A 57,671-nucleotide genomic window follows, 5' to 3' on the forward strand; every position below is an offset into this window, starting at 1 on the left:
TAATAGGCCGAGGGCTTGTCCTCAGTTGCTCGCGTCCACTGTGTTTGTTCTGAAATAACGAACGGCTGTGTTGTCACCGGTTGTTCAGAATTTCATAGTGTTTCGGTGGTCATTGCGTTAGGGAAACGCCCGGTTACATTCCGAACCCGGAAGCTAAGCCTTTCAGCGCCGATGGTACTGCAGGGGGGACCCTGTGGGAGAGTAGGACGCCGCCGAACAATTTTTCCGGGAAAGCCCCGTACCGCAAGGTACGGGGCTTTCCTGCGTTCACCACCCAGATTCAGGGCCCAGTCATGTCGGCCGCGACCGATCGTCCTCGTCGCCGTGGCCCGGGAAGGTGACATCGGAGTCAAAAAATCTTGGGCAGTGATGTCGAGAACCCGTGGTCGGCTCCGTCCCCGTAGTGAACGCGACCAAGATGGGCCGCAGCCGCATCAGTACCGAGGAGAGACACGATGGCCAAGTACCTGCTGCTCAAGCACTACCGAGGCGCCCCGACCCCGGTCAACGACGTATGCATGGACCAGTGGACGCCGGAGGAGATCTCGGCCCACATGCAGTACATGCACGACTTCGCGGCCCGGCTGGAAGGGACCGGCGAGTTCATCGACGGGCAGGCGCTCGCCCCCGAAGGGGCATGGGTCCGCTACGACGGGGAGGGGCGGCCTCCGGTCACCGACGGCCCGTTCGCCGAGACGAAGGACCTCATCGCCGGCTGGATGGTGATCGACGTCGACAGCTACGAGCGTGCCGTCGAGCTGGCCGGGGAACTGTCGGCGGCTCCCGGGGCCGGCGGAAAGCCGATCCACGAGTGGCTCGAGGTGCGTCCGTTCCTGGCCGCGCCGCCCACCATCGCGGAGTGACCACACCGATGAACGAGGCCCTGCTCCGGAGCCTCACACCGAGTGTGCTCGGAATCCTCGTCCGCCGCGGAGCCGATTTCGCGGCGGCCGAGGACGCCGTACAGGACGCGCTGGTCGAAGCGGTCCGGGTCTGGCCGACCGACCCGCCACGGGATCCGAAGGGCTGGCTGATCACCGTGGCCTGGCGCCGGTTCCTCGACGCGAGCAGGGCGGACGCGGCCCGCCGCCGACGTGAGGACCTGGTCGAGGAGGAGCCCGCGCCCGGCCCCGCACCTGCGGCGGACGACACGCTTCAGCTCTACTTTCTGTGCGCCCACCCGTCGCTGACTCCGTCCTCCGCGGTCGCCCTCACCCTGCGTGCCGTCGGCGGACTGACCACCCGCCAGATCGCCCAGGCGTACCTGGTGCCCGAAGCAACCATGGCGCAGCGCATCAGCCGGGCCAAGCGCACCGTCTCCGGCGTACGGTTCGACCGGCCCGGCGACGTCGCCACCGTGCTGCGCGTCCTCTACCTGGTCTTCAATGAGGGCTACTCCGGCGACGTCGACCTCGCCGCCGAGGCCATCCGACTCACCAGGCAGCTCGCCGCTGCGATCGACCACCCCGAGGTGGCGGGGCTGCTCGCCCTCATGCTGCTCCACCACGCCAGACGTGCCGCCCGAACCGCACCCGACGGCAGCCTGGTGCCACTTGCCGAGCAGGACCGCAGCCGATGGGACACCGGATCGATCGCCGAGGGCGTCGAGATCCTGCAGGCGGCGCTCGCCCGTGACCGGCTGGGCGAGTTCCAGGCCCAGGCCGCCATCGCGGCGCTCCATGCCGACGCACCCAGGGCCGAGGAGACCGACTGGGTACAGATCGTCGAGTGGTACGACGAGCTCGTACGCCTGACCGACAATCCGATTGTCCGGCTCAACCGTGCGGTGGCCGTCGGAGAGGCGGACGGACCGCGCGCGGGGCTGGTGGCTCTCGCGGTGCTGGACGACTCGCTGCCCCGCCATGCCGCGGTGGCGGCATACCTCCACGAGCGCGACGGCGATCCGGTGACGGCGGCACGGCTGTACACCGAGGCCGCCCGGAAGGCTCCCAACCTCGCCGAACGCGACCACCTGACACGTCGGGCCGCTCGGCTCAACACTCAGCAGCGGCGCTGACGGGACGAGACCGGCCCATCTCGTCGCCGTATGGCGCGGCTCAGAGCCGCCCGGCCCCCTTGAGGGCGAGATAGGCGTCGGCGAGGGCCGGGGCGAGATTGTCGGGAGTGGCATCCACCACCACGGCGCCGTGGCGCTGCAACCGCTCCGCGGTACGCAGCCGCTCCGCCCTGTCCCGGGCACCTGCGGCAGCCTCGTAGACCGCCTCCACCGTGCCTCTGGCCTTCGCCATCCGCTCGACATGGGGATCCGCCACGGAAGCCACCAGCACCGTGTGGCGCTGGGTCAGGCGGCGCAGTACGGGAAGCAGACCCTCTTCCACGGGGGCGGCGTCCAGACCGGTCAGCAGCACGACCAGGGAACGGCGAGGCGCGCCGGCGAGGACAGCGGCGGTGAGGCCCCGGGCATCGGTTTCCACGAGGGTCGGCTCGACGGGGGCCAGGGCGTTCACCATGGCCGACAGGATCTCGCCCGCGGACCGTCCCTGGACCTGCGCGCGGACCCGGCGGTCGTAGGCGAGCAGGTCCACGCGGTCGCCCGCACGGGTGGCGAGCGCCGTGAGCAGCAGGGCCGCGTCCAAGTACGCGTCGAGACGGGGCACGTCACCGACCCGTCCCGCCGAAGTGCGGCCGGTGTCCAGGACGATGAGGATGTGGCGGTCCCGCTCGGGGCGCCACGTGCGCACCGCCACGGCGGACTGGCGCGCCGTGGCCCGCCAGTCGATGGAACGTGTGTCGTCGCCGGGCACGTACGCGCGCAGGCTGTCGAACTCCGTGCCCTCGCCACGGGTGAGCACGCTGGTGCGGCCGTCGAGCTCACGGAGCCTGGAGAGCCGGGACGGCAGGTGCTTCCTGCTCGTGAACGGAGGCAGCACCCGCACCGTCCAGGGGACCCTGTGATGGCCCTGGCGAGCGGCGAGCCCCAGCGGGCCGAACGAGCGGACGGTGACGCGCTCGGCGTGGCGATCGCCCCGCCGGGTGGGCTTCAGGAACGTGGTCAGCCGACGGCGTTCCCCCGCCGGGACCGTCAGCCTGTGCCGGGAGGCGGCCTGTTCCGTCCCCGCGGACCAGCTGCTGGGGGGCCAGGCGTCGCGGAGGTGTGCCCGCAGTTTGCGGCGGGAAGGGTTGGTCACGGTGAGTTGCACCTCGGCGGTCTCGCCGAGTCGAACGTTCGTGTCACCGGATCGGGTGAACTGGAGCGTTCGCACTGGTGCAGCCAGGACGTAGTCGCACAGAATTGCGAGAGAGAGCGGTGCGTTGACCGCGAGCAGGCCGGTCCAGCTCGGGGCCAGGATGCCTACGGGGAGTGACCCCAGGGCGGCCAGCAGGGCGGTACGTCCGGTGAGCGCCACGGTCACCGCCTCATCGGGGTACGGGGACGTGGGCGAGGACCGAGGTGATGACGGAGTCGGGGGTGACCCCCTCCATCTCCGCCTCGGGCCGCAGTTGAATGCGGTGGCGGAGCGTGGGGAGCGCCAGGGCCTTCACATCGTCCGGGATGACGTAGTCACGGCCGGTGAGCCAGGCCCAGGCACGGGCGGTCGACAGCAGTGCGGTGGCACCTCGGGGGGAGACGCCGAGGGCGAGCGAGGGGGATTCACGCGTGGCACGACAGATATCGACGACATAGCCGGCGATCTCGGGAGAGACCTTGGTCCGGGCGACCGCGTCGCGGGCGGCCGCGAGGTCGGCCGGACCTGCGACGGGGCGTATGCCCGCCGACTTGAGGTCGCGCGGATCGAAGCCGCCGGAATGCCGGATGAGGACGTCGACCTCGTCCTCCCGTGAGGGGAGCGGCACCGTCAGCTTGAGCAGGAAGCGGTCCAGCTGGGCTTCGGGAAGCGGGTAGGTGCCCTCGTACTCGACGGGGTTCTGAGTGGCGGCGACGAGGAAGGGGTCGGGCAGTTGCCGAGGGGTTCCGTCGACGGTGACCTGGCGCTCCTCCATGGCTTCCAGGAGGGAGGACTGCGTCTTGGGAGGGGTGCGGTTGATCTCGTCGGCGAGAAGGAGGTTGGTGAAGACGGGACCGGGCTGGAAGGAGAACTCCGCAGTACGGGCGTCGTAGACCAGTGAGCCGGTGACATCGCTCGGCATCAGGTCGGGGGTGAACTGGACGCGTTTGGTGTCGAGTTCGAGCGAGGCGGCGAGGGCCCGGACCAGGAGGGTCTTGGCCACGCCGGGCACGCCTTCGAGCAGGACGTGGCCCCGGCAGAGCAGGGCGACGACGAGCCCGGTGACCGCGGGGTCCTGGCCGACCACGGCCTTGGCGATCTCGGAGCGCAGCGCTTCCAGGGCTGCGCGGGCCGTGTCGCCGTTCCCGGTGGTCTCGGGGGTACCGGCGGGCACCGGGGGCGGGGCGCTCATGACGTGCGTACCTCTCTTTCGAGGGTGTCGAGTTGGTCTGCCAGGCGGACGAGAGCGGCGTCGTCGGCCGGAACGGGGCCGAAGAGCAGCGCCTGGAGGCTGTCGTCGGTTGTGCCGAGGCGGGCGGAGAGAGCGGGGACGAGCACCGAGGAGGAGTGGGCGTCGCGGGAGGGGACGCCGATGAGCGGGGCGATACGGGCACGGGACGCGGCGCGCAACGAGTCGGCGGCACGGTCACGGGCGTTCGCTCTGCGGTAGAGGCGGGCCCGCCCCTCGGTGGATTCGGAGGCGCGGATGGCCACGGGCAGCCGCTCGGCGACCAGGGGGCCCAGGCGACGGGCGCGCCAGACGGCTGCGAGTACGGCGGCCAGGGCCAGCTGGAGCGTGCCCCACAGCCAGCCCTGCGGAATCAGGTCGGTGAAGCTGCGGTCGTCACCGGCTCCGTCGCCGCCTTCTCCGGTGGCGGAAACATCGGCGAGCGAGGGGAGGTACCAGACCAGATGAGGACGGGAACCGAGGAGTTGCAGGGCCAGGGAGGCGTTGCCCCGGTTGGCGAGCCGGTCGTTGCGAAGGAGGTCGGGGGAACCGAGGAGCACGGTGTCGCCGGCGCCCCGCTCGACCAGGAGCAGGGTCGGAAGGCCATTGCTCGGGAAGCAGGAGGTGGTGGCGGCGGAACCGCCCGCGATGTAGCGGAAGCCCCCCGTTTCGGCATCGCCCGCGGCGCGGGCGGCGGGCAGGGAGCATTCGGGGGCGCGGGGGACCACGGGACCGGCGGACTCGGCGCCGACGCCGGGCACCAGCGTGCTCACGGAGGAAGGGCCCGCCGCGAGGAGGACGGTGCGGCCCGCCGAGCCCTCGGCCGCGGCGCGGAGCCTGTCCTGCTGGTCCGGGGCCAGCAGGTCGGGGGAGGTGACGAGCAGCGTGGTGTCGGGGTCCAGCCGGGCCGTGGCCTCGCGGAGCGTGGTGACCACCTGGACGGAGACCCCGCGGTCCTCGAGGAGTTCGGCGACGGCCCGGCTGCCGTACCGGTCGGCGGAGCGGGGGTCGAGCCGGCCGTGCTGGTCGCCGGAGCGCACGCTCGCCAGGGCGATTGCGGCGACGACGAGCAGAAGGAGGGCGAGCAGGAGGCCGCGGACGCGAACCCAGACCTGGCGGGGAGCGAGGGACGCCGAGGTGGCGGCGGTGACCCGGGTCATCCGGCCGCTCCCCGGGCCGCGGCCGTCAGGACGGGCTTGGCGGTTTCGAGCGCGAGATCCAGGTCCCGCACGTCCAGGTACGCCCGCTCGTCGGCGGCCCGGCCGCCGTACGTGACGTCGTCGAACTCCCTGGCGGCGGAACGGAGCCGCGCCGCGTGCGCGGGCAGCGAACGGCCCGCCTCGGCGGCGGCCTCGTCGGCGGTGCGTCCGGGGCGGGGGGTCAGCAGGGCACGTTCCTCCAGGGAACGGACGAGGGCCCGCATGCGCTCCTGGACCGCCTCGTTCCAGCGCAGGGCGGCAGCGTGCGCCTCGGCGGCCTTCCGGTGTTCGGCCGCGCTGCGGGGACCGTCGTCGAAGAGGGCGTCCGCGGGACGCACGACGGGACGCGGTGTCCCGAGCCGCCACCAGAGCGCGGCGAGCAGGCCGACGACGACCAGCACGAGCACGACGAGGCCGAGCGGGCCGCCCGGTGCGGCACCGGAGGCCTTGCCCAGGAGGTCGCCGATCCAGTCCCAGAGCTGGTCGAGGCCGCGCTGGAGGAGATTGGGATCGTTCTCGTGGTACATCGGCTTGGACAGTTCGCGCTCGGCGGCCTCCCGGGCGGGAACCCGTGGAGTGTCCACGGGTATGTCGCCGCTCGCGCGGATCAGTGACCGTACTGCTGTGATGCCCCCCGCTCCCGACACGGCATCAGTTCCCGGTGTCGTATCCGGGCAGGCCGGCCGCCCGGCCGAGCTCGAGGTCGAGTGCCTCGCGGCGAATGCGCTGGTCGATGTAGAGCAGGGCCATCACACCGGCGGAGAGCGGATAGGTGATCGTCGAGATGACCACTTCGCCGATGCCGGAGACGATGAGGAAGGGCCAGCCGAAGTCCGTGGACCCGTCCGTGAGGACGGAGTCGATCCCGCCGCCGTCCACGGCCATCGCGATGACGCCGAACGGGATGGCGACGACGACGGACACGATGAATGTCAGCAGCCAGGTGAGGGCCAGGACGCCGAAGGTCCGCCACCAGGCGCCCCCGACGAGCTTCGCGGAACGACGCATGGAGGCGGCGATCGACTGCCGCTCCAGCATCAGGGCCGGGGAGGCGAGGCTGAAGCGGACCATCAGCCAGATGGTGACAACGGACGAGGCCAGGAAACCGATGAGGGCCAGTGCCGCGCCGGCGGCGGAGCCGATCAGGAGACCCGGCAGGATGCCGACCGTCAGGATGGCCGCACTGATCAGGGCCAGCAGCAGGGTCAGCCCAAGCAGCTGAGCGAGCCGGGGCCGGGCCTCCGCCCACGCCTCGGCGAGCGTCACCGGGCGTCCCAGCACCGAGCGGCTGATCACCACGGTCAGCACGGAGGTCGTGATCAGCGTGGCGATCATGCCGATCAGCACGGAGGGCAGGCTGTTGATCAGCGTCGACTGCGCCGAGTCGGCGGCCTGCCGCAGCGCTTCCGACCCGGTGGCGTCCGGATCGATCTCCACGAGGTCCGGCAGCAGGAAGCGCTGCACGAGGATGATCGCGATCTGGGCGATCACCGAAACGGTGAGCGTGATACCGAGGACCGTGCGCCAGTGGGCGCGCATGGTGGAGACCGCGCCGTCGAGGATCTCGCCGACGCCGAGGGGGCGGAGCGGGATGACACCGGGCTTGGCCGCGGCGGGCGGCTGCCCCCAGCCGGGGCCGTACGGCCCGCCGCCCGGGCCGGGACCCGGGCCGGGACCCGGGCCTCCGGCGCCCCGGCCTGCGACGGGAGGAGGCGTGTGGGGACCTGCGCCGGGAGCGCTCGGTGGGGACCACTGCCCTGCGGGCGGCTGGGTGGAGGACCAGTTGCCTCCCTGGCCGCTGCCGTCGGAGGGCTCGGAAGGCCGGGGGACGTTCGCGCCCTGGCCCTCGGAGGGGGCGGATCCGGGCGAGGCCCAGCCCGGAGTGTCGTTCATTCTCGCTCCTTCACGGTCCTGACCGCTCATCGGGGCAGCAGGTTGGCAGCCATCGTGCCACGCGATGCTTCGCCATGGACCGGGCGCTCCATCTCCTTCGTACCTTCATCCGCAGGGGCCCCACCGGGCAGACTGGGTGAATGGCTGATCAGGACGAGCAATCGGCGGTGGGCATCGAGTCCCCCGCACCTTCCGTACTCCGTTGGGCCGAGCCTCCGGAAGGGCCTGCGCTGGTGCTCCTCGACCAGACCCGCCTGCCGGCGGAGGAGGTCGAGCTGGGCTGTGCCGATGTGCCCGAGCTGGTGCGGGCGATCCGGGCGCTGGCGGTGCGCGGTGCCCCGTTGCTGGGCATCGCGGGGGCCTACGGGGTCGCGCTCGCGGCTGCGCGGGGCGACGACGTCGCGCAAGCCGCGGAGCTGCTGGAGCGGGCGCGCCCCACCGCGGTGAACCTCGGGTACGGGGTGCGGCGGGCCGCCGGGGCGTACCGCCGGGCCGTCGAGAAGGGCGAGGACCGGGAGCGGGCAGCGGCGGCGGTGCTGGCCGAGGCCCGGGCGCTGCACCGGGAGGACGCCGAGGCCAGCGGGCGCATGGCCCGGCACGGCCTGGCCCTGCTGGACGAACTGCTGCCCGGCGGGGACGGGCACCGGCTGCTGACCCACTGCAACACGGGGGCACTCGTCTCGGGCGGCGAGGGCACCGCCTTCGCCGTGGCGCTCGGAGCGCACCGGCAGGGGCGGCTGAGGCGGCTGTGGGTGGACGAGACGCGTCCGCTGCTGCAGGGGGCCAGGCTGACCGCGTACGAGGCGGCGCGCAACGGCATGCCGTACGACCTGCTCACGGACAATGCCGCGGGTTCGCTGTTCGCCGCGGGGGAGGTGGACGCGGTGCTCATCGGGGCGGACCGCATCGCCGCGGACGGATCGGTGGCGAACAAGGTGGGGAGCTACCCGCTGGCGGTGCTCGCCAAGTACCACCACGTGCCGTTCATCGTGGTGGCGCCGACCACGACCGTCGACCTGCACACCCCGGACGGCGCTTCGATCGTCGTGGAGCAGCGGGCGGCGAACGAAGTGACGGAGTTCACATCGCCGTGGACGGGAGGGGTCGACGGGAACGTCGGCGGGGTACCCGTGGCGCCGGCGGGAACCCCTGCGTACAACCCCGCGTTCGACGTCACACCGCCGGAGCTGGTCACGGCGATCGTCACGGAGGAGGGCGTCGTTTCCCCGGTGACGGGGGCCGGACTGGCGGAGCTGTGTGCCAGATCATCGCAGGTAACGATTAGCTAATGGGATGATGTCGATTATGAAGGGACGCGTCCTTGTCGTCGACGACGACACCGCACTGGCCGAGATGCTCGGGATTGTGCTGCGTGGTGAAGGGTTCGAGCCGTCGTTCGTAGCGGACGGCGACAAGGCACTTGCCGCATTTCGTGAGGCCAAGCCGGACCTGGTCCTGCTGGATCTCATGCTGCCCGGTAGGGACGGCATCGAGGTCTGCAGACTGATCAGGGCCGAGTCGGGTGTGCCGATCGTCATGCTCACGGCCAAGAGCGACACGGTCGACGTGGTGGTGGGCCTGGAGTCCGGGGCCGACGACTACATCGTCAAGCCGTTCAAGCCCAAGGAACTGGTGGCCCGGATCAGGGCCCGCCTGCGCAGGTCCGAGGAGCCGGCGCCCGAGCAGCTCGCCATCGGCGACCTGGTCATCGACGTGGCGGGGCACTCGGTGAAGCGGGAGGGGCAGTCGATCGCCCTCACCCCGCTGGAGTTCGACCTGCTGGTCGCGCTCGCGCGCAAGCCGTGGCAGGTCTTCACCCGTGAGGTGCTGCTGGAGCAGGTGTGGGGATACCGCCACGCCGCCGACACCCGGCTGGTGAACGTGCACGTCCAGCGGCTGCGCTCCAAGGTCGAGAAGGACCCGGAGCGGCCGGAGATCGTGGTGACCGTCCGAGGGGTCGGCTACAAGGCCGGACCGAGCTGACATGACCCTGGGTAACGCTGCTCCGCAGCCCGGGGAGCCGGGAGCCCGTGCGGAGCGGGTTGCCGGCCCAGGAAACAAGGCGTCCCAGGTCGGGCGCCTGCTGCAGGGCGGCCGGTTGTTCCACGACCGGGCGCCCGGCGGCCCCGTGCCGCGCCTGCTGATGCGCTGGGTGCGCCGTCCGCTGCTGCCCGTCGTGCGGCTGTGGCGGCGCAACATCCAGCTGCGGGTCGTCGCGGGCACGCTGCTCATGTCGCTGGGCGTGGTGCTGCTCCTCGGCCTGGTCGTGATCGGGCAGGTGCGCAACGGCCTGCTCGAGGCCAAGGGCAAGGCCGCCCAGACCCAGGCCGCCGGCGGTTTCGCCGCGGCCCAGGAGAAGGCGAACGCCCCGCTCACCCCCGGTGGCCAGGGCGGCGGCACGACGGACGGCGGTACGGCCAACAACTCCTGGCGGACCGAGCTCGTCGACCAGCTCGCCAGCGGCGGGAAGAACGCCTTCCACGTGGTCGCGCTCAGCGCCGACGAGGACACCCGGGCGCCGCGCGGATCGGGGAGCGTGAACGCGGCGAGCATTCCGCAGAAGCTGCGGGACTCCGTGAACAAGGGCCAGGGTGCGTTCCAGACGTACTCCCTGATCGAGTACGAGTCCGGCGAGCAGGAACCACAACCCGGCCTCGTCGTGGGCAAACGGCTCTACGACATCGACCACAACCCGTACCAGCTCTACTACCTCTTCCCGCTGACGCAGGAGGAGAAGTCGTTGACGCTGGTCAGGACCACGCTGGCGACGGCGGGCCTGTTCGTGGTCGTGCTGCTCGGGGCCATCGCCTGGTTCGTGGTGCGGCAGGTCGTCACGCCCGTGCGGATGGCGGCGGGCATCGCCGAGCGGCTCTCCGCCGGCCGGCTCCAGGAACGGATGAAGGTCACCGGCGAGGACGACATCGCCCGGCTCGGCGAGGCCTTCAACAAGATGGCGCAGAACCTCCAGCTGAAGATCCAGCAGCTGGAGGAGCTCTCCCGGATGCAGCGGCGCTTCGTCTCCGATGTCTCCCACGAGCTGCGAACACCGCTGACGACCGTACGGATGGCCGCCGATGTCATCCACGAGGCCCGCAGCGACTTCGACCCCGTGACGGCGCGCTCCGCGGAACTGCTCGGGGACCAGCTCGACCGGTTCGAATCGCTGCTCTCCGACCTTTTGGAGATCAGCCGGTTCGACGCGGGCGCCGCGGCGCTGGAGGCCGAGCCGATAGACCTGCGCCAGGTGGTGCAGCGGGTGATCGGCGGGGCCGAGCCGCTGGCCGAGCGCAAGGGCACCCGGATCCGGGTGGTCGGCGACGAGCAGCCGGTGATAGCGGAGGCCGACGCGCGACGGGTCGAGCGGGTGCTGCGCAACCTCGTGGTCAACGCCGTCGAGCACGGCGAGGGACGGGACGTCGTGGTGCGGATGGGGGCCGCCGGGGGAGCGGTCGCCGTGGCCGTCCGGGACTACGGGGTCGGGCTCAAGCCCGGCGAGGCGACCCGGGTGTTCAACCGGTTCTGGCGGGCCGACCCGGCCCGGGCCCGTACGACCGGAGGCACCGGTCTCGGCCTCTCCATCGCGGTGGAGGACGCCCGGCTGCACGGCGGCTGGTTGCAGGCGTGGGGCGAGCCCGGTGGCGGTTCGCAGTTCCGGCTGACGCTGCCGCGCACGGCGGACGAACCGCTGCGGGGCTCGCCGATACCGCTGGAGCCCGAGGACTCCCGGCGCAACCGGGAGAACCCCGGGCGGAACGGGGCTGCGGCGGAGGACGGGCACCGGCTGACGGCCGTGCCGGCCCAGCCCGGAAGCGGCGACCGGCCCGCCCTGCCCGTGCCGCCGCGGACCCCCGCGGCGCCGCGGACGGCCTCTGCCTCGGTGCATCCGGCGGCCCTTCCCGGCAGCGGCGCACGCGTGGTCGCGCGTCCCGCCGAGGACCGGCCGGGCGGCGAATTGGACACGGTGGTGCAGGATCCGGAGCAAGGGGCATGAATCGTGGGCGCTGACCGTCGCAGGGACGGCCGTGGGCGTGTGCCGGCACTGCTCGTGCTGCTCGGATGCTGCGCGGTGCTGCTGTCCGCGTGCAGCTCGATGCCCGTCACCGGGGACGTCAAGGCCGTCGACGCCTCGCAGCCGGGCGACTCCCAGGTGCAGGTGTACGCCGTCGCGCCGCGTGACAACGCCACCACCGACGAAGTGGTCGACGGTTTCCTGGAGTCGATGACCAGTGACGACTCGGAGTTCAGGACGACCCGCAAGTACCTGACGAAGAGGGCGGCCAAGAACTGGGACCCGGGCGCGTTCACCACCGTGCTCACCAAGGCGCCGAACCGGAAGGACCGCCCCGTCCGCGACGGCGACCACAACATCACCGAGGTCACCTACACGCTGACCGGCACGAGGGTGGCGACCGTCGACGCCCAGAGCGTCTACCAGCCGCTCGCCCCCGCCGACTACAGCCAGGCCCTGCACGTGGTGAAGGAGGACGGGCCGGAGGGCGAGGAGTGGCGGATCGACCGAGTGCCGGACGGGCTCCTGCTCGGGCAGTCGGACTTCAAGCGCCTCTTCCGGTCCGTCAACAAGTACTACTTCGCGGCGGAACGGAAGACGGTGCCGTCGACCCTGGTGGCCGACCCCGTCTACATCCGCAGCCGGACGGATCCCGTCACGGGGATGGACACCGTGACCCAGTCCGTCCGCAGCCTTCTCGCGGGGCCGACCAACTGGCTGCGGCCCGTGGTCGAATCCCGGTTTCCCCCGGGCACGGAGCTGAAGAAGGGCGTCACCTCCCTGACACCCGACGACCGCAACGTACTGAAGGTGCCGCTGAACAAGAAGGCGGACGGGGTCGGGCAGAGGTCCTGCCGCATGATGGCCTCGCAGGTCCTCTACACCCTGCGGGACCTGACGTCGGCTCGGGTCGAACAGGTCGAGCTGCAGCGCTCGGACGGCTCCACGCTGTGCGCGCTCGGGACGGACCAGGCGGAGGAGTTCGCCCCCGACGGTTCGTCGAGCGGCCCGGACAGCCAGTACTTCGTGAACGACAAGGGGCACGTGGAACGGATCCCCGGCAGCACCAAGGGCAGCGGCACCCCGGAGGCCGTGGCCGGTCCGCTCGGCAACGGCCCGATGCCGATGGGCGTGATCGGTGTGGCCAGGGACGAGCAGTCGGCGGCGGCGGTCTCGCGCGACGGATCGGCGCTCTACGTCACGTCGATCATCTCGGACGAAGAACTCCCCGCCCCCTCGGTGACCAGCAGGGCCCACAGCCTGAAGAACCGGCTGTCGGCGCCGAGCTGGGACGGCAGCGGCGACCTCTGGGTGGCCGACCGGGACCCCGACAACCCCCGGCTGCTGATGCTGGACGGGGGCACGGGCAAACCGCGGGAAGTCGCCGTGCCCGACCTGGACGGCGGCCGGATCGAGGCGTTGCGGATGTCCGCGGACGGGGTGCGGATCGCTCTGCTCGTGACCCAGGACGGCCGCAACACCCTGAAGATCGGCCGGATCGAGCGGCGCGGGCCGGAGTCCGCGCAACAGGTGTCGGTGGTGCAGCTGCGCCAGGCCGCGCCCCAGCTGACGGACGTGACCGCGATGTCGTGGTCGGGCCGCAGCCGGCTCGTGGTGGTCGGCAAGGAGGAGGGCGGGGTGCAGCAGGTGCGCTACGTCCAGGCGGACGGTTCGACGTCCGCGTCGGGCGCCCTGCCCGGCGTGAACCAGGTCTCTTCGGTCGCGGCGGCGGACGACGAGCAGCTTCCGCTGATGGCGGCCACGTCGAGCGACGGGATCGTGAAGCTGTCGCCCGGCGACAACTGGCAGACGGTGGTCAAGAAGGGGGCCTCACTGGTCTACCCGGGCTGAGTTCCGCAAGCCCCGCCCGCGTTTTCCACAGGGGTGGCCGACTCTCCTCCCGGAGGGCACAGTGGAGTCATGCGGGGGTGGTGGCGGGAGATCTCCGGGCTGATCCTGCCGGTGTCCTGCGGTGGTTGCGGCAGGCCGCGCGCGGAGCTGTGCGAGGAGTGCCGTGCGGAACTCCTCGACGGGGCACCGCGCCGGGTGAGACCCGTTCCGGAGCCCGCGGGCCTGCCGGTGGTGCATGCGGCGGCGGCGTACGAGGGAGCGGTGCGGGCGGTTCTCCTGGCCCACAAGGAGCGGGGCGCGCTGGGGCTGGCCGGTGCGCTCGGCAAGGCGCTGGCGGGTGCCGTACGGGCCGGGGCGGGACGGGCGGGCGGCGACGGCCCGTTGCTGCTGGTGCCCGTGCCCTCGGCGCGGCGGGCGGTGGCCGCGCGGGGCCATGATCCGACGCGCCGGATCGCGCTGGCCGCGGCGGGAGAGCTGAGACGCGACGGCACCGGTGCCCGGGTGGCCGCGGTGCTGCGCCAGTGGCGTCCGGTGGCCGACCAGGCGGGGCTGGGAGCCCGGCAGCGGCAGGTGAATCTGGCGGGGGCCCTGGAGGTCGTGGCCGGGGGTGAACGACTGCTCGGGGCCGGAAGGGTGGTGCTGGTGGACGATCTCCTGACGACCGGTGCCTCGCTCGCCGAGGCGGCACGGGCGGTCGGTGCGGCGGGCGGACACGCGGCAGCCGTTTCCGGCGCCGGGCAGGCGGCTGTTGTCGCAGTATCTCCCGCAGCCTTCGAAATAAACCGGAACTCTCGGTGAACTTGCATCGTTGCAGGTAGTGAGTGAGTAAAAAGCCCGGAACGGAGGTACGCGCGAGTAGCGGGTGCCGACAACCGGCAGAGCAGGCTATGTTCGGTTGTGAGGAATGGTGAATGCCGGACCTCGACGAATGCACCACCAGGTTTCGGGCAGGTAACTCACCAGTAGCCCAGAGCTGGGAATTCGGTGGGGTGGAGTCCCCGCCGTCGGGGGAGGAGGAGGTGGAAGTCACCGAGTCCGCGGCTCCGGTCGTCACCGGGGCCTGGTGCAAAAGGGAGATGCTCCGCCACTGAGCGGGGCTTTCCGGGAACGGAGTTCTGCGTGGACATCGTCGTCAAGGGCCGCAAGACCGAGGTGCCCGAGCGGTTCCGCAAGCACGTGGCCGAGAAGCTGAAGCTGGACAAGATCCAGAAGTTCGACGGCAAGGTGATCAGCCTCGACGTCGAGGTGTCCAAGGAGCCGAACCCCCGTCAGGCCGACCGTTCCGACCGGGTGGAGATCACGCTCCGCTCGCGCGGTCCGGTCATCCGGGCGGAAGCGGCCGCAGGCGACCCGTACGCAGCGCTGGACCTGGCCACCGGCAAGCTGGAGGCGCGGCTGCGCAAGCAGCACGACAAGCGCTACAGCCGCCGTGGCAACGGCCGCATTCCCGCTGCGGAGGTCGCCGAGAACGTGCCGGACGCGGCGTCGTTCAACGGCGAGGGCGACCTGATCGCCAGTGAGACGACCGAGTCCGTGCCCACCACCAGGTTCGGCTCGCTGGAGATCCAGGGCGAGGGTCCGCTGGTGATGCGCGAGAAGACGCACGTCGCCGCACCGATGTCGCTCGATCAGGCGCTCTACGAAATGGAGTTGGTCGGGCACGACTTCTACCTGTTCGTCGACTCCGAGACCAAGGAACCCAGTGTCGTCTACCGACGGCACGCCTATGACTACGGTGTCATCCATCTGAGGACCGACCCGCTGGCCGCCGACGAGGCCGGTGGCGCAGGCGGCGCGCTCGGCGGCTGACGCCACGCTTTCGCGGTGCCCCTGGAACGTCTGTGCGCTCCCAGGGGCACCGGTGCGCGGTCACATGATCACCGCTCCGACGTCCGGGCATGGAATCATGGCGTCCCAAGCCAACCGGTGCTCTGTGAACTGCCGTTGGCGGACTGCTTGTGAACTTCAGGCCATGGCCTTCAGGGGGAGGAACGATGGCGGACGCCTTCGGGCCCGTGCGTGACGCGAATGACGCCGACGACATCGCGAGGGCCTGCGGCCCGGACGCGGACAACGGTTTCCGCAAGGAGCCGATCCGGGTCCTCGTGGTGGACGACCACGCGCTCTTCCGCAGAGGTCTGGAGATCGTCCTCGCCCAGGAGGAGGACATCCAGGTCGTCGGCGAGGCCGGAGACGGGTCGGAAGCGGTCGACAAGGCCGCCGACCTGCTGCCCGACATCGTGCTGATGGACGTGCGGATGCCCAAGCGCGGCGGCATCGAGGCCTGCACGGCCATCAAGGAGGTGGCCCCGAGCGCGAAGATCATCATGCTGACGATCAGCGACGAGGAGGCCGACCTCTACGACGCGATCAAGGCCGGCGCCACCGGCTACCTCCTCAAGGAGATCTCCACGGACGAGGTGGCCACCGCGATTCGCGCGGTCGCCGACGGACAGTCCCAGATCAGCCCCTCCATGGCGTCCAAACTGCTCACCGAGTTCAAGTCGATGATCCAGCGGACCGACGAACGCAGGCTGGTTCCCGCGCCCCGGCTCACCGACCGGGAGCTCGAAGTCCTCAAACTCGTCGCCACGGGCATGAACAATCGCGATATCGCGAAGGAGCTGTTCATTTCCGAGAACACCGTGAAGAACCACGTCCGCAACATTCTGGAGAAGCTGCAGCTGCACTCCAGGATGGAAGCCGTCGTCTATGCCATGCGGGAGAAGATCCTGGAGATCAGGTGACCCGTCCGCGGAGGGACGGGCCACGACGAAAGGACCGGACGGAACGACGCCGGGCCAAAGGCCGGACACCGGCAGGAGGCGGTACCGGAACAGGATCCGGTACCGGAAAGAGGTAAAGCGCCGGGCGGGAGGGCGGTCGCGCTCACGCCAGGGCGCGGGCGATTTCCCGGGTGAGCGGTTCACGCAGTTCCGGCGCGTCGACCCGCTCCAGCCGGACGTCCGTGCAGCCGACCCAGGACGCGGCCTCCACCAGCGCCTCGGCCATCGGCACCACGGCCTTCCCGCTCTCCAGGGACACCTGCCGGGCGACCAGCGTGCTGCCCTCACGCGCCGGGTCCACCCGGCCCTGCAGCCTCCCGCCGGCCAGCAGCGGCATCGCGAAGTAGCCGTGGACCCGCTTGGGCTTGGGGACGTACGCCTCCAGGCGGTGGGTGAAACCGAAGATCCGCTCGGTGCGGGCCCGCTCCCAGATCAGCGAGTCGAACGGTGACAACAGGGTCGTACGGTGCCGGCCGCGCGGCTCCGAGGCCAGCGCCGCCGGATCCGCCCAGGCGGGCTTCGCCCAGCCCCGCACCGTCACCGGCACCAGCCCGGAGTCCGCCACCACCGCGTCGAACTGTTCGCCCTTCAGCCGGTGGTAGTCCGCGATGTCCGCCCGGGTGCCCACCCCCAGGGACCGCCCCGCGAGCGCGACCAGCCGCCGCAGACACTCCTCGTCGTCCAGGTCGTCGTGCAGCACGGCATCGGGCAGGGCCCGCTCGGCGAGGTCGTACACCCGCTTCCAGCCGCGCCGCTCGGTGCACACCACCTCGCCGTACATCAGGGCGCGCTCGACGGCGACCTTCGACCCCGACCAGTCCCACCACTCGCCGCCGTTCTTCGCGCCGCCCAGCTCCGTCGCCGTCAGCGGGCCCTCGGCGCGCAACTGCTTGATCACCGTCTCGTACACGCCGTCCGGCAGGTCGTGGTGCCACTGCGGGCGCGAGCGGTAGGCGCGGCGGCGGAACGCGAAGTGCGGCCACTCCTCGACCGGCAGGATGCAGGCCGCGTGCGACCAGTACTCGAAGGCGCGGCCGTCCGACCAGTACGCCTCCTCGATCGTGCGTCGGCCGACCGCACCGAGGCGGGCGTACGGAATCAGCTCGTGCGACCGCGCGAGCACCGAGATCGTGTCGAGCTGCACGGCGCCGAGATGCCGCAGCACGCCCGGAATCCCGGCCCGGCGGTCCGGGGCGCCGAGGAAGCCCTGGGCGCGCAGGGCGATCCTGCGCGCCTGGTCGGCGGAGAGTTCGACGGCGGGAGGCGGCACAGAGGTCATGCCCCGCACCCTAGAGGCAGGCACTGACAGTCGGCCCCGGTCCCGCCGGAACCGGAACAGGGACCGGAGCGGGGACCGGAGCGGGGACCGTAACAGGAACCGGGACCGGCCTGCGGGGCCACTCGTTCAGGGGACGGGCAGATAGGGGCGGGTGCCCGGCAGACCGAGGTCGGAGGGGAGCAGCGCCCCCACCCAGGCATCGCGCCGCACTCCCTTGTTGAACAGCCCCGAACGCTGCTCGCCCTCCATCCGGAACCCCGCTCGCAGGGCCACGGCGCGAGAGGCGGCGTTGCCGACCTCGGCACGCCACTCCAGCCGGTCGCAGCCCAGCTCCGTGAACGCCCAGCGGGCGGCGGACAGCACCGCTTCCGTCGTGTAGCCGCGCCCCCGGTGCCCGGCGACGGACCAGAAACCCACCTCGTACAGGCCCGGCAGGCTGCGGCGGGTGATGCCGAGCGCGCCCACCAGGGCCCCGCCGGTGCGCAGAACCACCGCGAAGTTGTACATGGAGTCGTCGCGCCAGCCGTCGGGGCACAGCTTCTCCGCGAAGAGCTCGGCATCGGAGCGGCTGTAGGGGGAGGGTACGACCGTCCAGCGCCGGATGTCCGGATCCTGGCAGGCCGCGTGGATTCCGTCGACGTCCTCGCCGGTGAAGGGGCGCAGCGACAGGCGGTCGGTGGTGAGGGTGATCGGGTCCATGCACGGATTCTGGTGAGGCACCGGCCGGGGGGCGAACACTTTTCGTACTTCCCGGCACCTTCGGAGCTTCCCGGCCGTTCACCCATGAGGGACGGTGGGGCCAACGCGGCGGCAGCCCTCCCGGCGCGGCCGGGTCCTCGCTTACGATGGCCGTTGCGGTGGGGCCCACCTGCCGTGCCCGCGCCAGAGTCCACACACGACCCAGTGCCAGGCCCGACCGGCAAGGAGACCAGCCTCAGTGTCCGTCTTCAACAAGCTCATGCGTGCAGGCGAAGGCAAGATCCTGCGCAAACTGCACCGCATCGCGGACCAGGTCAGCTCCATCGAAGAGGACTTCGTCAACCTCTCCGACGCCGAGCTGCGGGCGCTCACCGACGAGTACAAGGAACGGTACGCGGACGGCGAGAGCCTGGACGACCTGCTTCCCGAAGCATTCGCGACCGTCCGTGAGGCCGCCAAGCGAGTCCTCGGACAGCGCCACTACGACGTCCAGATGATGGGCGGCGCAGCCCTGCACCTCGGCTATGTGGCCGAGATGAAGACCGGCGAGGGCAAGACCCTGGTCGGCACCCTGCCGGCGTACCTCAACGCGCTCTCCGGCAAGGGCGTACACCTGATCACGGTCAACGACTACCTGGCCGAGCGCGACTCCGAACTGACGGGGCGGGTCCACAAGTTCCTGGGCCTGACCGTCGGCTGCATCATCGCCAACATGACGCCGGCCCAGCGCCGTGAGCAGTACGCCTGCGACATCACGTACGGCACGAACAACGAGTTCGGTTTCGACTACCTCCGCGACAACATGGCGTGGTCCGCGGACGAGCTGGTCCAGCGCGGCCACAACTTCGCCGTGGTCGACGAGGTCGACTCGATCCTCGTCGACGAGGCCCGTACGCCGCTGATCATCTCCGGCCCGGCCGACCAGGCCACCAAGTGGTACGGCGACTTCGCCAAGCTGGTCACCCGCCTCACCAAGGGCGAGGCGGGCAACCCGCTCAAGGGCATCGAGGAGACCGGCGACTACGAGGTCGACGAGAAGAAGCGGACCGTCGCCATCCACGAGTCCGGCGTCTCGAAGGTCGAGGACTGGCTCGGCATCGAGAACCTCTACGAGTCGGTGAACACCCCTCTCGTCGGGTACCTCAACAACGCCATCAAGGCCAAGGAACTCTTCAAGAAGGACAAGGACTACGTCGTCATCGACGGCGAAGTCATGATCGTCGACGAGCACACCGGCCGTATCCTCGCCGGCCGCCGCTACAACGAGGGCATGCACCAGGCGATCGAGGCGAAGGAAGGGGTGGACATCAAGGACGAGAACCAGACGCTCGCCACGATCACCCTGCAGAACTTCTTCCGCCTCTACGACAAGCTCTCCGGCATGACCGGTACGGCGATGACCGAGGCCGCGGAGTTCCACCAGATCTACAAGCTCGGCGTGGTGCCGATCCCGACCAACCGGCCGATGGTCCGTGCCGACCAGTCGGACCTGATCTACCGCACCGAGGTCGCGAAGTTCGCCGCGGTCGTCGACGACATCGCCGAGAAGCACGAGAAGGGCCAGCCGATCCTGGTCGGCACCACCTCGGTCGAGAAGTCCGAGTACCTCTCGCAGCAGCTCTCCAAGCGCGGTGTCCAGCACGAGGTGCTCAACGCCAAGCAGCACGACCGGGAGGCGACGATCGTCGCCCAGGCGGGCCGCAAGGGCGCGGTCACGGTCGCGACGAACATGGCCGGCCGAGGCACCGACATCAAGCTCGGCGGCAACCCCGACGACCTCGCCGAGGCGGAGCTGCGCCAGCGCGGTCTCGACCCCGTCGAGCACGTCGAGGAGTGGGCGGCCGCGCTGCCCGCCGCGCTGGAGAAGGCCGAGCAGGCCGTGAAGGCGGAGTTCGAAGAGGTCAAGGAGCTCGGCGGCCTCTACGTCCTGGGTACCGAGCGGCACGAGTCGCGGCGCATCGACAACCAGCTCCGCGGTCGTTCCGGCCGTCAGGGCGACCCGGGCGAGTCCCGCTTCTACCTGTCGCTCGGCGACGACCTGATGCGGCTGTTCAAGGCGCAGATGGTCGAGCGGGTCATGTCGATGGCCAACGTGCCGGACGACGTGCCGATCGAGAACAAGATGGTGACGCGGGCGATCGCGTCGGCCCAGTCGCAGGTCGAGCAGCAGAACTTCGAGACGCGCAAGAACGTCCTGAAGTACGACGAGGTGCTCAACCGGCAGCGCGAGGTCATCTACGGCGAGCGCCGCCGGGTCCTGGAGGGCGAGGACCTGCAGGACCAGGTCCGTCACTTCATGGACGACACGATCGACGACTACATCCGCCAGGAGACCACCGAGGGCTTCGCCGAGGAATGGGACCTGGACCGGCTGTGGGGCGCGTTCAAGCAGCTCTACCCGGTGAAGGTCACCATCGAGGAGCTCGAGGACGCGGCGGGTGACCGGGCCGGGATCACGGCCGAGTTCATCGGCGAGTCGATCAAGGACGACATCCACGAGCAGTACGACACGCGCGAGAAGCAGCTCGGCTCGGACATCATGCGCGAGCTGGAGCGGCGCGTGGTGCTGTCCGTCCTCGACCGCAAGTGGCGTGAGCACCTCTACGAGATGGACTACCTCCAGGAGGGCATCGGCCTGCGGGCCATGGCGCAGAAGGACCCGCTGGTCGAGTACCAGCGCGAGGGCTTCGACATGTTCAACGCCATGATGGAGGGCATCAAGGAGGAGTCCGTCGGCTACCTGTTCAACCTGGAGGTCCAGGTCGAGCAGCAGGTCGAGGAGGTTCCGGTGCAGGACGAGGCCGAGCGGACCTCGCTCGTCAAGGAGGACGCCGTACCGGCGGCGCGTCCGGAGATCCGGGCCAAGGGGCTCGACGCCCCGCAGCGCCCCGACCGGCTGCACTTCTCCGCCCCCACGGTGGACGGTGAGGGTGGCGTCGTCGAGGGCGACTTCTCCAACGGCGGCGGTACGACCGGGTCCGAGTCGGACGGGCTGACCCGGGCGGAGCGGCGCAAGGCGCAGAAGAACGGCGGGGGTCGTCGCCGCAAGAAGTGACGCCGCGAGAAGTGGTATGTCGAAGGGCCGGGGTCGGGCGCGTGATGGTGGCGTCCGGCCCCGGCCCTTTCCTGGTTCGGGGCGGCCGGGGTGTGAGGTTCCGGAGCGGGGCGGGCCGCGCCGTGCTGGGTGCCGCTGTGCGGGACCGGCCCGCCCGCTCCTTCCCGTGACCGGGGTCCGGGGCTCCGTCCGCGACTCCGCCCCCCGATCGCCACAGGGGCTGAAAGCGGGAGCGGGCCGGTTCCCGGGTGGCTCGGGTTGTCCATGAGGGGTTCTGCGGGGCGCTGAGGCTCCTCTCCGGGCCCTGTGGGGGTTGCGGGGCCCTCCGGCCCGGGTGTGGCCGCCTCGTCGCGTTCTGTCGCCGTTCCTTCGCTCCTCCGTCCCTGCGTTCCTCCGTTCCTGCGTTCCTCCGTTCCGGGTCCGGCGTTCCGGTGCCTGTCCCGGCGGTTCCGGCGGTTCCGGCGGTCCCGGAGGTCAGTGGGGCAGCGGGGCCTGGAGGCGTTCGCCGCCCAGTTCCACCGCGGCGCAGCGCCAGCGGAGGTCGGTGCCCTGCTCCAGGCGGAAGGCCATCGCCCGCACCTGTTCGCCCGCCGCGATGCTCGCGCAGGCCTCGACCACACCCGGCGCCGGCTGGGCGCCGTGGCACATGCGGATCACGGGGCGGGCGCCGCGGCTCCTGAGCGGGGTGCGCGGGGCCAGCTCGGCCAGCTGGTCGTACGCCTCGCCGATGGTGTGGCCGAGCATCCAGTGCACCGGACGCTGACCGCTGAGCACCGCGAGGAGGCGTTCGGCGAACCAGTGGTGGGGGCGCACGCGCCGGGGAACCCTCGTGCGCTGGGGTGGTACGGAGTGGGGTCCGCGCCGGTCGTGGCGTCCGGCGGGCCGGGTCCTGTTCGTGCTCATCGTTCATCGCCCCCGTGCTTCAGAGTCCCGGTCGCATACCGGGCAGTAACTTCTGATGGGGATCTTCTACGGCGGCAGGGAACGGGCCGCAAGCGGTGGCGGGGCGCCCGGAGCGGCCGGGACGAATCACCTATCCGGGTGATGCGGGCGTCTGCGAGCGGGGTGTGCGGCGGGCGACGGGAGGGTGAGGGGCGGTCGCCGGGTGGACGGACCGGCGTCGGCGCACGTGACCCCAAAGGGGGACGTCGCACGTATCCTGAGGGCGTTTCCGACTACGAAAGCGGCCCAGCCATGCGCGTGTACGTCCCCCTGACCCTCTCCGGTCTCGCAGCGGCGCACGGGGCGGGCGAGATCGGTCCCGGCCCGCTCACCGCGTACGCGGTGACCCCCGGACTGCGCGAGTGGTACGTCTCCGACGACATCGAGGAGCTGGAGTACGCGGCGCTCAACCGGGCCGCCTCCGCCTCCTTGCGCATGATCGCCCGGGACCCCGGCGAGGTGTGCCGACGGGTCGTCGTCGCCGTCGACGTACCGGACGGCGCGGCCGTCGCCGACCCGGACCGCAGCCTCGACTCGTCCTCGCTCGGCGAGGTGCGGATCGCGTCCTCCGTGGCGCTCGCCAAGGCCGCCGCCGTGCACGTCGACTCGGACGACGCGCGGGAGGACGTCACGGCCGCCGTCACGGCGCTGGGGGCCGCGGACCTCGGTGACGACGACGCGCAGTTCACCGTGGACGGCGCCGAGGACCACGAGCTGCTGTGGTTCGGCATCCAGGAGATCCCGAACCTGATCGGCTGAGGACGGCCGCGGGGCCCGGACGCGGCGGCGGGAAGCTGGCGGAGGCCGGCGGGAAACCGGCCGGAGGTGTCCGGGGAGTGGTTTCTCGAACGGGTTGTCGGACCTGGCGGGTACTTTCTTACGCATGGGGACGCACGGGAAGCACCGCACGCATCTGGTCTGGGACTGGAACGGCACACTGCTCGACGACAACGTCGCGGTCGTCGGCGCGACGAACGCCGCGTTCGGCGAGATCGGCCTGGAGCCGATCACCCTGGAGCAGTACCGCGAGATGTACTGCGTCCCGATACCCCGCTTCTACGAGCGGCTGATGGGCCGGCTGCCCACGGAGGCCGAGTGGGAGCGGATGGACGGGGTGTTCCACCGGCACTACACCGAGCAGCGGGCCGCCTGCGGGCTCACCGAGGGGGCCGAGGAGCTGCTCGCGCAGTGGCGGCTCGCCGGGCGCAGCCAGTCGCTGCTGAGCATGTACGGGCACGACGAGCTGGTCCCCGTGGTGCGGGGCTACGGCATCGAGCCGCATTTCGTGCGGGTCGACGGGCGCACCGGGCCGTCCGGCGGCAGCAAGGCGCGGCACATGGAACGGCACCTGGCCGCGCTGGAGGGGATATCCCCGCAGCACACGGTGGTCATCGGTGACGCGGTGGACGACGCCGTGGCCGCGGCCCACGTCGGCGCGAAGGCCGTGCTCTACACCGGCGGGTCGCACAGCAGGGCCAGTCTGGAGGCCGCAGGGGTGCCGGTGGTGGACAGCCTGGCCGAGGCCGCGCACCTCGCCGAGCGGCTGACCGGGTGAGACACCTCACGTACGGGACCCGGACGGGCGCCGCAGCCGCACCGGCCGGGTGAGGTGCCGGGTGCCGGGGCCGGGAGGTCAGGCCTCGACCGGGGCCTTCTCGCGGAGGACCTTCAGGAACTCGCGCATCCACGCCGAGTGGTCCGGCCAGGCCCGGGCGGAGACCAGTGCGCCGTCGACCACCGCCTCGTGGTCCTCGAAGGTGGCACCCGCCGCCTGCATGTCCAGCTCCAGCGCGGGGTACGCCGTGACGTGCCGGCCGGTCAGCGCGCCGATCGCCGCGGTCATCAGCGGGCCGTGGCAGATCTGGGCCACGGGCCGGTCCGAGTCGAAGAACGCCTTGAGGATCTTGCGCAGCTCCGCGTCGTTGCGCAGGTACTCGGGAGCCCGGCCGCCCGGGATCACCAGGGCCGCGTAGTCCCCGGCGTCGACCTCGGAGAAGGCCAGGTCGGCGGGCCAGGTGTAGCCGGGCTTCTCGGTGTAGGTGTCGAACCCGGGCACGAAGTCGTGGACCACGAAGCGCAGCGTCTTGCGGCTGGGGGCCGCGACGTGGACGTCGTACCCCTCCTCGCGCAGTCGCTGGTACGGGTAGAGGACCTCCAGGGACTCGGCGGCGTCGCCGGTGACGATCAGGATCTTCGGTGCCATGGCAGGGCTCCCACGGTTCGTCGGCCTGTTCGTTACCAGAGTGCGGCAATACGGACGGGCGCGCTGTCCAAGGTGTCAAATTCGGCGCCGTTTTTTGGACATATACAACTCATGACGACGAAGGGTCCGATCGAGATAGCCTGGACCCCGTGATCAGCGCGATACGCCTCGGGGGCAGTGGAGCCCCCGGCCCGCACCCGGAGTGCCACACCCTCCGGGTCGTCGCCGATCCTCACCGCCCGGACCGATTCCCCGAAGGGGAAGAAGCGGTTCCGGGCATCTCTCATAGCGGCAGAGCGGTAGCGTCGACCCGGACCGGAAGATCCGGGTCGTGGTGCTATGCCGCCTATTCCACCTACGTCACGCAACGGCGCGCGACAGGAGCCAGAGGACATGCAGACCAAGCTGGACGAAGCCAAGGCCGAGCTGCTCGCACGAGCCGCGAGGGTAGCTGACAACAGCCCGGGCGGTGGTGTCGGCGGGCCGGGCGGTACCTCCCGGGTCCGTGTCGCGGGCACCGGGGACGAGCAGGAACGTCCCGGGCAGGACGTACTTCTCTCCTACCTCCAGCGCTACTACCTGCACACCGCTCCCGAGGACATCACGGGCCGCGACCCGGTGGACGTCTTCGGGGCCGCTTCCTCCCACTACCGGCTGGCCGAAATGCGCCCGCAGGGCACGGCGAACGTCCGGGTGCACACCCCGACCGTCGAGGAGAACGGCTGGACGTGCAGCCACACCGTCGTCGAGGTGGTCACCGACGACATGCCGTTCCTGGTCGACTCCGTCACCAACGAGCTGTCCCGGCAGGGGCGCGGCATCCACGTCGTGATCCACCCGCAGGTCGTCGTGCGCCGTGACGTCACCGGCAAGCTCATCGAGGTCCTCGCCGAGGGCAACGGCCTCCAGGCGGGCGCGCAGGGCGGCAAGAACGCCAAGGGCGGCACGAAGGACGGCAAGGCCGAGCTGCCGCACGACGCGCTCGTCGAGTCCTGGATCCACGTCGAGATCGACCGCGAGACCGACCGCGCCGACCTTCAGCAGATCACCGCCGACCTGCTGCGCGTCCTGTCCGACGTGCGGGAGACCGTCGAGGACTGGGAGAAGATGCGCGAGGCCGCGCTGCGCATCGCCGACGACCTGCCCGGCGAGCCGCTCGACGACCTCGCCGACGAGGAGGTCAACGAGGCCAGGGAGCTGCTGCGCTGGCTCGCCGCCGACCACTTCACCTTCCTCGGCTACCGCGAGTACGAGCTGAAGGACACCGACTCGCTGGCCGCCGTCGCCGGCACCGGCCTCGGCATCCTGCGCTCCGACCCGCACCACAGCGTCGACGAGGCGCACCCGGTCAGCCCCTCCTTCGACCGGCTGCCCGCCGACGCCCGCGCCAAGGCCCGGGAGCGCAAGCTCCTCATCCTCACCAAGGCCAACAGCCGGTCGACCGTGCACCGGCCCAGCTACCTCGACTACGTCGGCGTGAAGAAGTTCGACCAGGACGGCAACGTCATCGGCGAGCGCCGCTTCCTCGGGCTGTTCTCCTCCGCCGCCTACACCGAGTCCGTGCGCCGGGTGCCCGTCATCCGACGCAAGGTCGCCGAGGTGCTGGAGGGCGCGGGCTTCTCGCCCAACAGCCACGACGGCCGCGACCTGCTCCAGATCCTGGAGACCTACCCGCGCGACGAGCTCTTCCAGACGCCCGTCGACCAGTTGCGCTCCGTGGTCACCTCCGTGCTCTACCTCCAGGAGCGCCGCCGACTGCGGCTCTACCTGCGCCAGGACGAGTACGGGCGCTACTACTCCGCGATCGTCTACCTGCCGCGCGACCGCTACACCACCGGTGTGCGCCTGCGCCTGATCGACATCCTCAAGGAGGAACTGGGCGGCATCAGCGTCGACTTCACCGCCTGGAACACCGAGTCGATCCTCTCCCGGCTGCACTTCGTCGTCCGGGTCGCCCCCGGCACCGAACTGCCCGACCTCACCGACGCCGAGGCCGACCGCATCGAGGCCCGGCTCGTCGAGGCCGCCCGCTCCTGGGCGGACGGCTTCCAGGAGGCGCTGGGCGCCGAGTGCGGCGAGGAGCGGGCCGCCGAGCTGCTGCGCCAGTACGGCCACTCCTTCCCCGAGGGCTACAAGGCCGACCACACGCCGCGCGCCGCCGTGGCCGACCTGGTCCACCTCGAAGCGCTCAAGAAGGACGAGAAGGACTTCGCCCTCAGCCTGTACGAGCCGGTCGGCGCGGGCCCCGGCGAGCGCCGCTTCAAGATCTACCGGACCGGCGAGCAGGTCTCCCTGTCCGCCGTGCTCCCGGCCCTCCAGCGGCTCGGCGTCGAGGTCGTCGACGAGCGCCCGTACGAGCTGCGCTGCGCGGACCGTACGCACGCCTGGATCTACGACTTCGGGCTCCGGATGCCGCAGGCCGGCGGCAACTACCTCGCCGACGACGCCCGCGACCGCTTCCAGGACGCCTTCGCCGCCGTGTGGACCGGGGAGGCCGAGAACGACGGCTTCAACTCGCTGGTCCTGGGCGCCGGGCTGACCTGGCGCCAGGCGATGGTGCTGCGCGCCTACGCCAAGTACCTGCGCCAGGCCGGATCGACGTTCAGCCAGGACTACATGGAGAGCACTCTCCGCAACAACGTCCACACCACCCGGCTGCTGGTCTCGCTCTTCGAGGCCCGGATGTCCCCGGAGCGGCAGAGCGCCGGCACCGAGCTGACCGACGGCCTCCTGGAGGAACTGGACGGGGCCCTGGACCAGGTCGCCTCGCTCGACGAGGACCGCATCCTGCGCTCCTTCCTCACCGTCATCAAGGCCACCCTGCGCACCAACTTCTTCCAGATGGCCGACAGCGGCAAGCCGCACGGCTACGTCTCGATGAAGTTCGACCCGCAGTCCATCCCGGACCTGCCCGCGCCCCGGCCGGCCTTCGAGATCTGGGTCTACTCGCCGCGCGTCGAGGGCGTGCACCTGCGCTTCGGCAAGGTCGCCCGAGGCGGTCTGCGCTGGTCGGACCGGCGCGAGGACTTCCGCACGGAGATCCTCGGCCTGGTCAAGGCGCAGATGGTCAAGAACACCGTCATCGTGCCCGTCGGCGCCAAGGGCGGGTTCGTCGCCAAGCAGCTCCCGGACCCGGCCGTCGACCGCGACGCCTGGATGGCCGAGGGCATCGCCTCGTACCGCACCTTCATCTCGGCACTGCTCGACATCACCGACAACATGGTGGCCGGCGAGGTCGTGCCGCCCAAGGACGTCGTCCGGCACGACGAGGACGACACCTACCTGGTCGTCGCCGCCGACAAGGGCACCGCGAGCTTCTCCGACATCGCCAACGAGGTCGCCGTCGCGTACGGCTTCTGGCTCGGCGACGCCTTCGCCTCCGGCGGCTCCGCCGGTTACGACCACAAGGGCATGGGCATCACCGCCCGCGGCGCCTGGGAGTCCGTCAAGCGGCACTTCCGCGAGCTGGGCCACGACACCCAGACCCAGGACTTCACCGTCGTCGGCGTCGGCGACATGTCCGGTGACGTGTTCGGCAACGGCATGCTGCTCTCCGAGCACATCCGGCTCGTCGCCGCCTTCGACCACCGGCACATCTTCCTCGACCCGACCCCGGACGCCGCCACCTCCTACGCCGAGCGGCGCCGCCTCTTCGAGCTGCCGCGCAGCTCCTGGGCCGACTACGGCAAGGAACTGCTCTCCGCGGGCGGCGGCGTCCACCCGCGCAGCGCCAAGTCCATCCCGATCAACGCGCACATCCGCGAGGCGCTCGGCATCGAGCCGGGAGTCACCAAGATGACGCCCGCCGATCTGATGCAGACCATCCTCAAGTCCCCCGTGGACCTGGTGTGGAACGGCGGCATCGGCACGTACATCAAGTCCTCCGCCGAGTCGAACGCGGACGTCGGCGACAAGGCCAACGACGCGATCCGGGTCAACGGCGAGGACCTGCGGGCCAAGGTCGTCGGCGAGGGCGGCAACCTCGGCGCCACCCAGCTCGGCCGGATCGAGTTCGCCCGCACCGGCGGCCGGATCAACACCGACGCGATCGACAACAGCGCCGGTGTGGACACCTCCGACCACGAGGTGAACATCAAGATCCTGCTCAACGGCCTGGTCCGGGACGGCGACATGACCGTCAAGCAGCGCAACAAGCTGCTCGCCGAGATGACCGACGAGATCGGCCGCCTGGTCCTGCGCAACAACTACGCGCAGAACGTGGCACTCGCCAACGCCACGGCCCAGTCGTCCTCCCTGCTCCACGCCCACCAGCGCTTCATGCGCCGACTGGGCCGCGACGGCGACCTCGACCGCGGTCTGGAGTTCCTGCCCAACGACCGGCAGATCCGTGAGCTGCTCAACTCCGGCAGGGGGCTCAGCCAGCCCGAACTCGCCGTGCTGCTCGCCTACACGAAGATCACCGCGGCCCGGGAGCTGATCCACACCAGCCTGCCGGACGACCCGCACCTGCAGACGCTGCTGCACGCCTACTTCCCGCACCAGCTGCGCGAGCAGTTCCCCGAGGCGGTCGACGGGCACGCGCTGCGCCGCGAGATCATCACCACCGTCCTGGTCAACGACACGGTGAACAGCGGCGGTTCGACCTTCCTGCACCGGCTGCGGGAAGAGACCGGTGCCTCGATCGAGGAGATCGTGCGGGCGCAGTTCGCGGCCCGTGAGATCTTCGGCCTCGGCCAGGTGTGGGACGCCGTGGAGGCGCTCGACAACGAGGTCGCCGCCGATGTGCAGACCCGCGTCCGGCTGCACTCGCGCCGGCTCGTCGAGCGCGGTTCGCGCTGGCTGCTCGGCAACCGGCCGCAGCCGCTGGAGATCGCCGAGACGGTCGACTTCTTCAAGGCCGGGGTCGAGCAGGTCTGGGCCGAGCTGCCCAAGATGCTGAAGGGCACCGACCTGGAGTGGTACCAGTCGATCCTGGACGAGCTCACCGAGGCAGGCGTCCCGGGCGAGCTGGCCCAGCGGGTCGCCGGATTCTCCTCCGCCTTCCCGGCGCTGGACATCGTGGCGATCGCGGAGCGCACCGGCAAGGACCCGCTCGCCGTCGCCGAGGTGTACTACGACCTCGCCGACCGGCTGGGCATCACCCGGCTGATGGACCGGATCATCGAGCTGCCGCGGGCCGACCGCTGGCAGTCCATGGCCCGCGCCTCCATCCGCGAGGACCTGTACGCGGCGCACGCCGCGCTCACCGCGGACGTGCTGTCGGCGGGCAACGGGGGCTCGACGCCGGAGGAGCGGTTCAAGGCCTGGGAGGAGAAGAACGCGGCGATCCTCACGCGTTCGCGCTCCACGCTCGACGAGATCCAGGGCTCGGACGCCTTCGACCTGGCGAACCTGTCGGTGGCCATGCGGACGATGCGGACGCTGCTGCGCACGCACGCGTGACGCCCGAGGGGTGAGAGGCGGTCGCCGGACCGGTCGGTCCGGCGACCGCCGCCGTCTTTTCCGGACGGCGGCGGACGGAGCCGTTCCGGGGCGTTCCCGCCGGACGACGGCGGGAACGCCCCCGAACGACCGTCAGTCGATCTTCCAGAGGGTCAGCGTGCCCTCGTAGGTGGGGGTCCTCTCGCTGGTGTTGAACACCACGTTGGAGATCTTCCACTGGGCGAGGTTGCCCTCGGAGGTCACGCTGCACATCACGTCGCCCGCCACGATGGTCTTCTCCTTGTTCAGGGTCTCGCTGGAGACCGAGCTGGGGAGAGGGTTCTGCTTGGCGGCGGTGTGGCACGCCTCGGGGGACTCGCCGTTCGCCTTGCCCAGCGCCCGGTTGAACTCCAGCGTGTCGTACGAGGCGTTGAGCTCGCGGTCGTCCGAGTCGATCCCCGCGTTGGGGTCCACGAGCGGGGCGTCCATGTCGACGTAGGTGTTGTCCAGGCCCGACGGGGTCCGCAGGTTCAGCGGCTTGTCCCTGAAGATCTCGGAGTACGAGGCGGGCGGGGGGTTCTTCGACCCGCTGCCGGACGGCTCGCCGGTGGAGCCGCCGGAGGAGTCGTCCGCGGTGGACCCGCCGTCCGTGCCGGACTTCCGGGGGCCCTGCGCGCTGCTGCCGCCGTTCTGCTTCTTCTCGTCGTCCGAGTCCTTGCCGAGCACCCAGAGCGTGCCGCCGATGCCGGTGGCGAACGCGACCACCACGGCGGCGATCAGCAGGGCCGGCCGCTTGCGGCGGGGCGCGGCGGAGCCGGTCTCCGGGGGCTGCGGGGCCGGCTGATGCGCCGGGAACGGTCCGCTGCCCGGGCCCTGGGCGGGCGGCACCGCACCGGGCGGCACCGCACCGGGGGTCTGGGTGAGCGGCATCGTGCCGGGCCACGCACCGCCCGCCGGCTGACCTGTTCCCGGTCCGGCCGGGCCCGGCCCCGTTCCCGGCGAGTACGACGGTGCGGAGGAGGCGGGCGGCAGGGTGCCGGTGGCATAGGGGTTGGGACCGGGATCGGTGGCGTAGGGGTTGGGCCCGGCGCCGGTTCCGGTGGCGTAGGGGTTGGAATCGGGCTGCGGCGCGCTCGACGGGTACGTGGGGGCCGCCGGGTCCGCCGGCTGCGGGGGCAGTTGCGCGGCCTGCTCGTGGTGGGCGATCCGGGCGGCGACCGGCGCGGGCAGCCAGTCGCCGGGCTCCCGCAGCGACCGGCCCGCGGCCTGCTCGCACAGGGACGCCAGTTCGGCGGGGGTGATACGGGTGCCCGGGTCGGCGGTCAGGCAGCGTTCGAGCAACGGGCGCAGCTCGGCCGGGTATTCGTCCAGCTTCGGCGGGCGGCTGGCGGTGTTGGCGATCTGGGTGGCGACGGTGAGGGCGCCGCCCGCCCCGTACGGGTGCCGTCCGGTCGCCGCGACGGCCGCGATCAGGCCCAGCGAGAACACGTCCGTGGCCGGGCCGACCTGCTCGCCGAGCGCGTGCTCCGGCGACATGTACTGCGGCGTGCCGATGACCCCGCTGCCGGTGAGCTGGGTGGCGTCGGTGGCACGGGCGATCCCGAAGTCGATGACGTACGGGCCCGTCGCGCCGAGCAGGATGTTGCCGGGCTTCAGGTCGCGGTGGACGACCCCGGCCGCGTGGATGGAGCCCAGCGCCTGCGCGGTGCAGCCGACGAGCCGGAAGACCGCGGACAGCGGCAGCGGACCGTGGGACTCCAGGACCGCCTGGAGGGCCAGACCCGGGACGAACGCCGAGGCCAGCCAGGGGAGCGGGCCGGAGGTGTCGTGGTCGACGACCGGCACCAGGTGGTAGCCCTGCACGCGCCGGGCGGCCTGCACCTCCTGGTCGAACCGACGGCGGAACTCCGGATCGTCGCCGAACTCGCGGCGGATCAGTTTCAGCGCGACGGCCTGGCCGCCCCGGGTGTGCGAGAGGTAGACGGTGCCCATCCCGCCCTCGCCGATCCGGGCGATCAGCCGGTATCCGGAGATCTCGCGCGGATCCTGGGGGCCGAGAGGTGTGAGCACGTCACCGGTGCCGGTACTGATGGGAGCCTCCCCCGCTCATCACTGCAAGTGTGCCGGATGAGACTACGACACCTTCCGGCCCGTCAAGTCAGCTGCCCGGGGACGGGTTTCGACGGACCCGGCGTTTCCATTCGGCGGCCAGCGGATCGCGCACGGTCGGCACGTAGGTGGGCGTGTACCCGGCGGAGCGGGGCCGGGTCGCCGCCTCGATCCGGGCCACGGCCGAGGCCACCGGGTCCGGCAGCCAGCCGGTGAAGTTCCGCAGCCCCCGCACGTCGTCCGCGCCCAGCGCCCGGCGGCACAGTTCGGCGACCTCCGGGGCCGAGGGGCGGTCCTCGGGCCGGGCCGCAAGACAGAGCCGGAGCAGCCGGCGCAGCGGTTCGGGGTGGTGGTCCAGCGCCGGGGGTTCGCGGTCGGTCTCCGCGATGCGGGCGGCGACCGCGAGGCCGTGGCCCCGCCCGTACGGGTGCTCCCCGGTGGCGGCCTCGGCGGCCAGCAGCCCGAGCGCGAACACGTCGGACGCGGACGTCAGCGGCCTGCCCAGCGCGTGCTCGGGCGACATGTTCTTCGGGGTGCCGACCAGCCGGCCCACCGTGGTGAGGGTGCGCAGGTCCGACGTCCGCGCGATGCCGAAGTCGAGCAGCCAGGGGCCGCTCGCGGCGAGCAGCAGATTGCCGGGCTTGACGTCGCGGTGGATGACCCCGGCGGAGTGGACCGAGGCCAGCGCACCGGCGAGACAGCCGGTCAGCCGGAGCACGGTGGCCGTCGGCAGCGGCCCGTACCCGTCGATGACGGTGTCCAGCGGGAGGCCGGGGACGTAGTGGGTGGCGAGCCAGGGAGTCTCCCCCTCGGCGTCGTGGTCGACGACGGGCACCAGGTGGTAGCCGGAGACCCGGCGGGCGGCGGCCACCTCGCGGGCGAACCGCACCCGGAACGCCGCGTCCCGCGCGTACTCCCGGCGGACCGCCTTCAGCGCGACGGGCTGGCCGCCCCGGGTGTGCGAGAGGTAGACGGTGCCCATCCCGCCCTCGCCCACCCGGGCCCGCAGCACGTAACCGGAGATCTCGTGGGGATCGTCCGCCCGCAGCGGCCCCGGCACCCCGTCCTGCATGTGTCCCCCCGTGTCGGACCGTTCGGCTCGCACAACCCCTGGCGAGCCCCGGGATCTTAGCCCGTGCGAAGGGGGCTCGGCCTACTTCTTTCCGGAGGTGAACCGTTCGTAGGCGGCCACGACCTCCTTGGCGGGGCCGTCCATCCGGAGCGTGCCCGCCTCCAGCCAGATCGCCCGGTCGCAGGTCTCGGTGATCGACTTGTTGCTGTGGCTGACCAGGAAGACCGTGCCGGCCTCCTTGCGCAGTTCCTTGATCCGTTCCTTGCTGCGCCGCTGGAACCTGGCGTCGCCGGTGGACAGCGCCTCGTCGATCAGCAGGACGTCGTGGCTCCTGGCGGCGGCGATCGAGAAGCGCAGCCGGGCGGCCATGCCGGAGGAGTACGTGCGCATCGGCAGGGAGATGAAGTCGCCCTTGTCGTCGATGCCGGAGAAATCGACGATGTCCTGGTAGCACTCGCGGATCCGGTCCCGCGTCATGCCCATCGCGAGGCCGCCGAGCACCACGTTGCGCTCCCCGGTCAGATCGCCCATCAGTGCCGCGTTCACCCCGAGCAGCGAGGGCTGGCCGTGGGTGTGGACCCGGCCCCTCGTCGCGGGCAGCAGGCCGGCGATGGCCTTGAGCAGGGTGGACTTCCCCGAGCCGTTGGAGCCGATCAGGCCGATGGCCTCGCCCTTGTACGCCGCGAAGCTCACCCCCTTCACCGCGTGCACCTCGCGCACCCCGGGGGACCGGCGGCGCGAGACGATCCGGCTGAGCGCCGAGGTGGCGCTGCCCTTCCCGGCGCGGGCGCCGTTGACCTGATACGTGATGTGGACGTCGTCCACGACGACGGTCGGCACCCGCTCGTCGTTGTCAGCCACGGCCGTACCTCTCCTCCGCCTGCCAGAACCACACGAATCCGCCCACGCCGCACACGATCGCCCAGCCCGCGGCGATCGCCCACACGTGCGGCGGCAGATGGGACGTGCCGAAGCTGTCGATGAGGGCGAAGCGCATCAGGTCGATGAAGACGGCGGCCGGATTGCACTCCAGCATCACCTTCACGAAGTGCGGCACCCGGTCGCCCGCGAGCATCGTGTCCACGCTCCACATGACGCCCGAGGCGTACATCCAGGTGCGCAGGACGAACGGCATCAGCTGGGCGATGTCCGGCGTCCGGGCGGTCAGCCGCGCCACCGCCATGGAGACACCGGTGTTGAACACGGTCTGGAGGAACAGCGCCGGCACCGCCAGCAGCCAGGACGGCTTCGGGAACTGTCCGAAGCCGATCAGGATCAGCACCAGCGCGCCCAGCGAGAACAGCAGTTGCTGGAGCTGCTGGAGGGCCAGTGCGATCGGCAGCGAGGCGCGCGGGAAGTGCAGGGCCCGCACCAGACCGATGTTGCCGCTGATCGCCCGGGTGCCCGCGGTGATCGAGCTGCTGGTGAAGGTCCAGATGAACACGCCGGTGACGAGGAACGGCACGAAGTCCTCGACGTCGCGCCTGGTGTCCAGCAGGACGCCGAAGATGAAGTAGTAGACCGTCGCGTTCAGCAGCGGGGTCATGATCTGCCAGATCTGGCCGAGCTTCGCCCGGCTGTACTGGGCGGTCAGCTTGGCGGTGGCGAACGCCGTGATGAAGTGCCGCCGCCCCCACAGCCGGCGGACGTACACGCCCAGCGGGGGCCGGGCGCCGCTCGTCGTCAGCCCGTGCCGGGCGGCCAGCGCGGCGAGCTCGCCCGGCGCGTACACCGGTGGGGACAAGGGGTCGGCCGAGGGGCCGGCGGGGGCGGGTGGGGCTGCTGTCTGGCTCACCGCGATCGCTTTCGACGGGGGCGGGAAACGCGAAGAACGACGGAACGGAACCGTATCGTCGCAACGCCGAGGTTAGGACGTGCGTACGTCGCAACGCAACCGTTCCGTCGTCACGGACTATGCTTCGGCCATGACCACCGACCCCGGAACCCGCCGCCGCGCCCCCGCGGGAGCCGCCGTGCTGCGCGAGGACGTCACCGACGCGATCCGCAGCGCCGTCTTCGAGGAACTGGCCGCGGTGGGCTTCGCCCGGATGTCGATGGAGGGCATCGCCCGGCGCGCGGGGGTCGGCAAGACCGCCGTGTACCGCCGCTGGAAGTCCAAGCTGGCCCTGGTCCTCGACCTGGTCTCCGCCGTCGCCGTCCAGGGCATGCCGGCCCCGGCCACCGGTTCGCTGCACGGGGACGTCCGCGCCGTGCTCGAACTCGCCGCCTACGCGCTGCGCCACCCGGTCGCCTCGCAGGTCATCCCGGACCTGCTGGTCGAGGCGGCCCGCAACCCGGAGATCTCCGACACGATCAAGGCCGCGCTGCTCGACCCGCAGCAGGGCATCGCCGCCGTGGTCGTACGGGACGCGGTGGCCCGCGGCGAACTGCCGGCGGACAGCGACCCGGACCGGGCGCTGGACCTGATCGTCGGCCCGCTCTACTGGCGGCTGGCCGTCGTGCGCGCCCCGCTGCCCGAGGGGTACCTCGACGACCTGGCGACGGCCGCCGTCGCCGCGCTCAGGAGCTGACCGGGCCTGCTGCCTCCTGTCTGTTCTTCGGTCGGCTCCGGTCCCGGTACCGGGTCTCAGCCCTCGGCGAGCAGCCGGTCCGCGACCCGGCCCGCCGCCCCGCCGTCGTCCAGGTCGCAGAAGTCCCGGCGGAAACTCTCGTACGCCGCCGCGTGCCGGGACGCCGACGCGGTCAGGGTGCCCGCGTCGCGCAGGAGCGCGGCGATCCGGTCCGCGTCGGCGAGCAGCGGCCCCGGTGCCCGGCCCTCGAAGTCCAGACAGAAACCGCGCACCGTGTCGCGGTAATGGGCCAGGTCGTGGGTGTGGAAGACCATCGGGCGGCCGGTGTGGGCGAAGTCGAACATCAGGCCCGCGTAGTCCGTGACCAGCACGTCGGCGACCAGCAGCAGTTCCGCGGCGTCCGGATGCCCCGACACGTCGCGCAGCCCCGGCCGCTCCGGAACGCTCCCGGTCACCCGCGGATGGCGGCGCACCAGCACCGTGTGGCCGTCGCCGGCCGAGCGGGCCAACGCGGCCGGGTCGAGCGTCGGGGCCCAGCGGTAGCGGGGCCGCTCGCCGTCGGCCGGCGGGTGGACCAGCTGGTCGCGGTAGGTCGGCGCGTACAGCACCACCCGGCGGCCGTCCGGGATGCCGAGCCGGCGCCGCACCCGCTCCGCGGTCTTGCCGCGGTCGGCCGAGAAGAGCAGGTCGTTGGCGGGGGAACCGGCCTCCAGGACCTCGCCGTCGTAACCGAGCGCGCGGCGCAGCAGCGGGGTGGAGTGGCTGCTGGGGGAGACCAGGACGGACCACTGGGCCGACCGGCGGGGCAGCGTGGCGAGTTCGTGGTGGTCGGCGTACAGGGTGCCGCGCAGGTCCGCGCCGAACCGGCCGAGCGGGGCGCCGTGCCAGGTCTGCACGACGGTCTGGCCGGGCCGCCGCTCGAACCACTCGGGCAGCTGGTCGTCGGTGACGATCCGGCGGGACCTGGCCAGCGCCTCGTACCAGGCGGCGCTGTGCTCGACGACGGGGCGGGCTGTGGACGGGACGTGGCCGTGGAGCCCGTCGGTGACCCAGAGGTGCTCCGTCTCCACGCCCCGGCGCAGGAGTTCGGCGTGCACGGCGCGCGGGGAGTCGCCGCCCAGGTAGAGGACCGCGTCCCGCAGCGGCATCGCGCGCCGCGCCGGGTAGTACGTGCCGCGCAGTTCGGCCCGGTGGTACGCGCCGCGCTCGGCGGGCGCGAGCACCGAACCGGCCCGCACGGCCAGCCGGTCGCCGAACCGGCGGTCCAGGGCGAACTCCCGGTCGGGCACGGGGGCCGAGGCGAACCGGCCCGCGCGGGGGAGCGGCAGCCGGCCGGCGAGCGCGGTCAGCACCCGGACCGGACGGCCGCCCAGATACGCGTCCCAGAGGCCCTCGTGCAGCCCGGCGGTCACCGACGGCGCGAGGAACGCGGTGAACCGCCGCCCCCCGTACGCCTCCTCGTGCTCCTCCCGGCACGGGTCCTCGTCCGCCCCCTTCGGCGCCCCGGCGCACCGCACGTCGTGCGTGACGGGGACCGCCACCGTCTCGCGCAGCGTCTCGTGCCGCAGCAGCAGATGGGCCGGGGCCCGCTCCGGCCAGGTCTCCGCCCCCGCACCGGTCACCCCCTCCATCCGCAGCGCGCCCTCGGCCGTCCACGCCGCCCCGTCCACGAACGGCTGCCCGCTCAGGTCCAGCACCAGCTCGCCCGCCGCGTCCGCCACCACCGGCGGCGCCGTCTCCGGGGCCGCCGCGAGGGGCACCCGCGAACCGTCGGCCAGCACCAGCCGCGCCCGCCACCGCCCGCCCGGCTCCGTCTCGACCTCGCGCGGCGCCCGGTGCGGCACCGACGGGGCGGCCGCCATCCCCGCGAGGTCGGCGAGCGGGATGCGCACCGTGAAACGCCCGTCCGCCCGGCACTCGACGGGGTGGCCGAACTCCTGGTCCGCCACCCCCTCGCAGAACAGCACCAGGGCCTTCGGCAGAACGTTTCCGTACAGCCTGCCGGTCAGTTCCAGCGTTCGGCCGAAACGCCGCGCCTCGCAGCGGGCCGGCAACTGCGCCAGGGTCAGCCGCAGCCGCCCGTCCCGGTAGTCGAGCACCGCCCGCCGCCCCTCGCCCAGGTCGTGGACGAGCGGCTGGGCGGCCCCCGCCTCCGCGGCGCGCACGGCCACCCGGCGGGCCGTGCCGTGCGCGGCCACCATCACCCCCACCAGCCAGCCGCCGGGCCGCAGCCGGCGCGGGTCGAGGGTCATCTCGAAGCCCGCGTGGTCGTAACCGTGCAGCCGCTGACCGGAGTCGACGGTCGCCTCCGGCGCGGGCACCCCGCGCAGCGGCACCGTCCGCAGCTGCTGGCCGCGGGTGGCGCGCACCATGCCCACCCGCAGCGACTGCCGCGCGGACGGGGCCGGCAGATTGCGGATGTACGCGTAGCCGCGCAGCCGCAGCCGCCCGTCCTCGCCCCACCGCGCCCGGGTCAGCCGGGCCACGGCCGGCAGGTCGGCGCGGGCGGGGCGGGCGGTGTCCGGCAGGCCCGGGAAACCGGCCTGCCGCCGCCCCGGCACACCGGTGACCATGAACGTCCCGGTGCCGTTGGCCCGTTCGAAGGCGAGCACCTCCAGCAGCTCCGGGAGACGCCGCTCCTTCACGAGCTGCCACTTGAGCCGCAGTTCCACCGGCAGTTCGTGCGCCACGGCCCGGTCCGCGCGGCCCGCCCCGTCCATCCGCTCCATCCGGTCCAGGAACGCCCCCGCGTCCTTCATGAACGCCTTCCGGTACGCGGGCCCGCCCATCGTGAGCCCCTCCAGGAAGCACACGAAGTCGTCGCGCAGACAGGAGAGGTCGTAACGGCGCCGCGCCCCGGCGTTCGCCACTCCGCCCCGGCCCGCGAGGAACGCGCTGACCTGCTCGCACGCCGCGATCCGGTCCCGCACGCCCCGCACGTCGGTGCGCCACCGGGCGATCGAGTCCTCCCGCACCCGCCAGTAGTAGACGTGCTCGTGCAGGACGTCCACGGCGTCGGCCAGATAGTGCGCCGGGACCATCACCGGGGTGTCCTCGCAGAGCCTTCCCTCCGGGAAGGAGAAGGCGTGCCGGTCCCAGAAGGAGCGCCGGAACACCTTGTTCCAGACGGCCCGGTCGGCGAGCAGCCGCGGATCGCGGCTGATGTGGGTGCGGGTCCGGGTGCCGGTCAGCCAGCGGTACTGCCGGGCCTGCTGCCGCCCCTGCTCGCTCAGCCGCCACACGTTGCCGGTCGCGAAGTCGGAGCCGGTGGACTCCAGCGAGGCCAGCATCCGCTGGTAGGCGTCGTGCACGACGACGTCGGCGCTGTCGACGAACGCCAGGTACGGTACGCCCGGAGTGGTGTGCCGCACGCCCGTGTCGCGGGCCGCGCCCGGCCCCGAGCCGGGACGGCGGACGCAGCGGAAGCGGCGGTCGCGGGCGGCGAACATCTCGGCGACGACCATGCTGCCGTCCGTCGAGCCGTCGTCCACGAGGACCACCTCGATGTCGGTGACCGACTGCTCGGCCACCGAGCGCAGGCAGTCCTCCAGATGGTCCTCGACGTTGCGGACCGGGACGACGACACTGAGGCGCGGCTTCATGCACGGACAACAGGGGCGGACGCCCCGGGTCACCGACACTGCCCCGAATGGGTGAACACAGGATTTGACTCGGAGCCCGTCACGTGACGGCGCGATTACGCTCGGCTGCCATGCTTCTCAGTGTTGTCATGCCCGTCCACCGCGTTCAGGGCTACCTCCGGGCGACCCTGGAGTCCGTCCTCGACCAGCTTCCCGGTGAACCGGAACTCGTGGTCGTCGACGACGGGTCCCGGGACGGCGGCGGCGACATCGCCGCCGAGTTCGCGCGGCGCGATCCGCGCGTCAGGGTGATCACCCTTCCGGAGCACCGCGGCGCGGGACCGGCCCGCAACGCCGGGGCCGCCGCGGCGTGCGGCCGGTACCTGCTCTTCCTCGACGGCGACGGCCTGCTGCTGCCGGGCGCCCTGGAGGCGGTCGCCGGCCGGCTGGCCACGGGCGAACCGGACGTGCTGCTCCTGGGCCACGACCGCGTCGACTGGTGGGGCGAGGTGTCGGCCCCGGTCCCCGCCCCGGCGGTCCCGGAACCGGCCCTCCCCGCCCCGGTGCCGGAACCGGCCCCCGCCGTTCTCGTGCCGGAACCGGTCCCGGCCGTCCTCGTACCGATCCCGGACCCCGCCCCGGCCGTCCTCGTACCGGCCCCGGTCGTCATGCCGCCGGTCGCCGCGTCGCCGATGGGCGTGCCCGCCGACGGCACCGGGTCCGGCCCGGCCGCCGGGACCGCGGCGCCGCTCGCCCCGGTACCCGCCCCGGAGATCGAGGGGTTCTCCACCGCCGTCCCGTGCCTCGTCCGCCGGGCCTTCTGGACCGGGCACGGCCTCCACTTCACCGACGGCCCCTACGCGGACGTGCTCCCCCTCCACCGGGCCGTGCTGCTGGCGGCCGACGCCGGCACGCTCGACGCCCTCGACCGGACCTGCGTCCGCCACCGCACACGCCGCTCCGGCACCCCCGCCACCACACCGGGACGCCACCACTTCGCGATCCTCGACGCGTACGCCCGGCTGCTCGCCGAGACCGGCGACGACCCGCGCGTCCGGGCGGCGCGCGCCCGCCACCTGCGCGCCGTCCTCGACGACCCCGGCCGGATCGCCCCCGAGGACCGCGCCGCCTTCCACCGCGCCGCCGCACTGCCCGGCAGCTACCCCGCCCACCGCGCCCGCCAGGCCGCCCTGGCCGCCCACGACCGCGCCCGGACCTCCCTGGGCCGCTGCGGGAAGGCGCTCGGGACCGGCTTCACCCGCGCCGTCTACCGCACCGACCTGCTCCGCCCCCTGGACCCCGACCTCGCGGTGTACGGGGCCTACTGGAACCGGGGCGTCGCCTGCAACCCGGCCGCGATCCACGCCAAGGCCCTCGAACTGGCCCCGCACGTCCAGGGCGTCTGGACCGTCTCCCCCCGGTACCTGGACCGGGTGCCGCCCGGCACCCCGTACGTCGTCGAGGGCACCCTCGCCTACTGGCGGATCATGGCCACCGCCACGTACCTGATCAACAACTCCGGCTTCCCCGGCGGCTTCACCAAGCGCCCCGGCCAGCGCTACCTCCAGACCCACCACGGCACCCCGCTGAAGACCATGGGACTGGACCGGCGCGGCTACCCGGCCCCCACCGGCGGCATCGGCTTCGAACGGATCGTCGCCCACGCCGACCAGTGGGACCTCTCCCTCTCCGCCAACCCGCACACCACCGAGATCTGGGACCGGGTCTACCCGGCCGGGTACGAGCACCTGAACCTCGGCTACCCGCGCAACGACGTCTTCTTCACCGCCGGGCCGGAACGGACCGAGGAGATCCGCCGGGAGCTCGGCATCCCCCTGAGCCGGACCGTGCTCCTGTACGCGCCCACCCACCGCGACCACCGCAAGGACTTCGTCCCCCACACCGGCCACCGCGAGGGCTCCGTCCCCCACCTCGACCCGGAACGCCTGGCCCGCGCACTCGGCCCGCGCTACGTGGTGCTGGTCCGCGCGCACCACCTCCACGGCCGCCCGGTCCGGCCGTCCGGCGCCGGGGTGATCGACGTGACGGACCATCCGTCCGTCGAGGAACTCTGCCTGGCCTCCGACGCGTTGATCACCGACTACTCGTCACTGATGTTCGACTACGCCTGCCTGGACCGCCCGATCGTCAGCCACGCCCCGGACTGGGACGCCTACCGGGCCTCCCGCGGCACCTACTTCGACCTGCTCTCGGGGCGCCCCGGCGACACTCCCGGCGCCGTCGCCACCACCGAGGACGAACTGGTGGACCTCTTCAGGAGCGGTGAGTGGTGCTCGCCGCGCACGGACCGGCTGCGGACCGCTTTCCGGGAACGTTTCTGCCCGTACGACGACGGGCACGCGGCCGAACGCGTGGTGCGCCGGCTGTTCCTGAGCGACGAGGAGTAGGCCGCCCGCCGGACGGCCCCGCACCCGGTCCGCCGGGCCCCCGGGGCGGCAACCGCGGAGCGGCCGATCTCACCCGTTCGGGAGGGACCGCGACCGGTGACCCCCGGCGGCCCACGGGGTTGAGCCGTACGGACAGCCAGGCCTCCGATGAACGGACGTGCTCACCATGTCGCCACGGCTCAGCGTCGTCGTACCCGTCCACAACGTGGAGCTCCACCTGACGGACTGCCTGAAGTCCCTCGCGGAGCAGACCATGACCGACCTGGAGGTGGTGATGGTCGACGACGGGTCCACCGACGGCAGCGCGGACCTGGCCGCCGAATTCGCCGGACGGGACGGCCGGTTCCGGCTGGTGGGCCAGGAGAACGGCGGGACCGGGCACGCCCGCAACACCGGGGTCCGCAACTGCGACCCGGGCGCCCGCCACCTCGCCTTCGCCGACGGCGACGACGTGCTCCCGCCCCGCGCGTACGAACTCCTCGTCGGAGCCCTGGACGGGACCGGATCGGACCTCGCGTCCGGCAACGTGCTGCGGCTGCGGGCCGACGGGCGGCTCCAGCAGTCGCCCGAGCTGCGCAGGCCCATGGCGACGACCCGGCTGCGCACCCACATCTCCCGGGACTGGGACCTGGCCGCGGACCGGACCGCCTGCAACAAGGTCTTCCGCCGGTCCTTCTGGGACGAGCACGCCTTCGCCTTCCCGGTCGGCACCCTCCACGAGGACATCCCGGTCGTCCTGCCCGCCCACTTCCTGGCCCGCTCCGTCGACGTCATCGAGGACCCCGTCCGCCACCGGCGCGAACGGCCGGGCCGGGGCACCACCCGGCGCGCCGCCGTCCGCGACGTCCAGGACCGGGTCTCGCACCTGCTGGGGGTCTCCGCCTTCCTCGACGAGCACCGCGGCGCCGCCGACAAGCAGCGCTACGAGGCGCACGTGCTCACCGACGACCTCTGGCACTTCATGGCGGCGCTGCCCCACGGCGACGAGGAGTACCGGCGCGCCTTCCTCACGTACGCCAACGAGTTCACCGACCAGGTCGACCCGGCCGTCCTGGACGGGCTGCCGCTGCGGCTGCGGCTGATGTGGCACCTCGCGCGCGAACGGCGCACCGGCGAACTGCTGGACCTGCTCGCCCTCGACCGGGCCGAACCGGGCGCGTTCGCGGTACGGGGCCTGCGCCGCCGCACCGCCTCCTACCCGGTCCTCACCGGACCGGTGCCGCGCCCGGTGCTGCGGGTCGACGAACGGGACCTGCCGCTCACCGCCCGGCTGCGGTCCGCCCACTGGCAGGGCGGCCGGCTGCACCTCAAGGGGTACGCGTACATCCGGAACCTGCCCGCCGGGCCGCGCGGCGGCGAGCTCCGGGCGGGCTGGCTGCGCGCGGGACGGCGCCGCGTGGTGCCGCTGCGGCTGCGCACGGTCGACGAGCCCGAGGCCACCGCCCGGTCCCGGCAGAGCCTGCACGACTACGACCGGTCCGGCTTCGAGACCGTCGTCGACCCGGCCGGGCTCCGCATCGGCGCGGCGGACGGCCCCGGACGGCTCACCTGGCGGCTGGAGATCGGCATCGCCGGACACGGCATGCTGCGCCGCTGTGTTCTCTCGGCCGACGAGGAGGCCGTCCCGCCGCCCGTGCACCGCCCGGACGGCGACCACCGGATCGTGCCCGACCTCGACGACGGAGGGCTGGTGCTGCACGCCGAACGGATCGACGCCCGCTTCGAGACACACCGCGCGGGCGACGCGGGCGACGGGTCCGCCACCGTGGTCATCGACGGAATGATCCGCGACCGGCTCTGCCAAGGGCCGTTGCGCCTCGCACTCACCCACCGGCCCTCGGGAACCTCCTTCGACTGCCCGGTGACGGTGCACGAGGGGGCCGCCCCCTCGGCGGCGGGCTGGCGGCGGTTCACCGCCGACGTCCCGCTCGACGCCTTCGCCGGTGCCCGGCCGGGCACGGCGGAGGGCACGGGTGGGAGGGAGAGCGAGGGGGAGGGCGAGGGAGAGGGCGAGGGGGAGCCGCACGCGCAACTGTCGTACGACCTGCGCCTCGTCGGCCCCGACGGGCGCCGGACGCCGATCGACGTGCCGGGCCCCGTACCGCCGGGCCGCTACCCACTGGACGCGAACGGGGACGGGGACGGGGGCGGGCGGCGCGAGCTGGGTCTGACCGCGAACTCCCGCGGCAATCTGCTGATCAGCGACCGCACCGTGCAGCCCGCCGTCGACCTGGTGACCTGGACCCGGGACGGCCGGCTCCTGCTGGAGGGCACCTACCCGGCCCTCGCGGGGCAGCCCGTCGAACTGATCGCCCGGCACGGCGGGCACGACGAGGAGGCCGCCTTCCCGCTGACCCTCTCCGGGGACGCCGGGGCCCGCCGCTTCAGGGCCGAACTCCGGCCGGACGCCGTCGACGGCCCCGGCGGGAAACTGCCCCTGGGCCAGGGCCGCTGGCACCTCCTGCTGCGCGAACGGCACCCGGCGGGCGACACGCGTCCCGGCCGCGACACCCCCCTGCGCATCCCGGCCGCCGCCCACCGCACCCTGCCCGCCGCCCGCACCCTCACGGGCCGGGAGTACCGCGTCGAGCGGCGCTGCCACGACCGACTGCTGATCGTCGGCGGCCCGGTGCTGACCGCCCGGGAACGCGGACCGCGCGGCCGGCGGCTGCTGAGCGGGGCGTACCGGACCATGCGCACCGCGCCGCTGCGCGAAACCGTGCTGTACAGCAGCTTCGACGGCCGCCAGTACTCCGACTCGCCGCGCGCGATCCACGAGGAGATCGCCCGCCGGGGCACCGGGGCGGAACACCTCTGGGTGGTCCGCGACCAGCAGGCCCGCGTCCCCGCCGGCGCCGCGACCGTGGAACACGGCTCGACCGCCTGGCACGAGGCCCTGGCCCGCAGCCGGTACGTCGTCACCAACACCCAGCTGCCCGAGTGGTTCGAGCGGCGCGAGGGCCAGTACGTCGTCCAGACCTGGCACGGCACTCCCCTCGAACGCATCGGCCCGGACCTCGCGGGCACGGAGCAGGCCGACCCCGCCCACCTCGCCGCCGTCGAGCGGCGCGCCCGGCAGTGGAGCCTCCTCGTCTCCCCGAACAGCTTCTCCACCCCCGTCCTGCGGCGCGTGTTCGGCTACCGGGGCGAGATCCTGGAGTGCGGCTCCCCCCGCAACGACCTGCTCCGCGCCGTCGACCGGACCAAGGTCGCCGCCGCGGTGCGGGAGCGGCTCGGACTCCCCGCGGGCAGACGGGTCGTGCTGTACGTGCCGGCCCGGCGCGACGACCGCCCGTCGGCCGGTGGCCGCCACACCCTGGACCTGCGGCTCGACCTGGCCGCCGCCGAGCGCGAACTGGGCGCCGACACCGTCCTGCTGGTGCGCCGTCACCCCCTGGTCGGCGGCCGTGTCCCGGACAGCGGCAGCGGCTTCGTCCGGGACGTCTCGCGCCACGACGACGTCGGCGAGCTGATGCTGATCAGCGACGTCCTGGTCACCGACTGCTCCTCGCTGATGTTCGACTTCGCCCCGACCGGCCGCCCGATGCTCTTCCACACCCACGACCCGGCGCACCACCGCGACACCCTGCGCGGCTTCTGCCCCGACTTCGAGGCCCGCGCCCCCGGCCCGCTCATCGCCGATTCCGCCGGACTGATCGAGGCCCTGCGCGACCCGGCGCGGGCCACCGCGGGACACGCACGGGCGTACGAGGCGTTCCGCCGGGACTTCTGCGACCTCGACGACGGGAAAGCGGCGGCGAAAGTGGTCGACCGAATGCTGTGACCGCCGAATTCCGCCCGACGGACTCTGGACCATTCGAGTGATCGGCGGGTCCGGATGTCCGGGCGGAAAAGCGGTGCATTCAAGTAACGGGCCGTACGGGCGCGGTCATGGGTGCGTCGCTCCGCGTCCTCTTGTTGCTACGTTCTGTTTTCATGGGTATCCGAATGCGATGCGAAACCTGGGACGTGCGGCGTGCGAGGACGGTCGTGCTCGTCGCCGCGGCGGCGGGTCTCCTCACCCGAATGCTGATCGCGGCGAATCTGCCGGGCCCGGCGGACGTGCGGATCTTCCACGGTTTCGCAAAGGCGATCGTGCGCTACGGACCCATTCGGATCTATGAACAGCCACTGCCCGGACTGCCCGTCTACAACCACCCGCCACTGGCCGGCTGGCTGCTCCTGGGACTGAACGAACTCGAAGAACTCGGCATCCCTTTCGGCACGCTGATCAGGTCTCCCGCGTCGATCGCCGATTTCTTCTGCGCGCTGCTCGTCTTCGAGATCGTGCGCCGCCGCCGCTCCGTCGGCGCGGCCCTCGCCTGCGGCATCGGAGTGGCCGCCAGTCCCGTCCTCATCGCCACCTCCGGCTATCACGGCAACACCGACGCGGTCGCCGTCACCTTCGCCCTGGCCGCCGCCCACCTCCTCGTGGACCGGAAGGCCCCGCTGGCCGCCGGGGTGGCCGCCGCGCTCTCGATCAGCGTCAAGTTCATCCCGGTGGTGGTGCTCCCGGCCCTGTTCCTCGTCGCGCTGCGGGCCGGCCGGCCCGCCCTCGTCCGCTTCTGCGCGGGCTTCGCCGCCCTGGTCGCCCTGGTCTGGGGGCCGGTCCTGATGACCGTGCCGCAGAACCTCCGGGAGAACGTCCTGGAGTACGCGGGCGGCGGATACCGCCTCTGGGGCCTCGTCAGGTTCGCCGAACTGTTCGGCCTGCCGGAGCCCGCCATCACCTACATCGAGGGCGACGGCCACTTCCTCTTCGTACTGGCCTGCATGGCGGCCGGGGCCTGGCTCGCCCTGCTGCGGCCCGCGCAACTGCCCGCCGTCGTCGCCGTCACGACGGGCCTCCTGCTGCTGCTCTCCACCGCCTCCGCCCTCCAGTACCTGACCTGGGCGGCGGCCGGACTGTTCGTCATCGGCTTCTGGGAGGGTGCCGCGTACGGCTGCCTGCTCGGCCTGACCGCGATCCTCGGCTACCAGGGCCGCTCCGCCGTGCGCTGGAGCGAAACGGTGCTGCACCTCGGCGAGGCCGGCTGGGTCCTCCTCGCCGTCTGCCTCGCCGTCGGCGTCCGCAAGATCCTCGCCGCGCCGCCCGGCCCGCCCCCGGAAAACCCTGACGGGCGGGTCCCGGTCGCGGCTCCCCGCACCGCGCGACCCGCCGGCTCCGTCGTCAACTGACCGCCCCCCGAGTGCCGAGCCCCCACCCTGCACACCGCGTGCCGAGCACAACAGGAGAACACCCCGTGAAGGAAAGCCCGAGTCCCAGGATCGGCATCCTGGTGGTCGCGTACAACGCCGAGACGACATTGGAGAAGACCCTCGACCGCATTCCGGAGGACTTCCGGGCCAAGGTCGACGAGATCCTCATCCTCGACGACGCGAGCCACGACGCGACCTTCACCGCGGGCTGCCGCTGGTCGCAGTCGGAGGGAATGCCGCGCACCGTGGTGATGCGGCACACCAAGAACCTCGGGTACGGCGGCAACCAGAAGGCCGGATACGCCCTGGCCGCCGAGCACGGACTCGACATCGTCGTGCTGCTGCACGGCGACGGGCAGTACGCCCCCGAATTCCTGCCCGACATGGTCGCCCCGATCGAACGCGGCGAATGCGAGGCGGTCTTCGGGTCACGCATGATGAAATCCGGGTCGGCCCTCAAGGGCGGCATGCCGATGTACAAATGGCTCGGCAACCGCATTCTCACCCGGGTGGAGAACACCCTCCTCGGCTCGCGGCTCACCGAATTCCACTCCGGATACCGCGCCTACAGCGTCGCGGCGCTCAAGAAGCTGCCGATCCACCGGAACACCGACGCGTTCGACTTCGACACCCAGATCATCGTCCAGCTCCTCGACGCAGGAATGCGGATCAAGGAGATCCCGGTCCCCACGTACTACGGCGACGAGATCTGCTACGTCAACGGCATGAAATACGCGAAGGACGTCGTCAAGGACGTCCTCGAATACCGGCTGGCCGTCAAGGGGTTCGGCACCTGCGGCTGGATCCCCAAGCCCGTCGAATACGCGTTCAAGGAGGGCGACGGCTCCTCGCACTCCGTCATCCTGGACCGGATGCGCGGCCTCCCGCCCGGCCGGGTCCTCGACCTCGGCTGCTCCGGCGGCCTGTTCGCCGAGCGCCTCGAAGCGCTCGGCCACGAGGTGACGGGCGTGGACTACGTCGAGGTCCCCGGCGTGCGCGACAGATGCACCCACTTCCACCTCGCCGACCTGGAGGAGGGGCTGCCGCTGGAGGTCGGCACCGGCTACGACTACGTGGTCGCCGGGGACGTCATCGAGCACCTCTCCCGCCCCGACCGGGTGCTCGCCGAGATCGTCGAGGTGCTGCGGCCCGGCGGCCACGTGCTGCTCTCCGTGCCGAACTTCAGCCACTGGTACTCACGGCTGCGGGTCGCGTTCGGCGTCTTCGGCTACGACCGGCGCGGCATCCTCGACGAAACGCATCTGCGCTTCTTCACCCGGTCCAGCCTGCGCCGCACGGTCCGGGACGCGGGCTACGACGTCCTCGACGTCACGTCCACCGGGGCCCCGTTCTGGGCGCTGCTCGGCGGCGGGCCGCTCCCCGCGGTCCTCGGCGGGGCGTCGAAGCTGCTCACCCGCATCCGGCCGACGCTGTTCGGCTATCAGCACGTCGCACTGCTCACCCCGCACGCGGCCGAGACGATCATCGCTGGAGAGCACGTCGATGTACAGGACATCCTCAACCGACAGCACGTCCCCGCCGACCGGGTCGGCGTCTGACGTCACCGTTCCCCGTCCCACCCCCGCCCCGGTGTCCCCGCCCCCGGACGCCGCAGTCAGGAGCAAGACGTTGAACCTGCCCAGTCTGATGCTGCTGCTGTTCGCCGTGCTCTCCTCGGCGGGCGGCCAGATCATGCTCAAGCACGGGATGCGGAGCGCCGCGGCCGCCGCGGGGCACGAGGGCTCCCTCGCCATGCGCGCCGCGACCAGCCCCTGGGTCGTCCTCGGGCTGCTGGTCTTCGGGGTGTCCGCACTGGCCTGGATGATCACCCTGGCCACGGTGCCGCTGTCCATCGCCTACCCGTTCAACGCCCTCGGGTACCTGCTGATCGTGCTGGCCGGGGCGACCGTGCTGCACGAGCGGACCTCGATGTGGACCTGGGGCGGATCGTTTCTGGTGGTCATCGGCCTCGTCACCGTGATGGTGGGCCAGTAGCGCCGGGAACGCCGGACGGGCCCGTTCCCGGGCCCGTCCGGTTCTGTCGTGCCCGGCCGACCGGGCGGCAGCGGCTACTTCACCGCGCCCGCCATCACGCCGGAGACGAACTGGCGCTGGAAGGCGAAGAAGACCGCCAGCGGGATCACCATCGACACGAAGGCGCCGGGCGCCAGCACGTCGATGTTGTTGCCGAACTGCCTGACCTGCTGCTGGAGGGCCACGGTGATCGGCGGCGAGTCGGAGTCCGCGAAGATCAGCGCGACCAGCATGTCGTTCCACACCCAGAGGAACTGGAAGATCCCCAGCGAGGCGATCGCCGGTCCGCCCAGCGGCATCACGACCCGGGTGAAGAGCCGGATCTCGCCCGCCCCGTCGAGCCGGGCCGCCTCCAGCAGCTCCCTCGGGATCTCCGCGAAGAAGTTCCGCAGCAGGAAGATCGCGAAGGGCAGCCCGAAGGCCGTGTGGAAGAGGATCACGCCCAGGGTCGTCTCGAAGATCCCGACCGCCCCGAAGAGCTTGGACACCGGGACGAGGGCGACCTGCACCGGGACCACCAGCAGTCCCACGACCACCAGGAACCACCAGTCGCGGCCGGGGAACTCCATCCAGGCGAAGGCGTACCCGGCCAGCGAACCGATCACGACGACCAGGACGGTCGCCGGGACGGTGATCATGATCGTGCTGAGGAGGGAATTGGTGATGGTCGAGTTGTCGAGCAGCCGGGAGTAGTTGTCGAAGGTCAGCTGGGAGGGGGCCGTGAAGACCTTCCACCAGCCGGTCGACGAGATCTCGTCCGAACCGCGCAGCGAGGACAGCAGCAGCCCGACGGTCGGCATCAGCCAGAACAGGGCCACCAGGACGAGGAAGACCCGCATCAGGCCCCCGCCGACGCGGGCGGCCAGCCGCGAGCCGAGGGGCCGCCGGGCCCTCACCGGTCCGTCCCCGGCGGTCGTGCCCGTGGCCGCGGCCGAGGTCGTGGTCGACGTCGTCATCGGCGCCCCTCCTTCCTGATCCGGCGGATGTTGACGTACATCACCGGAAGTACCAGCAGCAGCAGGAGCACGGCGATGGCGCTGCCGATCCCGAGGTCCGCGTCCGTGCCGAACGAGGACCGGTAGAGCTGGAGGGCCAGCACGTTCGCGTCGTCCTGCGAGGAGCCCGGCGCGATGATGAAGACCAGGTCGAAGACCTTCAGCACGTTGATCATCAACGTCACCAGCACCACCACGAGCACGGGCGCGAGCATCGGCACCGTGATCCGGCGGAACACCTGCCACTCGTTCGCGCCGTCCACCCGGGCCGCTTCGAGCAGTTCCCGCGGCAGCCCCGCGAGCCCCGCCGCGATCAGCACCATCGCGAACCCGGCCCACATCCAGACGTAGGAACCGATGATCCCCGGCGTCACGAGCGTCGGGCCGAGCCATTCGACCCCGTTGTACGGCTCCCTGAAGTTCGATGCGGGCAGCCGGAGTTCGGCGCCGTCGGCGGAGGCGGGCAGGGTGAACGTGCCGTCCGCCCCGGCCTTCGCCGTGGCGACCACCTCGCCGTTCTTGACGGCCTCGACCTCGATGCCCCGGAGCCCCAGCTCCTTGGGGTCGATGACGTTGGGTTTACCGCCGCCGCCCCGGGTGAAGTCCAGCCACGCGGTACCGGTGATCCTCCCGTCGTCCGCGACGGCGGCCTTCGCCGGCTCCGCGTCCGAGGGCATCTTCGTCGGCGCCACACCGACCAGCGGCAGCTGGACCGGCTGCCCGGCCCGCACCGTGGTCTTCGTGACGAACGAGCCGCCACCTCCCGCCCTGAGGGGGTGGACGGGCAGTGGATGCGCCTTCGGGTAGCCGGCCGACTCGGAGAACGTGTCGTGCACGCCCACCCACACGGCGTTGGCGACCCCGCGCTCCGGCGCCTGGTCGTACACCAGCCGGAAGATGATGCCCGCCGCGAGCATGGAGATCGCCATCGGCATGAAGACGACCAGCTTGAACGCCGTGCCCCAGCGGATGCGTTCGGTCAGCACCGCGAAGATCAGCCCGAGGGCCGTGGCGACCGTCGGCGCGAACACCACCCAGACCGCGTTGTTCTTGACCGCCGTGCGGATGGTGTCGTCGGTGAACAGCGCCTTGTAGTTGTCGAGTCCGGCGAAGCCCGTGCCCGCCTGGTCGAAGAACGACCGGTAGACGGAGTAGGCGATCGGATAGACCACGAGCGCGCCCAGCAGGACCAGCGCGGGCGCCAGGAAGAGTCCCGCTATGAGCCGGCGGGTGCCGGTCACGCTCCTGCGGCTGCGGTCCGGTCTGCCGAGCGACCTGTGGGGGGAGGACGCCGGGGACGGATGCTTGTCGGCGGGGGGCGCCGCGTCGGCACCCCCCGCTGCGGATGTCGTCACCGGATCAGCTCTTGTACGCCTTGGCCGCGTCGGACTCCAGCTTCGCCTGGGTCCCCGCGATGTCCTTCGGGTTCTTCAGGAAGTCCTGGAGGATCTTCCACTCGCCCTTGCCGGGCGTCCCGCCGAACGACTGCGGGGCCTGGTCGGACATGTCGAACCGGACGGAGTCACCGGCCGTGATCAGCGCCTTCGCCATCGTGCGCTGCACCTCGTTCGGGTACGCGGCGGCGTCCAGGGACTTGTTCGGCGAGATGAAACCGCCCTGCTCGGCCATGATCTTCGCGGCGTCGGCCGAGGCCAGCCAGGTCAGCAGGGCCTGGGCGCCCTTGCCGTCCTTCAGCGCCACCGCGGCGTCCCCACCGGTCACGACGGGGGCCTCGGGGCCGACCGCCGGGAACGGGAACACCTTGGCGTCGGTACCGATCTTGGCCTTCGTCTGCGCGATGTTGACGCCCACGAAGTCGCCCTCGAAGACCATCGCGGCCTTGGGGGTGTCACCGCCGGTGAAGGTCTGGGTGACCGAGGCCGGGAACTCCGTCTGCAGCGCGCCGTCCGCGCCGCCCGCGATCAGCGACGGCTTGCCGAAGAGCTGCGCGAGCGTGGTCAGCGCGTCCTTGACGGACCCGTCCGTCCACTTGATCTTGTGCTGCGCCAGCTGGTCGTACTTCTCCGGACCGGCCTGGGAGAGGTAGATGTTCTCGAACCAGTCGGTGAGGGTCCAGCCGTCCGCGCCGCCGACCGAGACCGGGGTGACGCCCGAGGCGGACACCGTCTCGGCCGTCGCCAGGAAGTCCTTCCAGGTCTTCGGCTCACTGGCACCCGCGTTCTCGAACGCCTTGGTGTTGTACCAGACCAGGGACTTGTTGGCGGCCTTGAAGTAGACGCCGTACTGGGTGCCGTCCACCGAGCCGAGGTCCTGCCAGACCTTCGAGTAGTTCTTGGTGAGCTGTTCCTTGGCCTCGGGGCCGACCGGCTTGGCCCACTTCTTCTCGGCGGCCTGCTTGATCGCGCCGACCTGCGGGATCATCGCGACGTCCGGCGGCTGACCTCCCGCGATCTTCGTACCGAGGAAGTTGACGATGGGGTCCTGCGCCGGGACGAAGGAGACCGTCGCCCCCGTGCGCTTCTCGAACTCCTTCAGCACCTTGACGAAGTTGGCCTGCTCGGCGCCGGTCCAGACCGCCGCGACCGAGAGCTTCTCGCCGTCCAGCTTCGGCAGCGCGACGGACGGGCTCGCCTCGTTCCCGGACGCCTTGTCCGGCTCGTCCTTGCCGCCGTCGTCGCTGCAGCCCGTGAGGGCCAGCGCGCCGATGGCGGTGAACACCATGGCAGCCCTGCCGATCCGATGGGTTGTGCGCATTGCTTCCCCGTCTCTCACATCGATGTGTGCGCACAGTCCTACGCCCGGCGGACGGACGCCGCAATACCGCTTCTCGTGCCAACTCCTTGATCGTGATGGGCTCGTGACGTAATGTCAGTCGATTCCCCGGGCGCCGCTCCGGTCAGGAGGGAACGGGGCCGAGCGGGGCCATCGGCTCGGCGCCCACCGAGCGCGCCGCCCGCTCCAGGGCACTGGCCAGCAGCGCGAGGTCCGTCGGACCGTTGCCCAGTTCGCGCACCGGACGCCGGGTCGGCGGATCACCCATCCGTTCCCACTCCAGCGGGACGACGGTGGGACGCAACGTCGCCGTACGGGGTATGCGACCGGTCACCCGGCCGCCCTGGAACGGGGTCACCCGGCCGTCCGGATGCCCGAGCCTGCCGCGCCCGGGCGCCGGGTCGTCCGGCGACGGCGGCACCACGGGCGCGTCCAGCACGATGCGCAGCCGGGCCCCGTCGGCCAGGTCGGTGTCCTGCGTGCGGTCCGGGCGGGCGGACGTCGCGACCAGGTGGACGCCGAGCCGGCCGCCCTCCCGGGCCACGGCCTCCAGGGCCCGCACGACCGACCCCGCGGCGGGCCGCCCGGGACTGCCGAGCGCGGGGGCGACCAGCGCGTCGAAGTCGTCGACCAGGACCACGAGCCGGGGCAGCGGAGGAGGCCCGGGCCGGGCGGCGGGCCGGGCGGCGGGGCGCAGCCGGAGCGTCCCGCTCATCGGGGACTCCAGGTCGCCGCGCTGCTCGGCGGCGGTCGGCGGACGCTGCCCGACCAGGTGTTCCGACGCCTCGTGCCGCCGGTGCCACTCGGTGAAGTCGTACGGCCCCAGCAGCTCTGCGCGCCGCTTCAGCTCACCGCCCAGCGCCTGGGCGAACTCCCGCATCCGCACCGGGTCGTTGGCCACCAGGTGCATGAAGGCGTGGGGGAGCTCGGTGCACGGGCTCAGGCTCTCGCCCCGCTCGCCACCGGCCCCGTCGACCAGCAGGACGCCCAGCAGATCGGGCCGGGCGGCGGCGGCCAGCGAGGCGGCGACGGCCCGCAGCAGCTCCGTGCGCCCGCTGCCGGCCGGACCCTCGATGAGCAGGTGGGGGCCCTCCTGCGCCAGGTCCACGCTGACCGGACCCCGGGGCCCGGCCCCGAGCACCACCACGGGCCGCCCGACGGTCGCGGGTACGGCGGCGCCGTCCGCCGCGGGGGCGGGAGCGCCGGCGGCCGCGGCGCCGTCCGTGTCCGCCTCGACGGCGATCCGGGCGGTGGCGGTGCTTCCGGTTCCTGCACTTCCGGTTCCTGCACCCCGTGCGACGATCCGGGGCGCATCGCCGCCGCGCGGCCCGCTGACCCGGTTCGAGCCGGGCCCGGCGGCACGGGGGCCGGTTCCCCGGGCCTCGTCGGCGTCGTCGCCCCGCGCGCCACCGCCACCGGCCCAGGAGCCGGTTCCGGGCACCGTCCGGGAGGCGGGGGAGCCCTGCCGCTGACTCCCTATGCGCGGCGCGGAGCCGCCCGGGTACGGGGTGCGGCCCGAACCGGGGGCGTCGTCGTCGGGGACGGGGACGTGATGCGTCGCGCTGCCCGGGTACGGGGTGCGCCCGGAGCCGGGGAAGGGGGTGGCGTCGTCCGGCGCCAGGGCGTGGCCCGGGGTGCCGATGTGGGTGGCGTTCTCACTGCCGGGGTACGGGGTGCGGCCCGGGACGTGGCCGTCGGACCCCGGCGCCCCGCCCGTGCGCTGGGCGCCCACGCGCGGGTACGCCGTACGGCCCGAACCGCGGACGTCCGCCTCACCGCCCGCGGGGCCGCCCGGCCGGCGGCCCGCGGCACCGGGCTGGTCGTCGGCGGTGGAGGCCCAGCGGGCCATCAGGGAGGCCGGGGTGGCGCGGGCCAGGCCCAGCTCGTCCAGCAGACGGGCGGTCGTCGGCAGCGCCGCCGACGGCCGGCCGTGGGCCGTCGCCGAACCCTCCGCGCGCAGCGGGGCCAGCGCCCGGCCGAACCGCTCGGCCCAGTGCGCCGACACCGCGTCCAGCGCGGCGACCGTGCCCCGGCCCGCGGCCCGGCCGTCCGCCGTCCGCAGCAGCCGCAGGGCCGTCGCCACGTCGCCGCTGAGCATCGCCACGGCCCCGCACTCGCGGAACGCGATCGAGGCGTGGCAGGCGGCCTCGTACGTCGCCGCGACCGGCGAGGTGGGCGTGGCCGAGGGGGTCTCGGCCAGGCAGATCAGATGGATGCCCGCCGCGGCCCCGGCGGCGGCCAGCCGGGCGGTGTTCTCGCGCAGCACCGCCGAGCCGGGGTCGCCGTCGACGATCACCACCGTGTACGGCCCGGTGTACCGCTCGGCGGCCTCGGCGACCGTGCCCCGGTCCAGGCTCGCCCAGCCGGGCCCGAGCGGCCCGTCGTCCAGCCGGCGCACCAGCTCCGTCGTACGGGCGGTGGCCTGCTCGCGGTCGTACGCGAGGAGCAGCCGGCAGTCCTGGCCGTGCATCGGCCGCAGATGGGGCAGCCAGCCGAGCCAGGCCCACTCGCGCCTGCGCTCCTCCGCGCCACGGGCGCGGTCGGTGCTGATCAGCACGATCTCCAGGTCGGCGGGGGAGTGCAGCGCGGCGAGCTGCGCCACCGCCGAACGGGCGAGGCCGGCCAGCCGGGTCCGCGGCCCCGCGAGCCCGAGCGAGCCCGCCTCCCGCAGCCCCACCGTGACCGGCACGGCGGGCAGCTCGGCCCGGTCCGTCGTCCCCAGCCGCACCACCAGCGCCTCGGGGTGGTCGGTGCCGCGCTCCCACAGCCGGGGGCCGGGGCCGAGCGCGGTCAGCAGCACGGCCGCGGGGTCGGGCCAGGTGCTCTGTCCGTCGGTCCCCGGCGCCGTCGACGCCGGGTCGGGGGAGGCCGGTCCGGCGGCACCGGACCCGTCGGGCGCCGCCTCGTGCACGGGCTCGCCCCGGTTGCCCGCGAGGCGTCGGGCCCAGGCGCCTATCCCGCCCCGCCGGGCCGTCCCGCCGTTCGTCTCCCCGCCGGGGAGGTGGCCGGGAGGCGCGGCGGACCGGTGCGGGCCGTCCCCGTCGCCCCCGCGGCCGTGCTCCTCGTGGGGCGCGGGGGCGCCGGGTGCGGCCGGGGCGTAGTCGTGGTCCGCGCCGTGCCCGCCGTCGGACCCGGTGCCGGCCGCCGTGCCGGAGACCCGCAGGTGCCCCTCGCCGTCCGGCGCCGTGGGCAGCGCCGGGCCGGGCGCGCCGGGGGCCAGCCGGAGCGTGGACTCGCCGAGCCGCAGCAGCGCGCCGGGCTTCAGCCGGACCGGGCGGTCGCGGACCTCCGCGCCGTCGAGCAGGGTGCCGTTGGTGGAACCGAGGTCCGCCACCGAGACCCGGCCGTCGGCGGAGACCGTCACCGCGCAGTGCAGCCGGGACACGTCGGGGTCGTCGAGCGGCACGTCCGCGTCGACGGAGCGGCCGATCCGGATCCGGCCGCCGTGCAACAGGTGGACCCCGCCCGCGTCGGGCCCCGCGACCACGTGCAGCCGGGCCGGGACGGCGTCGTCCACCGCCTCGTCCTCGCCCGGGACCTGGAGCGAGAGCACCGCACCGTCCACCAGCGGGGGTTCGCCCAGCGCGCACCGCTGCGCGTCGAGCCGCTCGCGCCCCGCGAACAGCACCACCGCGCCGCCGCCGAGCGAGCCGTCGGGGCCGAGGACGGCCGCGGCCAGGTTGGACGCCACGGTGGCCAGCGCCGTCCCGGGCGGGGCGGTGACCAGCACGTCGCACGCGCGCGCCGGGGTCTGGCCGCTGCGCGGCGCGAGGACGGTCAGCCGGATCTGCATCGCCGTCAGCGGTCCCTTCTGCGCGGGGCGCCGGGCAGGGGAAACGCCCTGTGATTCCCCCCACCCGACACGGACGCGTCGTCCGTACAGGTTCGTCACGTGCCGCGGGACTCCCGTCCCCACAGTTCCGTGCTGGAGGCATCCTCGCACCTGCCACCGACAACACGCCCGGGGGTCACCACAAAATGATCTTGAAACGTCGGCTGTGCGCCCATAAGTGCCCGCTTGGCACCCCGGAAGTGCCCGCTCGGTGCCCCGGCCACCAGGACGGAACCGTTCCGGAAGAACGTCCGGGGCGATTCGTCGCACGCGTGTGCGGCAACCATTCGCCCGGAGCGCGCGTCTTGTTCCGAAACCGGCCGGTGTCTCCTCGGGGCGGCATCCGGCCAACACCGGACAGGACGACGACAGCAACCGGACGGACCTTCCTGGCCCCGCCGGTCACCCCACTAGAGTGGGCCGGAACTCCCGGGCGGAACCGGGGACACCGCAAGCACCACGAATCTGCAGGGAGCGCATGACGTGCGGCCGGTAGGCAGCAAGTACCTCCTGGAGGAGCCGCTGGGACGCGGCGCCACGGGCACCGTCTGGCGTGCCCGCCAGCGGGAGACCGCGGGCGCCGAGGCGGCCGTCGCCGGTCAGCCCGGCGAGACCGTCGCGATCAAGGTCCTGAAGGAGGAACTCGCCAACGACGCCGACGTCGTGATGCGGTTCCTGCGCGAGCGCTCCGTGCTGCTCCGGCTCACCCACGAGAACATCGTGCGCACCCGCGACCTGGTCGTCGAGGGCGACCTCCTCGCCCTCGTCATGGACCTGATCGACGGTCCCGACCTGCACCGCTACCTCCGCGAGAACGGCCCGCTCACCCCGGTCGCCGCCGCGCTGCTCACCGCGCAGATCGCGGACGCCCTCGCCGCCAGCCACGCGGACGGCGTGGTCCACCGCGACCTGAAGCCCGCCAACGTCCTGCTGGACGAGAGCGACGGCGGGATGCGCCCGATGCTCACCGACTTCGGCATCGCCCGCCTGGCCGACTCCCCGGGCCTCACCCGGACCCACGAGTTCGTCGGCACGCCCGCCTACGTGGCGCCCGAGTCCGCCGAGGGCCGCCCGCAGACCTCCGCCGTCGACATCTACGGCGCGGGCATCCTGCTGTACGAGCTGGTCACCGGCCGTCCGCCGTTCGCCGGCGGCACCGCCCTCGAAGTGCTGCACCGGCACCTCAGCGAGGAGCCCCGCCGCCCCAGCACCGTCCCGCAGCCCCTGTGGACGGTGATAGAGCGCTGCCTGAGCAAGGAGCCCGAGCGCCGTCCCAGCGCCGAGAACCTGGCCCGCGGCCTGCGCGTCGTCGCCGAGGGCATCGGCGTGCACGCCAGTTCCGCCCAGATCGCGGCGGCCGACGGCGTGGGCGCCCTCCTCGCCCCCGACCCGGCACCCGCGCCCGTCCCGGACGCCCCCGACGCCGCGGACCCCACGCAGGTGCTGCCGAGCAACGCGGGCTC

38 protein-coding genes and 1 rRNA gene (1 of these 39 running past the window's edge) are annotated in these 57,671 nt (G+C 72.4%); 21 read left to right on the forward strand and 18 right to left on the reverse strand.

The window, feature by feature from the left end; genetic code table 11:
* Positions 1-101: 101 nt before the first annotated feature.
* The 3 genes from rrf (at position 102) to ABZZ04_RS11355 (ending at position 2,017) form a co-directional block, all read left to right on the forward strand.
* Positions 102-218 (forward strand): 5S ribosomal RNA (gene rrf / locus ABZZ04_RS11345).
* Positions 219-455: 237 nt separating this feature from the next.
* A complete protein-coding gene (locus ABZZ04_RS11350; RefSeq protein WP_356931957.1) occupies positions 456-863 on the forward strand; it encodes a YciI family protein in 408 nt (135 codons plus the stop codon).
* Positions 864-871: 8 nt separating this feature from the next.
* Positions 872-2,017 carry a DUF6596 domain-containing protein gene (locus ABZZ04_RS11355; RefSeq protein ID WP_356932110.1) on the forward strand — a complete coding sequence of 382 codons (1,146 nt, stop codon included), beginning with the start codon at positions 872-874 and terminating at the stop codon, positions 2,015-2,017.
* Positions 2,018-2,057: 40 nt separating this feature from the next.
* Here the strand turns inward: ABZZ04_RS11355 and ABZZ04_RS11360 are convergent, their stop codons facing one another.
* Genes ABZZ04_RS11360 through ABZZ04_RS11380 form a run of 5 tightly spaced genes read right to left on the reverse strand, consistent with a single transcriptional unit; the run spans position 2,058 to position 7,508 of the window.
* Positions 2,058-3,368, reverse strand: a complete 1,311-nt coding sequence (locus ABZZ04_RS11360; protein WP_356931958.1) for a DUF58 domain-containing protein — start codon at positions 3,366-3,368, stop codon at positions 2,058-2,060.
* Between the two features lie 10 nt (positions 3,369-3,378).
* Complete coding sequence (locus tag ABZZ04_RS11365) at positions 3,379-4,380, reverse strand: MoxR family ATPase (RefSeq protein WP_356931959.1); 1,002 nt, start codon at positions 4,378-4,380, stop codon at positions 3,379-3,381.
* The gene (locus ABZZ04_RS11370; protein WP_356931960.1) at positions 4,377-5,576 is read right to left on the reverse strand and encodes a DUF4350 domain-containing protein; all 1,200 of its coding nucleotides are present in this window, start codon (positions 5,574-5,576) and stop codon (positions 4,377-4,379) included. The genes ABZZ04_RS11365 and ABZZ04_RS11370 overlap by 4 nt, the downstream gene beginning before the upstream one ends.
* Complete coding sequence (locus ABZZ04_RS11375; RefSeq protein ID WP_356931961.1) at positions 5,573-6,262, reverse strand: DUF4129 domain-containing protein; 690 nt, start codon at positions 6,260-6,262, stop codon at positions 5,573-5,575. Before ABZZ04_RS11375 ends, ABZZ04_RS11370 begins: the two co-directional genes overlap by 4 nt.
* Before the next feature lie 4 nt (positions 6,263-6,266).
* On the reverse strand, positions 6,267-7,508 hold the full coding sequence (locus ABZZ04_RS11380) for a proline-rich domain-containing protein (RefSeq protein WP_356931962.1): 1,242 nt from the start codon (positions 7,506-7,508) through the stop codon (positions 6,267-6,269).
* 140 nt (positions 7,509-7,648) lie between these two features.
* Here ABZZ04_RS11380 and mtnA point away from each other — a divergent pair, with 140 nt between their 5' ends.
* From mtnA to ABZZ04_RS11415, 7 genes are all read left to right on the forward strand, one after another.
* The gene (mtnA, locus tag ABZZ04_RS11385) at positions 7,649-8,797 is read left to right on the forward strand and encodes an S-methyl-5-thioribose-1-phosphate isomerase (RefSeq protein WP_356931963.1); all 1,149 of its coding nucleotides are present in this window, start codon (positions 7,649-7,651) and stop codon (positions 8,795-8,797) included.
* A gap of 4 nt (positions 8,798-8,801) precedes the next feature.
* The gene (gene mtrA / locus ABZZ04_RS11390; protein WP_187438793.1) at positions 8,802-9,491 is read left to right on the forward strand and encodes a two-component system response regulator MtrA; all 690 of its coding nucleotides are present in this window, start codon (positions 8,802-8,804) and stop codon (positions 9,489-9,491) included.
* Between the two features lies 1 nt (position 9,492).
* Positions 9,493-11,499, forward strand: a complete 2,007-nt coding sequence (gene mtrB, locus ABZZ04_RS11395; RefSeq protein ID WP_356931964.1) for an MtrAB system histidine kinase MtrB — start codon at positions 9,493-9,495, stop codon at positions 11,497-11,499.
* 99 nt (positions 11,500-11,598) lie between these two features.
* Positions 11,599-13,368 carry an LpqB family beta-propeller domain-containing protein gene (locus tag ABZZ04_RS11400; RefSeq protein WP_356932111.1) on the forward strand — a complete coding sequence of 590 codons (1,770 nt, stop codon included), beginning with the start codon at positions 11,599-11,601 and terminating at the stop codon, positions 13,366-13,368.
* A gap of 69 nt (positions 13,369-13,437) precedes the next feature.
* Positions 13,438-14,166 carry a ComF family protein gene (locus ABZZ04_RS11405; RefSeq protein ID WP_356931965.1) on the forward strand — a complete coding sequence of 243 codons (729 nt, stop codon included), beginning with the start codon at positions 13,438-13,440 and terminating at the stop codon, positions 14,164-14,166.
* Positions 14,167-14,487: 321 nt separating this feature from the next.
* Complete coding sequence (raiA, locus tag ABZZ04_RS11410; protein ID WP_148838267.1) at positions 14,488-15,177, forward strand: ribosome-associated translation inhibitor RaiA; 690 nt, start codon at positions 14,488-14,490, stop codon at positions 15,175-15,177.
* Between the two features lie 185 nt (positions 15,178-15,362).
* Entirely contained in the window at positions 15,363-16,115 is a 753-nt protein-coding gene (locus ABZZ04_RS11415; RefSeq protein ID WP_356931966.1) for a response regulator transcription factor, read from the forward strand.
* 142 nt (positions 16,116-16,257) lie between these two features.
* Here ABZZ04_RS11415 and ABZZ04_RS11420 read toward each other — a convergent pair whose 3' ends face one another.
* On the reverse strand, positions 16,258-17,433 hold the full coding sequence (locus tag ABZZ04_RS11420) for a crosslink repair DNA glycosylase YcaQ family protein (RefSeq protein WP_356931967.1): 1,176 nt from the start codon (positions 17,431-17,433) through the stop codon (positions 16,258-16,260).
* A 126-nt stretch (positions 17,434-17,559) separates the two neighbouring features.
* Positions 17,560-18,132 (reverse strand): GNAT family N-acetyltransferase, encoded by a 573-nt coding sequence (locus ABZZ04_RS11425; RefSeq protein ID WP_356931968.1) that lies wholly within the window; start codon positions 18,130-18,132, stop codon positions 17,560-17,562.
* Between the two features lie 238 nt (positions 18,133-18,370).
* On the opposite strand from ABZZ04_RS11425, the gene secA reads away from it, so the two are divergent.
* Positions 18,371-21,187 carry a preprotein translocase subunit SecA gene (gene secA / locus ABZZ04_RS11430; RefSeq protein ID WP_356931969.1) on the forward strand — a complete coding sequence of 939 codons (2,817 nt, stop codon included), beginning with the start codon at positions 18,371-18,373 and terminating at the stop codon, positions 21,185-21,187.
* Between the two features lie 474 nt (positions 21,188-21,661).
* Here the strand turns inward: secA and ABZZ04_RS11435 are convergent, their stop codons facing one another.
* A complete protein-coding gene (locus ABZZ04_RS11435; RefSeq protein ID WP_148838262.1) occupies positions 21,662-22,090 on the reverse strand; it encodes an Rv3235 family protein in 429 nt (142 codons plus the stop codon).
* A gap of 291 nt (positions 22,091-22,381) precedes the next feature.
* Between ABZZ04_RS11435 and ABZZ04_RS11440 the strand changes: the two genes are divergently transcribed.
* Positions 22,382-22,888, forward strand: a complete 507-nt coding sequence (locus ABZZ04_RS11440) for a hypothetical protein (RefSeq protein WP_356931970.1) — start codon at positions 22,382-22,384, stop codon at positions 22,886-22,888.
* A gap of 124 nt (positions 22,889-23,012) precedes the next feature.
* On the forward strand, positions 23,013-23,684 hold the full coding sequence (locus tag ABZZ04_RS11445; protein WP_356931971.1) for an HAD family hydrolase: 672 nt from the start codon (positions 23,013-23,015) through the stop codon (positions 23,682-23,684).
* Positions 23,685-23,762: 78 nt separating this feature from the next.
* Here the strand turns inward: ABZZ04_RS11445 and ABZZ04_RS11450 are convergent, their stop codons facing one another.
* Positions 23,763-24,332 carry a DJ-1/PfpI family protein gene (locus ABZZ04_RS11450; protein WP_356931972.1) on the reverse strand — a complete coding sequence of 190 codons (570 nt, stop codon included), beginning with the start codon at positions 24,330-24,332 and terminating at the stop codon, positions 23,763-23,765.
* Between the two features lie 393 nt (positions 24,333-24,725).
* Between ABZZ04_RS11450 and ABZZ04_RS11455 the strand changes: the two genes are divergently transcribed.
* On the forward strand, positions 24,726-29,735 hold the full coding sequence (locus tag ABZZ04_RS11455; protein ID WP_356931973.1) for an NAD-glutamate dehydrogenase: 5,010 nt from the start codon (positions 24,726-24,728) through the stop codon (positions 29,733-29,735).
* A gap of 132 nt (positions 29,736-29,867) precedes the next feature.
* On the opposite strand, the gene ABZZ04_RS11460 is transcribed toward ABZZ04_RS11455, so the two are convergent.
* From ABZZ04_RS11460 to ABZZ04_RS11475, 4 genes are all read right to left on the reverse strand, one after another.
* A complete protein-coding gene (locus tag ABZZ04_RS11460; RefSeq protein ID WP_356931974.1) occupies positions 29,868-31,784 on the reverse strand; it encodes a protein kinase in 1,917 nt (638 codons plus the stop codon).
* Between the two features lie 88 nt (positions 31,785-31,872).
* On the reverse strand, positions 31,873-32,895 hold the full coding sequence (locus ABZZ04_RS11465) for a serine/threonine-protein kinase (RefSeq protein ID WP_356931975.1): 1,023 nt from the start codon (positions 32,893-32,895) through the stop codon (positions 31,873-31,875).
* Positions 32,896-32,976: 81 nt separating this feature from the next.
* A complete protein-coding gene (locus ABZZ04_RS11470) occupies positions 32,977-33,756 on the reverse strand; it encodes an ABC transporter ATP-binding protein (RefSeq protein ID WP_356931976.1) in 780 nt (259 codons plus the stop codon).
* On the reverse strand, positions 33,749-34,639 hold the full coding sequence (locus tag ABZZ04_RS11475; RefSeq protein ID WP_356932112.1) for an ABC transporter permease: 891 nt from the start codon (positions 34,637-34,639) through the stop codon (positions 33,749-33,751). The genes ABZZ04_RS11470 and ABZZ04_RS11475 overlap by 8 nt, the downstream gene beginning before the upstream one ends.
* Before the next feature lie 181 nt (positions 34,640-34,820).
* Here ABZZ04_RS11475 and ABZZ04_RS11480 point away from each other — a divergent pair, with 181 nt between their 5' ends.
* Positions 34,821-35,426, forward strand: a complete 606-nt coding sequence (locus tag ABZZ04_RS11480) for a TetR/AcrR family transcriptional regulator (RefSeq protein ID WP_356931977.1) — start codon at positions 34,821-34,823, stop codon at positions 35,424-35,426.
* 56 nt (positions 35,427-35,482) lie between these two features.
* Here the strand turns inward: ABZZ04_RS11480 and ABZZ04_RS11485 are convergent, their stop codons facing one another.
* A complete protein-coding gene (locus tag ABZZ04_RS11485) occupies positions 35,483-39,028 on the reverse strand; it encodes a CDP-glycerol glycerophosphotransferase family protein (protein WP_356931978.1) in 3,546 nt (1,181 codons plus the stop codon).
* 110 nt (positions 39,029-39,138) lie between these two features.
* Between ABZZ04_RS11485 and ABZZ04_RS11490 the strand changes: the two genes are divergently transcribed.
* The 5 genes from ABZZ04_RS11490 to ABZZ04_RS11510 all read left to right on the forward strand — a co-directional run bounded on the left by ABZZ04_RS11490 (position 39,139) and on the right by ABZZ04_RS11510 (position 48,609).
* Positions 39,139-41,415, forward strand: a complete 2,277-nt coding sequence (locus tag ABZZ04_RS11490) for a CDP-glycerol:glycerophosphate glycerophosphotransferase (RefSeq protein WP_356931979.1) — start codon at positions 39,139-39,141, stop codon at positions 41,413-41,415.
* A gap of 166 nt (positions 41,416-41,581) precedes the next feature.
* Complete coding sequence (locus ABZZ04_RS11495) at positions 41,582-45,199, forward strand: CDP-glycerol glycerophosphotransferase family protein (protein WP_356932113.1); 3,618 nt, start codon at positions 41,582-41,584, stop codon at positions 45,197-45,199.
* A 164-nt stretch (positions 45,200-45,363) separates the two neighbouring features.
* Positions 45,364-46,593 (forward strand): hypothetical protein, encoded by a 1,230-nt coding sequence (locus ABZZ04_RS11500; protein WP_356931980.1) that lies wholly within the window; start codon positions 45,364-45,366, stop codon positions 46,591-46,593.
* Positions 46,594-46,658: 65 nt separating this feature from the next.
* The gene (locus tag ABZZ04_RS11505) at positions 46,659-48,173 is read left to right on the forward strand and encodes a bifunctional glycosyltransferase/class I SAM-dependent methyltransferase (RefSeq protein ID WP_356931981.1); all 1,515 of its coding nucleotides are present in this window, start codon (positions 46,659-46,661) and stop codon (positions 48,171-48,173) included.
* A gap of 70 nt (positions 48,174-48,243) precedes the next feature.
* A complete protein-coding gene (locus ABZZ04_RS11510; protein ID WP_356931982.1) occupies positions 48,244-48,609 on the forward strand; it encodes a hypothetical protein in 366 nt (121 codons plus the stop codon).
* 74 nt (positions 48,610-48,683) lie between these two features.
* Here ABZZ04_RS11510 and ABZZ04_RS11515 read toward each other — a convergent pair whose 3' ends face one another.
* The 4 genes from ABZZ04_RS11515 to ABZZ04_RS11530 all read right to left on the reverse strand — a co-directional run bounded on the left by ABZZ04_RS11515 (position 48,684) and on the right by ABZZ04_RS11530 (position 56,169).
* Positions 48,684-49,604 carry a carbohydrate ABC transporter permease gene (locus ABZZ04_RS11515; protein WP_356931983.1) on the reverse strand — a complete coding sequence of 307 codons (921 nt, stop codon included), beginning with the start codon at positions 49,602-49,604 and terminating at the stop codon, positions 48,684-48,686.
* Positions 49,601-50,998: a sugar ABC transporter permease gene (locus tag ABZZ04_RS11520; protein ID WP_356931984.1), complete on the reverse strand. Its 1,398-nt coding sequence runs from the start codon at positions 50,996-50,998 to the stop codon at positions 49,601-49,603. Before ABZZ04_RS11520 ends, ABZZ04_RS11515 begins: the two co-directional genes overlap by 4 nt.
* A 4-nt stretch (positions 50,999-51,002) precedes the next feature.
* The gene (locus ABZZ04_RS11525; protein WP_356931985.1) at positions 51,003-52,358 is read right to left on the reverse strand and encodes an ABC transporter substrate-binding protein; all 1,356 of its coding nucleotides are present in this window, start codon (positions 52,356-52,358) and stop codon (positions 51,003-51,005) included.
* A gap of 142 nt (positions 52,359-52,500) precedes the next feature.
* Positions 52,501-56,169 (reverse strand): FHA domain-containing protein, encoded by a 3,669-nt coding sequence (locus tag ABZZ04_RS11530; protein ID WP_356931986.1) that lies wholly within the window; start codon positions 56,167-56,169, stop codon positions 52,501-52,503.
* Between the two features lie 522 nt (positions 56,170-56,691).
* Between ABZZ04_RS11530 and ABZZ04_RS11535 the strand changes: the two genes are divergently transcribed.
* Positions 56,692-57,671, forward strand: the 5' portion of a protein-coding gene (locus tag ABZZ04_RS11535; RefSeq protein ID WP_356931987.1) for a serine/threonine-protein kinase. The gene runs 682 nt beyond the window's last position; only the first 980 of its 1,662 coding nucleotides appear in the window; its start codon is at positions 56,692-56,694; the stop codon falls past the right edge of the window.

The sequence above is a fragment of the Streptomyces sp. NPDC006435 genome (genome assembly GCF_040612315.1).
In the GTDB taxonomy this organism is placed as follows: Bacteria; Actinomycetota; Actinomycetes; order Streptomycetales; family Streptomycetaceae; genus Streptomyces.

Excerpts from the sequence above, each read along its gene's own strand:
- ABZZ04_RS11490 (WP_356931979.1), top strand. The coding sequence starts at position 39,139 with ATGCTTCTCAGTGTTGTCATGCCCGTCCACCGCGTTCAGGGCTACCTC.
- ABZZ04_RS11455 (WP_356931973.1), top strand. The coding sequence starts at position 24,726 with ATGCAGACCAAGCTGGACGAAGCCAAGGCCGAGCTGCTCGCACGAGCC.
- mtrB (WP_356931964.1), top strand. The coding sequence starts at position 9,493 with ATGACCCTGGGTAACGCTGCTCCGCAGCCCGGGGAGCCGGGAGCCCGT.
- ABZZ04_RS11365 (WP_356931959.1), bottom strand. The coding sequence starts at position 4,380 with ATGAGCGCCCCGCCCCCGGTGCCCGCCGGTACCCCCGAGACCACCGGG.
- ABZZ04_RS11370 (WP_356931960.1), bottom strand. The coding sequence starts at position 5,576 with ATGACCCGGGTCACCGCCGCCACCTCGGCGTCCCTCGCTCCCCGCCAG.
- ABZZ04_RS11440 (WP_356931970.1), top strand. The coding sequence starts at position 22,382 with ATGCGCGTGTACGTCCCCCTGACCCTCTCCGGTCTCGCAGCGGCGCAC.
- ABZZ04_RS11420 (WP_356931967.1), bottom strand. The coding sequence starts at position 17,433 with ATGACCTCTGTGCCGCCTCCCGCCGTCGAACTCTCCGCCGACCAGGCG.
- ABZZ04_RS11525 (WP_356931985.1), bottom strand. The coding sequence starts at position 52,358 with ATGCGCACAACCCATCGGATCGGCAGGGCTGCCATGGTGTTCACCGCC.
- ABZZ04_RS11415 (WP_356931966.1), top strand. The coding sequence starts at position 15,363 with ATGGCGGACGCCTTCGGGCCCGTGCGTGACGCGAATGACGCCGACGAC.
- ABZZ04_RS11350 (WP_356931957.1), top strand. The coding sequence starts at position 456 with ATGGCCAAGTACCTGCTGCTCAAGCACTACCGAGGCGCCCCGACCCCG.
- ABZZ04_RS11495 (WP_356932113.1), top strand. The coding sequence starts at position 41,582 with ATGTCGCCACGGCTCAGCGTCGTCGTACCCGTCCACAACGTGGAGCTC.
- ABZZ04_RS11355 (WP_356932110.1), top strand. The coding sequence starts at position 872 with ATGAACGAGGCCCTGCTCCGGAGCCTCACACCGAGTGTGCTCGGAATC.
- ABZZ04_RS11380 (WP_356931962.1), bottom strand. The coding sequence starts at position 7,508 with ATGAACGACACTCCGGGCTGGGCCTCGCCCGGATCCGCCCCCTCCGAG.
- mtnA (WP_356931963.1), top strand. The coding sequence starts at position 7,649 with ATGGCTGATCAGGACGAGCAATCGGCGGTGGGCATCGAGTCCCCCGCA.
- ABZZ04_RS11400 (WP_356932111.1), top strand. The coding sequence starts at position 11,599 with ATGCCCGTCACCGGGGACGTCAAGGCCGTCGACGCCTCGCAGCCGGGC.
- ABZZ04_RS11480 (WP_356931977.1), top strand. The coding sequence starts at position 34,821 with ATGACCACCGACCCCGGAACCCGCCGCCGCGCCCCCGCGGGAGCCGCC.
- ABZZ04_RS11435 (WP_148838262.1), bottom strand. The coding sequence starts at position 22,090 with ATGAGCACGAACAGGACCCGGCCCGCCGGACGCCACGACCGGCGCGGA.
- ABZZ04_RS11465 (WP_356931975.1), bottom strand. The coding sequence starts at position 32,895 with ATGCAGGACGGGGTGCCGGGGCCGCTGCGGGCGGACGATCCCCACGAG.
- ABZZ04_RS11500 (WP_356931980.1), top strand. The coding sequence starts at position 45,364 with ATGCGATGCGAAACCTGGGACGTGCGGCGTGCGAGGACGGTCGTGCTC.
- mtrA (WP_187438793.1), top strand. The coding sequence starts at position 8,802 with ATGATGTCGATTATGAAGGGACGCGTCCTTGTCGTCGACGACGACACC.
- ABZZ04_RS11405 (WP_356931965.1), top strand. The coding sequence starts at position 13,438 with ATGCGGGGGTGGTGGCGGGAGATCTCCGGGCTGATCCTGCCGGTGTCC.
- ABZZ04_RS11530 (WP_356931986.1), bottom strand. The coding sequence starts at position 56,169 with ATGCAGATCCGGCTGACCGTCCTCGCGCCGCGCAGCGGCCAGACCCCG.
- ABZZ04_RS11485 (WP_356931978.1), bottom strand. The coding sequence starts at position 39,028 with ATGAAGCCGCGCCTCAGTGTCGTCGTCCCGGTCCGCAACGTCGAGGAC.
- ABZZ04_RS11425 (WP_356931968.1), bottom strand. The coding sequence starts at position 18,132 with ATGGACCCGATCACCCTCACCACCGACCGCCTGTCGCTGCGCCCCTTC.
- ABZZ04_RS11450 (WP_356931972.1), bottom strand. The coding sequence starts at position 24,332 with ATGGCACCGAAGATCCTGATCGTCACCGGCGACGCCGCCGAGTCCCTG.
- ABZZ04_RS11515 (WP_356931983.1), bottom strand. The coding sequence starts at position 49,604 with ATGACGACGTCGACCACGACCTCGGCCGCGGCCACGGGCACGACCGCC.
- ABZZ04_RS11445 (WP_356931971.1), top strand. The coding sequence starts at position 23,013 with ATGGGGACGCACGGGAAGCACCGCACGCATCTGGTCTGGGACTGGAAC.